General features: G+C 62.1%; 51 protein-coding genes. 26 read left to right on the top strand and 25 right to left on the bottom strand.

Annotated elements, in window-relative coordinates; translation table 11 throughout:
• Positions 1-5: 5 nt before the first annotated feature.
• From gspE to gspC, 3 genes are read right to left on the bottom strand one after another with little or no spacing between them, the layout of a single operon-like run.
• A complete protein-coding gene (gspE, locus tag R3E49_RS15415; RefSeq protein ID WP_371295861.1) occupies positions 6-1,511 on the bottom strand; it encodes a type II secretion system ATPase GspE in 1,506 nt (501 codons plus the stop codon).
• Positions 1,511-3,538 carry a type II secretion system secretin GspD gene (gene gspD, locus R3E49_RS15410; protein ID WP_371295942.1) on the bottom strand — a complete coding sequence of 676 codons (2,028 nt, stop codon included), beginning with the start codon at positions 3,536-3,538 and terminating at the stop codon, positions 1,511-1,513. The genes gspE and gspD overlap by 1 nt, the downstream gene beginning before the upstream one ends.
• Before the next feature lie 45 nt (positions 3,539-3,583).
• Positions 3,584-4,624: a type II secretion system protein GspC gene (gspC, locus tag R3E49_RS15405; RefSeq protein WP_371295860.1), complete on the bottom strand. Its 1,041-nt coding sequence runs from the start codon at positions 4,622-4,624 to the stop codon at positions 3,584-3,586.
• 208 nt (positions 4,625-4,832) lie between these two features.
• Here gspC and cysK point away from each other — a divergent pair, with 208 nt between their 5' ends.
• Positions 4,833-5,801 carry a cysteine synthase A gene (cysK, locus tag R3E49_RS15400; RefSeq protein WP_371295859.1) on the top strand — a complete coding sequence of 323 codons (969 nt, stop codon included), beginning with the start codon at positions 4,833-4,835 and terminating at the stop codon, positions 5,799-5,801.
• A 9-nt stretch (positions 5,802-5,810) separates the two neighbouring features.
• Here the strand turns inward: cysK and R3E49_RS15395 are convergent, their stop codons facing one another.
• A complete protein-coding gene (locus R3E49_RS15395) occupies positions 5,811-6,410 on the bottom strand; it encodes a GNAT family N-acetyltransferase (RefSeq protein ID WP_371295858.1) in 600 nt (199 codons plus the stop codon).
• The gene (locus tag R3E49_RS15390; protein WP_371295857.1) at positions 6,407-7,390 is read right to left on the bottom strand and encodes a quinone oxidoreductase; all 984 of its coding nucleotides are present in this window, start codon (positions 7,388-7,390) and stop codon (positions 6,407-6,409) included. Before R3E49_RS15390 ends, R3E49_RS15395 begins: the two co-directional genes overlap by 4 nt.
• A gap of 170 nt (positions 7,391-7,560) precedes the next feature.
• Between R3E49_RS15390 and R3E49_RS15385 the strand changes: the two genes are divergently transcribed.
• Positions 7,561-8,886, top strand: a complete 1,326-nt coding sequence (locus R3E49_RS15385; protein ID WP_371295856.1) for a DEAD/DEAH box helicase — start codon at positions 7,561-7,563, stop codon at positions 8,884-8,886.
• Between the two features lie 147 nt (positions 8,887-9,033).
• Positions 9,034-11,064 (top strand): oligopeptidase A, encoded by a 2,031-nt coding sequence (gene prlC, locus R3E49_RS15380; protein ID WP_371295855.1) that lies wholly within the window; start codon positions 9,034-9,036, stop codon positions 11,062-11,064.
• A gap of 9 nt (positions 11,065-11,073) precedes the next feature.
• Here prlC and R3E49_RS15375 read toward each other — a convergent pair whose 3' ends face one another.
• Complete coding sequence (locus tag R3E49_RS15375) at positions 11,074-11,556, bottom strand: 6-pyruvoyl tetrahydropterin synthase family protein (protein WP_371295854.1); 483 nt, start codon at positions 11,554-11,556, stop codon at positions 11,074-11,076.
• 188 nt (positions 11,557-11,744) lie between these two features.
• Here R3E49_RS15375 and R3E49_RS15370 point away from each other — a divergent pair, with 188 nt between their 5' ends.
• The 5 genes from R3E49_RS15370 (at position 11,745) to R3E49_RS15350 (ending at position 16,704) form a co-directional block, all read left to right on the top strand.
• Positions 11,745-12,446, top strand: a complete 702-nt coding sequence (locus R3E49_RS15370; RefSeq protein ID WP_371295853.1) for an SDR family oxidoreductase — start codon at positions 11,745-11,747, stop codon at positions 12,444-12,446.
• 1 nt (position 12,447) lies between these two features.
• Complete coding sequence (locus R3E49_RS15365) at positions 12,448-13,236, top strand: queuosine precursor transporter (protein ID WP_371295852.1); 789 nt, start codon at positions 12,448-12,450, stop codon at positions 13,234-13,236.
• A gap of 187 nt (positions 13,237-13,423) precedes the next feature.
• Positions 13,424-14,170 (top strand): response regulator transcription factor, encoded by a 747-nt coding sequence (locus R3E49_RS15360; RefSeq protein ID WP_371295850.1) that lies wholly within the window; start codon positions 13,424-13,426, stop codon positions 14,168-14,170.
• Positions 14,167-14,535 (top strand): Hpt domain-containing protein, encoded by a 369-nt coding sequence (locus tag R3E49_RS15355; RefSeq protein WP_371295849.1) that lies wholly within the window; start codon positions 14,167-14,169, stop codon positions 14,533-14,535. The genes R3E49_RS15360 and R3E49_RS15355 overlap by 4 nt, the downstream gene beginning before the upstream one ends.
• Positions 14,536-14,538: 3 nt before the next feature.
• Positions 14,539-16,704, top strand: coding sequence for an ATP-binding protein (locus R3E49_RS15350; protein ID WP_371295848.1), 2,166 nt, complete (start codon positions 14,539-14,541; stop codon positions 16,702-16,704).
• A gap of 263 nt (positions 16,705-16,967) precedes the next feature.
• Here the strand turns inward: R3E49_RS15350 and R3E49_RS15345 are convergent, their stop codons facing one another.
• Both R3E49_RS15345 and R3E49_RS15340 read right to left on the bottom strand, forming a co-directional pair.
• Positions 16,968-18,059: a Glu/Leu/Phe/Val dehydrogenase gene (locus tag R3E49_RS15345; protein WP_371295847.1), complete on the bottom strand. Its 1,092-nt coding sequence runs from the start codon at positions 18,057-18,059 to the stop codon at positions 16,968-16,970.
• 28 nt (positions 18,060-18,087) lie between these two features.
• Positions 18,088-21,591 carry an indolepyruvate ferredoxin oxidoreductase family protein gene (locus R3E49_RS15340; RefSeq protein ID WP_371295846.1) on the bottom strand — a complete coding sequence of 1,168 codons (3,504 nt, stop codon included), beginning with the start codon at positions 21,589-21,591 and terminating at the stop codon, positions 18,088-18,090.
• Between the two features lie 124 nt (positions 21,592-21,715).
• Between R3E49_RS15340 and R3E49_RS15335 the strand changes: the two genes are divergently transcribed.
• From R3E49_RS15335 to R3E49_RS15325, 3 genes are read left to right on the top strand one after another with little or no spacing between them, the layout of a single operon-like run.
• Positions 21,716-22,192: an Lrp/AsnC family transcriptional regulator gene (locus R3E49_RS15335; protein ID WP_371295845.1), complete on the top strand. Its 477-nt coding sequence runs from the start codon at positions 21,716-21,718 to the stop codon at positions 22,190-22,192.
• Between the two features lie 7 nt (positions 22,193-22,199).
• Positions 22,200-23,342 carry a methionine aminotransferase gene (locus tag R3E49_RS15330; protein ID WP_371295844.1) on the top strand — a complete coding sequence of 381 codons (1,143 nt, stop codon included), beginning with the start codon at positions 22,200-22,202 and terminating at the stop codon, positions 23,340-23,342.
• Positions 23,330-24,106: an amidohydrolase gene (locus R3E49_RS15325; protein WP_371295843.1), complete on the top strand. Its 777-nt coding sequence runs from the start codon at positions 23,330-23,332 to the stop codon at positions 24,104-24,106. The genes R3E49_RS15330 and R3E49_RS15325 overlap by 13 nt, the downstream gene beginning before the upstream one ends.
• A 37-nt stretch (positions 24,107-24,143) precedes the next feature.
• Here the strand turns inward: R3E49_RS15325 and R3E49_RS15320 are convergent, their stop codons facing one another.
• From R3E49_RS15320 to R3E49_RS15305, 4 genes are all read right to left on the bottom strand, one after another.
• The gene (locus tag R3E49_RS15320; RefSeq protein ID WP_371295842.1) at positions 24,144-25,172 is read right to left on the bottom strand and encodes an OmpA family protein; all 1,029 of its coding nucleotides are present in this window, start codon (positions 25,170-25,172) and stop codon (positions 24,144-24,146) included.
• A gap of 131 nt (positions 25,173-25,303) precedes the next feature.
• The gene (gene hda, locus R3E49_RS15315; RefSeq protein WP_371295841.1) at positions 25,304-26,005 is read right to left on the bottom strand and encodes a DnaA regulatory inactivator Hda; all 702 of its coding nucleotides are present in this window, start codon (positions 26,003-26,005) and stop codon (positions 25,304-25,306) included.
• A gap of 4 nt (positions 26,006-26,009) precedes the next feature.
• Complete coding sequence (locus tag R3E49_RS15310) at positions 26,010-27,092, bottom strand: AI-2E family transporter (protein ID WP_371295840.1); 1,083 nt, start codon at positions 27,090-27,092, stop codon at positions 26,010-26,012.
• A complete protein-coding gene (locus R3E49_RS15305; RefSeq protein ID WP_371295839.1) occupies positions 27,080-28,120 on the bottom strand; it encodes a DUF2066 domain-containing protein in 1,041 nt (346 codons plus the stop codon). The genes R3E49_RS15310 and R3E49_RS15305 overlap by 13 nt, the downstream gene beginning before the upstream one ends.
• Positions 28,121-28,285: 165 nt before the next feature.
• Between R3E49_RS15305 and purM the strand changes: the two genes are divergently transcribed.
• From purM to R3E49_RS15290, 3 genes are read left to right on the top strand one after another with little or no spacing between them, the layout of a single operon-like run.
• Positions 28,286-29,323: a phosphoribosylformylglycinamidine cyclo-ligase gene (gene purM, locus R3E49_RS15300; protein WP_371295838.1), complete on the top strand. Its 1,038-nt coding sequence runs from the start codon at positions 28,286-28,288 to the stop codon at positions 29,321-29,323.
• Positions 29,323-30,018, top strand: a complete 696-nt coding sequence (gene purN, locus R3E49_RS15295; RefSeq protein WP_371295837.1) for a phosphoribosylglycinamide formyltransferase — start codon at positions 29,323-29,325, stop codon at positions 30,016-30,018. Before purM ends, purN begins: the two co-directional genes overlap by 1 nt.
• Positions 29,936-30,709, top strand: coding sequence for a DUF3108 domain-containing protein (locus tag R3E49_RS15290; protein WP_371295836.1), 774 nt, complete (start codon positions 29,936-29,938; stop codon positions 30,707-30,709). The genes purN and R3E49_RS15290 overlap by 83 nt, the downstream gene beginning before the upstream one ends.
• A gap of 10 nt (positions 30,710-30,719) precedes the next feature.
• Here the strand turns inward: R3E49_RS15290 and dcd are convergent, their stop codons facing one another.
• Entirely contained in the window at positions 30,720-31,286 is a 567-nt protein-coding gene (gene dcd, locus R3E49_RS15285; RefSeq protein ID WP_371295835.1) for a dCTP deaminase, read from the bottom strand.
• Between the two features lie 17 nt (positions 31,287-31,303).
• Entirely contained in the window at positions 31,304-32,119 is an 816-nt protein-coding gene (apbC, locus tag R3E49_RS15280) for an iron-sulfur cluster carrier protein ApbC (RefSeq protein ID WP_371295834.1), read from the bottom strand.
• A gap of 161 nt (positions 32,120-32,280) precedes the next feature.
• Here apbC and metG point away from each other — a divergent pair, with 161 nt between their 5' ends.
• The 7 genes from metG to R3E49_RS15245 all read left to right on the top strand — a co-directional run bounded on the left by metG (position 32,281) and on the right by R3E49_RS15245 (position 39,376).
• Positions 32,281-33,951, top strand: coding sequence for a methionine--tRNA ligase (metG, locus tag R3E49_RS15275; RefSeq protein ID WP_371295833.1), 1,671 nt, complete (start codon positions 32,281-32,283; stop codon positions 33,949-33,951).
• Between the two features lie 91 nt (positions 33,952-34,042).
• Positions 34,043-34,621 (top strand): electron transport complex subunit RsxA, encoded by a 579-nt coding sequence (gene rsxA, locus R3E49_RS15270; protein WP_027949109.1) that lies wholly within the window; start codon positions 34,043-34,045, stop codon positions 34,619-34,621.
• Positions 34,622-34,625: 4 nt separating this feature from the next.
• Positions 34,626-35,240 (top strand): electron transport complex subunit RsxB, encoded by a 615-nt coding sequence (gene rsxB, locus R3E49_RS15265; protein WP_371295832.1) that lies wholly within the window; start codon positions 34,626-34,628, stop codon positions 35,238-35,240.
• Positions 35,237-36,970, top strand: coding sequence for an electron transport complex subunit RsxC (gene rsxC / locus R3E49_RS15260; protein ID WP_371295831.1), 1,734 nt, complete (start codon positions 35,237-35,239; stop codon positions 36,968-36,970). The genes rsxB and rsxC overlap by 4 nt, the downstream gene beginning before the upstream one ends.
• Positions 36,970-37,998 (top strand): electron transport complex subunit RsxD, encoded by a 1,029-nt coding sequence (gene rsxD, locus R3E49_RS15255; RefSeq protein ID WP_371295830.1) that lies wholly within the window; start codon positions 36,970-36,972, stop codon positions 37,996-37,998. Before rsxC ends, rsxD begins: the two co-directional genes overlap by 1 nt.
• On the top strand, positions 37,998-38,666 hold the full coding sequence (gene rsxG / locus R3E49_RS15250; RefSeq protein WP_371295829.1) for an electron transport complex subunit RsxG: 669 nt from the start codon (positions 37,998-38,000) through the stop codon (positions 38,664-38,666). Before rsxD ends, rsxG begins: the two co-directional genes overlap by 1 nt.
• Entirely contained in the window at positions 38,663-39,376 is a 714-nt protein-coding gene (locus tag R3E49_RS15245) for an electron transport complex subunit E (protein WP_371295828.1), read from the top strand. The genes rsxG and R3E49_RS15245 overlap by 4 nt, the downstream gene beginning before the upstream one ends.
• 20 nt (positions 39,377-39,396) lie before the next feature.
• Here the strand turns inward: R3E49_RS15245 and R3E49_RS15240 are convergent, their stop codons facing one another.
• From R3E49_RS15240 to R3E49_RS15225, 4 genes are read right to left on the bottom strand one after another with little or no spacing between them, the layout of a single operon-like run.
• Positions 39,397-39,807, bottom strand: coding sequence for a hypothetical protein (locus R3E49_RS15240; protein ID WP_371295827.1), 411 nt, complete (start codon positions 39,805-39,807; stop codon positions 39,397-39,399).
• A gap of 7 nt (positions 39,808-39,814) precedes the next feature.
• Entirely contained in the window at positions 39,815-40,270 is a 456-nt protein-coding gene (rimI, locus tag R3E49_RS15235) for a ribosomal protein S18-alanine N-acetyltransferase (RefSeq protein ID WP_290741519.1), read from the bottom strand.
• Between the two features lie 2 nt (positions 40,271-40,272).
• Positions 40,273-40,989 carry a hypothetical protein gene (locus R3E49_RS15230; protein WP_371295826.1) on the bottom strand — a complete coding sequence of 239 codons (717 nt, stop codon included), beginning with the start codon at positions 40,987-40,989 and terminating at the stop codon, positions 40,273-40,275.
• Positions 40,990-41,038: 49 nt separating this feature from the next.
• Complete coding sequence (locus R3E49_RS15225) at positions 41,039-41,914, bottom strand: glycosyltransferase (protein ID WP_371295825.1); 876 nt, start codon at positions 41,912-41,914, stop codon at positions 41,039-41,041.
• Positions 41,915-41,973: 59 nt separating this feature from the next.
• Here R3E49_RS15225 and R3E49_RS15220 point away from each other — a divergent pair, with 59 nt between their 5' ends.
• A complete protein-coding gene (locus R3E49_RS15220; RefSeq protein WP_371295824.1) occupies positions 41,974-43,197 on the top strand; it encodes an Nramp family divalent metal transporter in 1,224 nt (407 codons plus the stop codon).
• 132 nt (positions 43,198-43,329) lie between these two features.
• Here R3E49_RS15220 and R3E49_RS15215 read toward each other — a convergent pair whose 3' ends face one another.
• A complete protein-coding gene (locus R3E49_RS15215) occupies positions 43,330-45,216 on the bottom strand; it encodes a hypothetical protein (protein WP_371295823.1) in 1,887 nt (628 codons plus the stop codon).
• A gap of 279 nt (positions 45,217-45,495) precedes the next feature.
• Positions 45,496-46,641 carry a pectin acetylesterase-family hydrolase gene (locus R3E49_RS15210; RefSeq protein ID WP_371295822.1) on the bottom strand — a complete coding sequence of 382 codons (1,146 nt, stop codon included), beginning with the start codon at positions 46,639-46,641 and terminating at the stop codon, positions 45,496-45,498.
• A 251-nt stretch (positions 46,642-46,892) separates the two neighbouring features.
• Between R3E49_RS15210 and R3E49_RS15205 the strand changes: the two genes are divergently transcribed.
• Entirely contained in the window at positions 46,893-47,465 is a 573-nt protein-coding gene (locus tag R3E49_RS15205) for a peroxiredoxin (RefSeq protein ID WP_371295821.1), read from the top strand.
• 40 nt (positions 47,466-47,505) lie between these two features.
• Here R3E49_RS15205 and R3E49_RS15200 read toward each other — a convergent pair whose 3' ends face one another.
• From R3E49_RS15200 to R3E49_RS15185, 4 genes are all read right to left on the bottom strand, one after another.
• A complete protein-coding gene (locus R3E49_RS15200; protein ID WP_371295820.1) occupies positions 47,506-48,804 on the bottom strand; it encodes a hypothetical protein in 1,299 nt (432 codons plus the stop codon).
• Positions 48,805-48,962: 158 nt separating this feature from the next.
• Complete coding sequence (locus tag R3E49_RS15195) at positions 48,963-51,467, bottom strand: TonB-dependent receptor (protein ID WP_371295819.1); 2,505 nt, start codon at positions 51,465-51,467, stop codon at positions 48,963-48,965.
• Positions 51,468-51,701: 234 nt separating this feature from the next.
• Positions 51,702-52,343, bottom strand: a complete 642-nt coding sequence (locus R3E49_RS15190) for a TetR/AcrR family transcriptional regulator (RefSeq protein WP_371295818.1) — start codon at positions 52,341-52,343, stop codon at positions 51,702-51,704.
• A 92-nt stretch (positions 52,344-52,435) separates the two neighbouring features.
• A complete protein-coding gene (locus R3E49_RS15185; protein WP_339639005.1) occupies positions 52,436-53,611 on the bottom strand; it encodes an acyl-CoA dehydrogenase family protein in 1,176 nt (391 codons plus the stop codon).
• Positions 53,612-53,710: 99 nt separating this feature from the next.
• On the opposite strand from R3E49_RS15185, the gene R3E49_RS15180 reads away from it, so the two are divergent.
• The 3 genes from R3E49_RS15180 to R3E49_RS15170 are packed head-to-tail and all read left to right on the top strand — an operon-like array spanning position 53,711 to position 57,138.
• Entirely contained in the window at positions 53,711-54,400 is a 690-nt protein-coding gene (locus tag R3E49_RS15180) for a TetR/AcrR family transcriptional regulator (RefSeq protein ID WP_371295817.1), read from the top strand.
• Positions 54,401-54,452: 52 nt separating this feature from the next.
• Positions 54,453-55,493, top strand: a complete 1,041-nt coding sequence (locus R3E49_RS15175) for an acyl-CoA dehydrogenase family protein (protein WP_371295816.1) — start codon at positions 54,453-54,455, stop codon at positions 55,491-55,493.
• A 40-nt stretch (positions 55,494-55,533) separates the two neighbouring features.
• Positions 55,534-57,138 (top strand): AMP-binding protein, encoded by a 1,605-nt coding sequence (locus R3E49_RS15170; protein ID WP_371295815.1) that lies wholly within the window; start codon positions 55,534-55,536, stop codon positions 57,136-57,138.
• A gap of 339 nt (positions 57,139-57,477) precedes the next feature.
• On the opposite strand, the gene R3E49_RS15165 is transcribed toward R3E49_RS15170, so the two are convergent.
• The coding region (locus R3E49_RS15165; RefSeq protein ID WP_371295945.1) for a hypothetical protein at positions 57,478-57,671 on the bottom strand (194 nt) is incomplete at its 5' end.

The raw sequence follows: 57,671 nt of genomic DNA, 5'->3' as shown, positions 1-57,671 counted from the left end.
AGCGCTCAGGTCACCGCGGTGACGCGCAGCACTTCTTCGATGCTGGTTTCACCACTGAGCACGCGCCGGCGACCGTCTTCCTGGATCCCCGGATAGTGCCTGCGCGCCTCCGCCAGCATCTGCTGCTCGCTCGCACCCTCATGGATCATCAGACGCAGCGCGTCAGTGACCTCGATGAGCTCGTAAATGCCGGTGCGGCCGCGGTATCCACTGTAGTGGCACTGCTCGCAGCCCTTCGCCCGATAGACGTTCACGGCAGAGTGATCATCGGCGGCCAGCCCGAGCAGCGTCCGTTCGGCGTCCACCAGGGGGTGAGGTTCCTTGCACTCGTTGCACAGAAGTCGCACGAGACGCTGTGCCATGACACCAATCAGGCTGGAAGACAGCAGGAAGGGCTCTATACCCATATCCTGCAGGCGAGTTACTGCTCCGATAGCCGTATTGGTGTGCAGCGTGGAAAGTACCAGGTGACCGGTGAGCGACGCCTGCACTGCAATTTCCGCGGTTTCCAGGTCGCGGATTTCCCCGACCATCACCACATCGGGATCCTGCCGCAGGATGGCCCGCAGGCCGCGGGCAAAGGTCATATCCACCTTGGGATTGACCTGCGTCTGGCCGACCCCCGGCAGCATGTATTCCACCGGATCTTCGATGGTGAGGATATTGCGCGTTGCCTGGTTGATGTGGGTCAGGCCGGCATACAGCGTGGTGGTTTTTCCCGAACCGGTGGGGCCCGTAACCAGAATGATGCCATGGGGACTGCGCAGGGCTTTCTCGTAACACGCGAGAACCTGCGCATTCATGTTCAGCTGCTGCAGCTCCAACTGGCCCGCCTGCTTGTCCAGCAGGCGCAGCACCACCCGCTCGCCGTGGGCGGAAGGCATGGTCGACATACGGATATCGATGGCGTGGCCGGCTATGCGCACCGAAATCCGACCGTCCTGTGGCACGCGCTTTTCGGCGATATCCAGCTTCGCCATCACCTTCAGCCGCGACACCAGCAATGGCGCCAGCATCCGTTTGGGGGACAGTACCTCGGCCAGCACGCCATCAACCCGGTAGCGCACGCTGAGGCGGTCCTCAAAGGTTTCAATGTGAATATCCGAGGCCTGCTCCCGCACCGCTTGTGACAGAATCGCGTTGATCAGGCGAATAATCGGCGCGTCGTCCTCGGCGTCCATCAAATCGCCGGCGTCAGGTATCTCATCGGCGAGACGGCTCAGATCCACATCGGCACTGATGTCCTCGGCCATCTGCACGGCGGCGTTGTTGTCGCGCTGGTAGGCGCGGGACAGGCGCCGCTGGAACTCGGTGTCAGAGACGTGTTCAAACCCGAAGGGCGTTCCCAGCCAGCGGCGGATCTCCAGCAGCAGCTGCGGTTCCAGCGCATTGCGGTGAATGAGCACGGCGCCCTGCGCACGGTTGTCCACCAGCACACCATACTGCTTGGCGAAGCCGAAGGGCAGGTTTGACCTCGACGCTGCGGGCGCTGTGACGTCCGCGGCAGACATCAGTTGGCCTCCACGGCCGCCGGTGCGTTACCCGCCTCGTCGCGGATCTCCTGGAGCTGGCGGATCTGCTCCTCCCACTCTGGCAAAACCGGCATATTGCCATCATCGAGGAACATCAGGCCGCGCTCTCGACGCAGTACCTGCTGGTCACGAATATAGCGATACTTGTCCGCCGTGGCACCGGCCAACTGCTCGTCATCGCGGATGATGGTGGGGCGTATGAAAATCAGCAGGTTGGTCTTTGTGACCTGCACCGCATCGTTGCGGAACAGGCGCCCGAAGAAGGGTATATCACCCAGCAGCGGCACCTTCTGGGTGGCGTCCTGCACATCATCCTTGATCAGACCACCCAGCACCACCACGCGGCCATCCGCTGCAAGCACCTTGGTTTGCAGCACACGCTCGTTGGTAATGAGATCCGAGGCCTGCAACACCACCGAGGTATTGCTCAGGCTGGACACTTCCTGGGAAATATCCAGCACCACCGCATCACCCTCATTGATATGGGGCGTGACTTTCAGTGTGATCCCCACATTCTCCCGCTCGATGGTCTGGAACGGGTTCTGGGCGCCGTCGCCGGTGCCGGTACTGGTAAACGAACCGGTCACGAAGGGCACGTTCTGACCCACTGTGATATAGGCCTCCTGGTTGTCCAGCGTCAGTAAACTTGGCGTGGACAGAATATTGGCGTTGGAATTTTCCTTCAGGGCGTTGAGGATCACCGTCATTGACAGGTCATCGTCGATCACCCCCCAGCCGAGGGACACACCCGGTGACTGCGCCAGCGCCCCGGCGAGGGCACCCACGTTGAAGTCGCCCGTGGTCACGCCGCCGGTGGTATCGTCGCCACCGTCTTCAGGCAATATCGCGCCCGCAATGCGACGGGCACGGGCGTCGTCGGCACTGATACTGCTGCCGAAAAAGCCGCTGTCATTGGCAAACAGCCACTGCAAGCCCAGATCCTGGCCATCGCGCACCTCCATCTCGACGATGATGGCCTCCACAAGCACCTGGGCCCGACGGATATCCAGACGTGCCACCACGGCCTCCAGCGCCGCCATTTTGTCCGTCGGCGCCGTGATAATGAGGGCGTTGGTGTTCTTGTCGGCTTCGATGGTGGCACTGGTCTCGCCTGCCCGCTGCGCACGCCCCGCTTCTCCCGCATCGACACGACCGATGTTCTGCATGACGCGGGTTAACACCTCGGCCACCTCCTCGGCCTTGGCATACTCGAGGTAAATGACTTTCACATTGCCACTCTGCTCGAGTGGGGTGTCAAGGTACCGGATCAGCCGGGTCATGCGCGCGCGCTCAAGCTCGTCGGCACTGACCAGCACGCTGTTGGTGCGCGCATCTGCAACCAGCATAACCTCGACCTCGGTGCCCTGCTGTGCCTCCGAGGTGTTCAGCTGATCGAGCATCCGCACCACATCCTCTGCAACGCCGTAGCGGAGCCTGATGACCTCGGTTTCCTGGGTGGCCGTGCGATCCATACGCTCGATGATTGCCGCTATGCGATCGATGTTGGAAGCGACATCGGAAATGATGATCGCGTTACTCGGCGCATAGGCCGCCATGTGCGCCTGCTGGGGCACCAGGGGACGCAGCACGGGTATCAGCTTGGCCGCAGAGATATTCTTCAGGCGCATGACCTGGGTGACGTACTCATCATTGCCACGCTGGCCTTCGTCATCGCGCACAGTTACAGGCGCCGAGCGGGCATCCTTGCTCTGGATGACACGCACCACGCCGCCAGAGCGAACCGCGGTGTAGCCATGCACTTCAAGGATGGACAGGAACAGATCATAGAGCTCCGCCCGCGACACAGGCTTGGAAGAAACCACCTTGACCTTGCCTTTTACCGCCGGGTCCACAACGATGGTCGTCTCAGTGGCCTCGGCGACAAACTTGATCAGCTCCTGAATATCAGTCTCTTTCAGGTTGACGGTAAAATCCTGAGCGCTCGCGGTGGCCGCACCCAGGGCGGCCAGTAGATAAAACAGCGGTACTCGCAGTGCCCGCGACATGATTCTCACTGAGTCTGTGTCCTTAACTGAATAGCCGTGACTCTATCACCGATCGGCCGGCGCATCATCAAGCCTCACGCTCAGCGCCACGGACTCCGCGCCGCGCAGCAGGTCGAAAGACACCTCGCTCGCGGAGCGCATGGCCTGATAGAGTCGCATGGTGTTTGCCGGGTCTGACAGGGACAAGCCGTTTACCGCAACAACCAGGTCGCCAGGGCGAAAGCCCAATTGTTCGAATTGCTTCCGGTGCTGCCCGGGTGTCACCCGGTAGCCGCGGAGTATGCCTTCTTCGCGCACTGCGCTGATACGCACGAGCTCGGCGAGGGACTGTGGATCCTCATACAACTGGTCTCGATACTCTGCGGCCAGTGCTGCGGACTCGGGGTCCATACGACGATCTACCACTGTGGCAGCGGACGCCGCGGGACGCGCGGTGCGGGGCACCCCGTTCTGCGCGCCTGTCAGTTGGGCGTCCAACGCCGAGGGTGGATACAGGCGTAGCAGCTCGTAGGTGCCACCGTTGTCGAGCACAACCTGATCCGGCATGACTTTTGCCAGGAGCACTCTGCCGGCAACCGGCAACTCGTCGTCCACCGAGTAAATGGCCTGGCGACCGCGGTGTTCGATCACGGCACTGCCTTCGCCGGCGGCATTGAAGGCGATAATGCCGCGCAGTGTGAGCTCCAACCGGCTCTCTCGCGCCCCTCGCTCAATGCCCTCCCGCGCGCTGCGCACCTCGCTGGCACTTTCCTCAGCCACCTCGACGTCCGCCACGGCGCCGGGCTCACCAAACAGGGACCAGCCACGCAGCGCCTCAATATCCACCTGTGCCCTGCTACTTGTGTTTGCCATGACCTGCGCTGGCGGGTTGATCACCGCACCCTCCAGCCTGGTCGCGGGCGCCACCGGGAACAGCGCCCAGAACAGCTGCACTGCCGCTGCCAACATCCAGAGGCAGGCCAGCAGTACCACCGCCCTGCGCAGCCAGAGCACACTGCGCGGGCGGGTCAAGGCCGAGATCAGACGCAGCAACCCATCGACCGCCTTGCCTGCGACGCTGCTGTGACTCAGTGAACCTGCGGCCAATGCTCTCTCCCGATGTACCCCCGCCCCGCCCGCGGCGGCCCGATGGGCGAAACGCCTCGATTATAGGGTGCGCCATTAAAAGATAAAACCGTGACGGTTGCGTGACAGTGAGATGACCGCCACGTGACGACAGGATGGCGCCGATGGACAGGGACAGGCCAGTTGACTAACCTTGCCCGCTGCCGACACCTTTTCAGGAGCAAGACCGATGGGACGCATCTTCAACGACAATTCGGAAACCATTGGCGGCACACCGCTGGTTCGCATCAACCACATCAGCACAGGCAATGTGTACGCCAAACTCGAGAATCGCAACCCGGCCATGTCGGTAAAATGCCGCATCGGAACCAGCATGGTGCTGGCGGCAGAGCGGGACGGCAGCCTGAAGCCCGGCATGACCATTGTTGAGCCCACCAGCGGCAACACCGGCATCGCGCTGGCCTTCGTCGCTGCAGCACGGGGCTACGGCTGCACCCTTACCATGCCCAACACCATGAGCCTGGAGCGGCGGAAACTGATGAAGGCGCTGGGCGCGGAGATCATTCTCACTGACGGCAGCAAGGGCATGCCCGCCGCCATCGCCCAGGCAGAGGAGATCATCGCCTCGGACCCGGGGCGTTACTGGGGCGCGCGCCAGTTTGAAAACCCGGCCAACCCGGCAATCCACGAGAGCACGACCGGACCGGAGATCTGGCAGGACACCGAGGGGGCAATTGACATTCTGGTTGCCGGTGTTGGCACCGGTGGCACCCTGACAGGCACCTCGCGCTACATCAAGGGCACCGCGGGCAAGGCCATACAGACGATAGCGGTCGAACCCGCGAGTACGACGGTCATTACCGCAGCCAAGGCGGGCACTGAGCCGACCCACGCGCCGCACAAGATACAGGGCATCGGTGCCGGATTTCTGCCTGCCAACCTGGATCTGTCCATGGTCGACCGCGTGGAGCAGGTCAGCAACGAGGACGCGATATCCTGGGCGCACAAACTCATGCAGCAGGAGGGTATCCTCGCCGGCGTATCCTGCGGTGCCGCCATGGCTGTTGCTGACCGCGTATCGCGCGAGCCCGAGAATGTGGGCAAGATGGTCGTGGTGATACTGCCGGATTCCGGCGAGCGCTACCTGAGCGCCGCGTTGTTCGAAGGCCGCTTCAGCGAAAACGAAATGGTGCAGTAGCCAGGGCGCTCAGCGCCCCTCGCGCAGCTGCGCCAGGCGCCGCTTCACGGCAGGCCACTCGGTGTCCAGGACGCTGAAGTATACGGAGTCCCTCGAGAAGTCGTTCTGCACAATGCGGTGTTTGCGCAGCACACCCTCCCGGATCGCACCAATCCGCTCCAGCGCGCGCTGAGAGCGCAAATTGCGCGCATCAGCCTTGAACTCCACCCGCAGGCAGCGCAGCCGCTCGAAAGCATGGGTGAGCAACAACAGCTTGGTTTCCGTGTTGATGCCCGTGCGCTGCCATTCCTGGCCCAGCCAGGTCCAGCCGATCTCTAGGCTGCGATGCTCGGGCAACATATTCAGGTAGCGCGTACTGCCGACGATCTTGCCCTTGGCGTTCTCGACAATCGCCCAGGCCTGTTCACCGGGCGCAGCAACGGCCTCATCGATCCACTGCCGCGTATCCGCCAGATCGATAAAGCAGCTGCGCGGCATGTAGGCCCAGTCAGGGGCATGGCAGCCACGCAGGAAGAGGCCCTGTGCGTGCGACTGGGACAGTGGCTCCAGTCGAACCTGCTCGCCATGCAGCACGCGCGTATGGCCCTCGGCACCCGGGGGAGCGTTCATGGCAGCAGGAGTGTGGAGCCGGTGGTCAAGCGGGACTCCAGGTCGGTATGGGCGCGAGCGACCTCCGCCAGCGGGTAGCGCTGGCCGATGCTGACCTTCACCTCACCCGCCAGCAGACGATCAAATACCGCTGCAGAGGACATGCGCAGGTCTTCGGTCGATGCGGTATAGGTCAGCAGCGTGGGGCGGGTCACGTAGAGCGAACCCATGTTGGCCAGGGTTTGCAGATCCAGTGGCTCAGGCTTGCCGGACGCATTGCCGAAGCTGACCAGCATGCCGCGCGGCTGCAGGCTGGCGAGCGAGGCATCGAAGGTGTCTCGGCCTACACCATCATAAACCACGGGCACACCCTGCCCACCCGTCAGCTCACGCACGCGCTCTGCAACATTCTCCTCGGCGTAATTCACCACCTGGCTATAGCCATGCGCCAGCGCCAGCTCCGCCTTCGCCGCTGAACTGACCGTGCCGATGGCCGTGACGCCCATGGCGCGCGCCCACTGGCCAAACAGCAGCCCCACGCCGCCGGCCGCCGCGTGGAACAGGCAGGTCTGACCGGCCTTGAGCGGGAACACCCGCTGCAGCAGAAACTCGGTGGTCTGGCCCTTCAAGAGGGCCGCGGCCGCTGTTTCGAAGTCGATGCCATCGGGGATACTGACCAGCCGTGAGGCCGGCAGGTTCACCGCCTGGGCGTAGGCACCGAACAGGGCCGAGCAGTAGGCCACACGGTCTCCGACGGCGAATTCGGCGCCCTCCCCGACGGCGGTTACGACGCCGGCGCCCTCCATGCCCAACCCACTGGGTAGCGGGATCGGGTACAGGCCGCTGCGGTGGTAGGTGTCGATAAAGTTCAGGCCGATGGCCTGTTGCGTCACAGTCACCATACCGGGCCCCGGCGGCGGCAGTTCAACATCCACCAGCTGCATAACCTCGGGCCCGCCCGTTTCCTCGATACGAACCGCTTTTACTGTTCCAGTGTGCATGCGACTGCCTGTTCCCCGTGTAAATACGGCTTAGTGTGCCAAACAAGCGAAGCAGAGGAAACGACTAGTTACGGTTAACCACACGTGTGGGGATGCATCGTCGACGTGATACACTTTACTCCCTGACAGGCGCTGGGAAAGCACCCGCGCCGCGGCACGAGATGACCCATGTGTTAGAGAACCTCGACCTTGACCGAAGCCTGCAACTTGCGCTGGAGGAGCTGGCTTTCGGGCAGCCCACGGCGGTACAGCAGGACGTTATTCCCCTGGCGCTGGCGGGGGCCGACCTGCGTGTGAGCGCCCCCACCGGTAGTGGCAAGACGCTGGCCTACCTGCTGCCAGGACTGCAGGCCCTGCTGGGAAACACGCTACCCACGGGCGGCGGAACCCTCATGCTGGTGCTGGTACCCACGCGGGAACTGGCCCGGCAGGTGCTGAAAAGCTGTCGCCAGTTGCTGGCCAAGAGCTCACTGCGCGCGGATGCCCTGACCGGGGGTGCCGACTTCAAGTACCAGAAATCCCTGCTGCGGAAAAATCCCGAGGTCGTCATAGCGACACCGGGACGCCTGCTGGAACACTGCGAACATCGCAGCGCCGACCTCAGCGGCCTTCGCGTACTGGTCATTGACGAGGCGGACCGCATGCTGGACATGGGTTTCAGGGACGATGTCCTTAAAATCGCGGCGTTCTGCCCCCCGCAGCGGCAAACCCTGCTGCTGTCGGCCACGCTGCACGCGCGCGGGCTCGGCGACATGAGTGCAGCATTGCAGAAGGACCCTGTCGCGGTAAGCTGCGGCGACATTCGCGCCGCCCATGAAAGTATTCATCACCAGCGGATCCTCGCTGACAGCCAGGACCACAAGGACAAACTGCTGTTGGCACTGCTACAGGACAGTGGACGCAAACAACTGGTCTTTGCCAACAAGCGCAGCACGGCGTCTCGGCTGGCTGATTACCTGCGCCACCACGGCCTGCGCGCGGGCTGCCTGCACGGCGAGATGAGCACCGAGGAGCGCAAGGCCATTGTCACACGCTTCGAGCAGGGCGGCGTGACCACCGTTACCGCCAGCGATGTGGCGGCACGGGGTCTGGACATACAGGGCATCGACACGGTGATCAACTACGACCTGCCACGCAGTGGTGACGATTACCTGCACCGCACCGGTCGCACTGGCAGGGCGGACCACAAGGGCACTGCCATCTCCCTGGTCAGCGCTGCCGACTGGAACCTGATGATCAGCATCCAGCGCTACCTGAAGATCGAGATGGAGCCGCGCTCGCTCCCTGGCCTGAAGGCGCGCTATGCGGGGCCCAAAAAGATGAAGTCGTCAGGCAAGGCCAGCGGCAGCAAGAAAAAGACGCCCTCAACCAAAAAGAAGGTGCGCGCACGGGATACCAAAGCGAAGGGCAAGCCGCGCAAACCTCCGACCGCGCGCCCTGCAAACGATGGCTTTGCGCCGCTGATGAAAAGACGGCGTGACCCCGACAAGGACTAGTGCCGGTTATTCAATCGGCGCAGGCGCATCGCGGACGAACCAGTCACGAATAACGGCAACCTTCGCGATCAGCCGCCCATCGCATTCATTCCGCATCCCCACCACTATCCGTTAAACTGTTCCTGAATTTTCAGGAAGCCCCGGACTATGACGAACCCTCTGTTGGAAAAGAACCTCCTGCCGCCATTCTCTGCCATCCGCGCGGAGCATGTTGAGCCGGCAATACGCACGCTCATTGAGCGCCACAAGGCCGAACTTGACGGGCTGCTTGCCCAACCCGGCCCCCGCAGCTGGGACTCGCTGGTTGCACCTATCGAGGCCATGGACGACGAGCTGGCGCAGGCCTGGTCACCCGTGGGGCATTTGAACGGAGTCCTGAATAGCGAGGCACTGCGATCCGCCTACAACGCCTGCCTGCCGCTGCTCTCCGAATACCATACCTGGGTGGGCCAGAATGCTGCGCTGTATGCCGCCTACCGCGAGCTTGCGGAGAGCCCTGGATTTGCCGATCTCAGCCAGCCGCAGCAACAGTCTGTACGCTATGCCCTGCGCGATTTCGAACTCGCCGGTGTCGCACTCCCTGAAGCTGGCAAAAAACGCTTCGGGGAAATACAGCAGCGCCTGTCCGAACTCAGCAGCCGTTTCAGCGATAACGTGCTGGACGCCACCAACGCCTGGAGCAAGCACGTCACTGCGGAGCAACTGCAGGGTCTGCCGGCCTCGGCGCTCGATAGCGCTGCACAGGCCGCTCGACAGCGTGATCTTGACGGCTGCCTGCTGACACTGGATTTCCCTTCGGTATACCCGGTGTTGACCTACTGTGACGACCGCGAGCTGCGCCGCGAGGTCTACCTCGCCAATGTAACGCGCGCCTCCGAGATCGGCCCCCATGGCGGCGAGTTTGACAACAGCACGCTGATGACCGAAATACTCGACCTGCGTCAGGAACTCGCTCGGCTGCTGGGCTTTGCTCACTATGCCGAATGCTCGCTAGCGACCAAGATGGCCGATAGCCCTGAGCGCGTCATAGCGTTCCTCACCGAACTGGCGGAGCGCTCCAGACCACAGGCGCAGGCTGAATGGCGGGATCTGTGCGCCTTCGCGGAGAACGAGCACGGTCTTGCGCAACTCAGGCCCTGGGACGTGGCCTACTATAGCGAAAAGCTGCGCCAGCGAACCTTCAGTATCGCGCAGGAAGAGCTGCGCCCCTATTTGCCTGTCGACCGCGTGTTGAGTGGCCTGTTCGAGGTGGTTCAACGTCTCTATGGCGTCACGGTCAGCGAGCTGAGCGAGTTCGACAGCTATCACCCGGACGTGCGCCTGTTTGAAATCAGCCAGGACGGGAAAACGCTGGCGCGCTTCTATCTCGACCTGTACGCCCGCAGCCACAAGCGAGGCGGCGCGTGGATGGACGATTGCCGGGTGCGACGCCTGACGCCCGAAGGCCTGCAGCTGCCGGCAGCCTATCTGGTCTGCAACTTCACCGCCCCGGTAGGTGACCAACCTTCGCTGCTCACTGAAAATGAGCTGGTGACACTGTTCCACGAGTTTGGGCACGGATTACACCACATGCTGACAGCACAGCACGTCGCGGCAGTGTCAGGTATCAACGGCGTGGCGTGGGACGCCGTGGAACTGCCCAGCCAGTTCCTCGAAAACTGGTGCTACCAGCCCGAGGCACTGGCGTTCATCTCCGGTCACGTGGACAGCGGAGAGCCCTTGCCCCAGACCCTGCTGGACAAAATGCTCGCGGCGCGCAATTTCCAGTCCGGGATGCAGATGATGCGTCAGCTGGAGTTTGCCCTGTTTGACTTCCAGCTTCATCAGCAGTGGGGGAAACCCGGGGTCACGGTGCAGGGCTTGCTGGACGATGTGCGCGCCCGCGTGGCGGTAGTTCCAGCGGTACCCGAAAACCGCTTCCAGCACGCTTTCAGCCACATCTTTGCCGGCGGCTATGCGGCGGGCTACTACAGCTACAAATGGGCCGAGGTGCTGTCCGCGGATGCCTTTGCACGGTTTGAGGAAGAAGGCATCTTCAACCCGCACACCGGCAGCGATTTCCGGCGTCACATCCTTGAAGCCGGCGGCTCACAGGACGCGATGGCGCTGTTTGTGGCCTTCCGCGGCAGGGAGCCCGAGGTCGAACCGCTGCTCCGGCACAGCGGTATCGCGGCGTAGGGAACGGGTTCAGGGCTTGTGCCAGCTGGCGCAGCCCTTTTGCCCGGGCCCTGAGGCAACACACAGCTCAACTTCGCGCAGGTCATCCCCCTCCGAGGCCAGCAGCAACTGCTGTAGCAGGTAACGGGAGAACTCCTCCACGGTGGCGTTGCGCAGTGGCAGCACCCGGGTGTCCGTCTTGAGAAAAAGCATCTCCTCGCCGGCGAAATGCACACGGTAATAAGCGTCGGCATCTTCGATGCGCTGGTGCGGTGAGTCTCCAGCGAGCACAAGATACTCGTCAAGCGCATCGCACAGCGACTTCAGGCGTCGCTTGTACACGTTGTAGTCGGCGGCAAAACCGTTGTCGCCCATGGGTGCCACGATCTTTGCCGAGACGGAGTAATTGTGCCCATGCAAACGCTCGCGTTCTGTCGCGGAAAATATCGTGAAATGCGCCGCAGAAAACTTGTGACTCTCCTTGTCAATGTACAGCGTGGTCAAGCGCTCCATGAGATACTTCCAACCCGGTTATGTTGATTCATTGTCACGAGTCTACGCAGAATAGGCAAGGCTGGACCGCTGGTGCACAATAACGCTGCCTCGATAGCGCGCAAACTGAATCCGGCAGACCTGCGTATTACCAGACAGCAACGCCCGCCGCGGCACCACCGCAGCGGGCGCACCATCAGGGGGAATCTATGCACACTGCAATCATCACCGGCGCCAGCGTCGGTATAGGTCGCGCCACGGCACAACGCTTTGTGGCGCTCGGCTACCGCGTCTATAACCTGTCACGACGCGCCTGCCCTGAACCCGGCGTGGAGAACATTGCCTGCGACCTCGCTTCCGACAGCTCTATTGCCAGCGCCTGCGATACACTGCTGCCTGTCGTGCGCGACAGCGCCTCTGTCTGCCTGCTGCACAATGCCAGTCAGATGCGCAAGGATACGGCCGGGAACTGCAGCAGTGACAGCCTGCGCGAGGTCCTGGAAACCAACGTGATCGCCGTCAACAGCATCAACCAGCAGTTGCTGCCTGCCTTGCCGCGAGGCTCCAGCCTGCTGTATATCGGTTCCACCCTGTCCGAGAAGGCGGTTGCCGGCTCCTTCAGCTATGTGCTGAGCAAGCACGCGCAGCTGGGCATGATGCGGGCCAGCTGCCAAGACCTCATGGGCACGGGCGTCCACACAGCGTTGATCTGCCCCGGCTTCACCGACACGGAGATGCTGCGCACGCACATCGGCAACGACCCGCAGGTTGTTGCTGCCATCGGCGGGATGAACGCCTTCGGGCGACTCATTGATCCGGGAGAGATTGCGGAGCTGGTGGTCTGGTCACACAGCAACCCGGTGATCAACGGTGCGGTACTGCACGCCAACCTGGGACAGAAGGAAGCCTGACATGACTGCCGCCGTCACCGTATGGGAGCGCCGGGAGCGGGTTTTCCTGATCCTGGCGGGGACGTTCCTCTGTGCGATGACGCTGCTGAATGTGATCGGCATCACCCGCTTTATTCAGCTGGGCCCCATGGCACTGGCAGTGGGCGTTCTGCCCTACCCGCTGACCTTTCTGTGCACCGACCTGGTCTGTGAGCTCTACGGCCGGGCGCGTGCCAATTTTCTTGTGAGCGTCGGCCTTGGCCTGAACTTCTTCATTCTCCTTGTGCTGTTCCTGGGCGATACCATGCCCTCAGTTGGACCGGAAGCGATGCCACCGTGGCAGGTGCTGCAGCTGGCCCAGCCAGTCACGCTACCCAGCGGCGAGGTGGTCAGCGACAGCATCGGCCTCTATCAGCTGATCTACGCCACTACGTCCGGTGCCGTTTTTGCGTCCATGTTGGCGTACATTGCGGCGCAATACTGCGACGTTCAGCTGTTTCATTTCTGGAAACGGGTGACCCGCGGAAAATACCTGTGGGTGCGCAACAATTTCAGCACGCTGATGAGCCAGATGGTCGATTCCGTAATGGTCATCACCGTGACCTTCGGCGCCGCTTTCCTGCGCGGCGATATCGCCTTCCAGGCACTGCTGGTGCTTATCGGCAGCAACTATCTGTTCAAAGCCACAGTCGCGCTGCTGGACACCGGCCCGTTTTACCTGCTCGTACACTACCTGCGGCGCTACCTGGAACTCGGCCCGGACGAGTATGCGGTGCCAGGGGGACGCTCGGACGGCGTTACCTGCGACTGACTTTCTGACCCGAACTGGCGGCCACCCGGGAGAACCGCTCCGGCTGTACGCACCGCGACACAGATGACCGGGCTCACCCAGGCGCAGCCGCGCGAGACGTGCAAACTGTTACAAAGTCGCGCATGTCCCGACCTGTAACAACGCGTATCATTGCAGTCTATCTACTGCAGAGAGCAAGGAAACCACCGTGGCCGAGGCCAACATTCTGATCATTGACGACGACCTGCTGTTCTGCAAGGTATTGCGCTATCAACTGGGTGTGCGCAAGTACGACTGCGAATATGCCGAATCCTCTGTCCGTGCGCTGAAGCGGCTGCAACGCGAGCCTCTGCCAGACTTGATCATGCTGGACTATTTTCTCGGCCCCCAGGACCTTAACGGGCTACAGCTTTGCAGCCAGATAAAATCGATCTGCGATGTTCCCGTGATCATGCTGACTGGCAACGATGAAGTGCGTACCACCATCTCCTGCCTTGATGCAGGTGCCGATCAATACATTGTCAAACCGTACGACATCGATGAACTCATGGCGCGGACTCGCGCGGTGTTACGTCAGTACGCAAGCAGTCAACGGGCACGCAGTACCGACCAAACCAGCCGAGTTCTTGAGTGGGAGGCACTGCAGCTCGACCCCTTGCACCGCACGCTGGGCGCCTATGGCAAGGAAGTGCCGCTCTCTGAGAAAGAGCTGGCGGTGCTTTCGGTACTCATGCGCAATCCGGGCAACCCGGTGGAGCGCAGTGAGCTCTACAGCATCGTCTACGGCCGGGACTTCGATTCCATGAACCGCGCCATGGATGTACTGGTAGGGCGCAGCCGAAAGAAACTCAAATCGCTCACCGACACCTACCGCATTCGTTCAGTGCGCGGCACGGGCTATGCCTTGCAGCCTGCCCGGGCCAGCAAGAATACCTCTCGGGAGCCAGCACCATGAGCACAAAACACACTGTTTTCGACAGCAGGCACCTGCCCCGGGCCCTGGAACTGGACGACTGGGAGGTGTTGGAAGATTTCTATATCACCTTCCTGCAGCAACTGGAGGAATTCCTGCAGCTGGTCGATTCCGCTGTGTCGCCAATGGGCCTGGAGGAGCAGCGCCATCATGCGCACAAGCTCGGCTCATCCTGCCGCACCGTCGGTGCTACCGCGCTGGCGTCGCTACTTGAAAAGCTCGAGGAGCTTTGCAGAAGCGCGGCAGACGCCGATATGCGAAGCAAGCTGCTGACAGAGATTGCCGGACTGGGCGCGAACACCCGCGATCAGGTCGCTTCACACCTTTCGGCAGCAGGAGGCGACTGACCCATGGCCGTTACACGCGCTGTTTTCGAGGCTCTGAACGCCTGCGAGCTCGGCGCGATGCACTGGCGCAAGGGCGAGGGCGCCATCGCGCTGAACCGCGCGGTGTGCGCCGCACTGGGGCTGCCGGCGAGTACCGCAGTCCTGTCCGAAGCAGATTTCTGGGCCATGGTGTATGAGGAAGATCGCGCACGTGCGATCCGCAGTCTCAACCGTTACCTGGAACATGGTTCGCAGGAAACCGTAGAGATACCGCTCCGGGTCACCGCACCAGACGGCGCAATGCGTAAACTCCAGTGCGTGCTCAGCCTCGTTGCCGATGAGGGGCACCCACCGGGCGATCTCATGATTCTTCTGCGCGATGTGACACAAGAGGAGATTGCCCGGACACAAACATTGCACAAGTCTGAACTTGAACGGCTGATTATCTCTATCTCCATCAAGCTGCTTGAAGCGCCGATCGAACACATAGACGCGACCATCATTGAAGCACTGGGGGATACCTCAAAGTATGTCGGCGCCGACCGAGGCTACCGATTCACCTACGACTGGGAGCGGGGAACCTGCAGCAATACCCACGAATGGTGCGCGCAGGGCATTGATCCCCAGATCGACTTCCTGCAGGACGTTTCGACCCACGAACTGGAAATGTGGACCACCAACCACAAGAACAGACTGCCGTTCATCGTTTCCTCGGTGCGCGGACGCTCCCCGAATGATCCGCTGCGAATGATACTCGAGCCCCAGGGCATTCGGTCTCTGGCCACATTCCCCGAGATTCTGGGCAACAACTGTATCGGTTTCATCGGCTTTGATTCGGTGCGCAGTGCACGCCAGTACAGCGATGTAGAGATCATGCTGCTGGAACTGCTGAGCGACCTCATCGCCCATACGGTGCAGCGTCGACGTCGGGAGCAGGAATTGCTCGACACCCTGAGTTCCCTGAAAGAATCACGTAATTCCGCGCTCACCATGGCAGCGGTCGCCAGCTCAGCCAATGAGGCCAAGTCTCGCTTTGTGGCGACCATGAGCCATGAAATACGCACACCGCTGCATGTGATTCTGGGTATGACCGAGCTGCTGAAAGGGACGGTCCTGGACGAGAACCAGCGCTCCCAGCTCGATGCACTGGAATCCTCGGGGCGCAACCTCGCAGAGTTGATTGGTGACATTCTCGAGGTGTCACGCATCGAGAGCGGCAACCTGGCGCTGCAACCCATGCCCCTGGAACTGCATGACCTCAGCGGCCCGGTGGAAAAGGTCATGCGGCCATTGGCCGAGCGCAAACGCATCGGGCTGCGGTTCAGTCTGTCCGCAGAGGCTCCCTGCCGCTTCTTTAACGATGCCATCAGGATTCGCCAGGTGATCCAGAATCTGGTTGGCAATGCCATCAAATTCACCGAGCGGGGTGGCGTGGAGGTGGCCCTGTCCGTGACGCGACCCGGGGTGCACCTGGACAGGAATCACTGGCGCCTGCACATCACCGTCGTCGACACAGGGATTGGCATGCCGAGGAGTGTGCTGGCTCACCTGCATGAACCTTTCTACCAGGTCACGGCCGATGGACCGGCCCGAGCCGGAGGTACGGGACTGGGCCTGGCGATCGTCTACAATCTGGTCAGCGCGATGGGTGGTACGGTAACGGTCAGCAGCGAACTTGGGGTCGGCTCTCGATTTGAAGTGAACCTGCCACTGCAGCCCTTCGATGAACAGAAGACCAGACAAGAGCCCGAGGCAACACGCAGCAGAGCGCCGGCACAGACGGATAACGACGTTGGCGGCAGCATGCCTGGCAAGCGCATTCTGCTGGCGGAAGACAACCTGATGAACCAGCGTCTTGTGCAAACGCACCTGCGAGACCTTGACTGCGAACTCACACTTGCCGAAAACGGTGAAGAGGCGGTCGCGCTGGTGACTCAGCACGACTTCGACCTGATATTGATGGACTGCCAGATGCCCGTCATGAACGGCTTCGACGCCACCCGCGAAATCCGCGCTATTCTCCGGGAGCAGCAGCGACAGCAGCCTGCCATCCTTGCTGTCACTGCCAATTCTGTACAGGGAGACAGGGAAAAGTGCCTCAGTGCTGGTATGGATGACATGCTCAGCAAGCCCTTTTCACGCCAGGAGCTGATTGCGGCCGTCACGCAGTGGATTGCCAGGGTGGCTTGAGACCGGGTTTCGTCCCGGTCAGGTCAGGTCAGGTCAGGTGCCGGATACCCAACGTTACAGTAGGCGCAACGGGCCTCTGATAGCCTAGTGCTTTTGACGCTTGGGACCCAGCATGGCACACCACACACCCGACACTGCTCCAGCGCCGCTTCAGTTTCGCTCAGGCATCCACCCCGGCAGCGCAACCGAAGAACGGCGTCGCGCACACCAGGTAGCCTCCCCTGCCCTTTTACCACTCATCGTAGCGAGCTGCCTGGCCAGTACTATCGCGCTGCAGACGCTACTTGACTGGGTAATGCAGTAGCCAGGGGTGCTCGCGCGGCATCGCGCAGGTACTCAACAGCCAATGCCTCAGCGACCTCGTTGGATGGCCTCCCCGTCACATCTGCGCGATGCAACACTTCCGCCAACGTGTCGACAATGCGCTCAATGTGCGCGCGCTTCGCGTCCGCCGGTAAACCGGCACGCTGGTAGTGCACATCGATGATGCCCCCTGCATTAATCAGGAAGTCCGGACAGTAAAGAATGCCATGGCCCTGCAGGCGCGCTGAGTCTTCTCCCGTGGCCAACTGATTATTGGCCGCGCCGGCCACGATACCTGCACGCAGGGTGTCGATTGACTGCGCGTTCAGCACGGCGCCCATGGCGCAGGGCGCCAGAACGTCTACTTCGAGGCGGAGGATCTCAGCGGGGTCCACGGGTATCACACCCAACTCGTCACTTGCGCGTGTGATGTTTACTGGATTGACGTCCGCACCGTAAACCACGGCACCGTCGGTGCGCAAATGGCGGGCCAGGTGATAACCGACATGGCCAAGGCCCTGCACCGCCACGCGCAAACCCGCGGTGCTGGCAACGCCGAGGCGATGCTGTACTGCCGTGCGAATGGCGAGGAATACGCCGTAGGCCGTGCTCGGAGATGGATCGCCCCCATGCTCATTATCATCTATGCCACTGACATGGGGAGTGCGCCCGGCCATTCTGCGCAGGTCCTCAACGCCGGTTCCCGAGTCTTCAGCAGCGACGTAGCGGCCCCCCTGGGCATGCACAAAATCGCCCATGGCACTGATCAGCGCGGGTGTCTTGTCACGGCGGGGATCGCCAATGATGACCGATTTGCCGCCTCCCATTGGCAACCCGGCCAGAGCCGATTTGTAGGTCATGCCCCGGGACAGGCGCAGCACATCGTGCAGGGCATCGGCATCACTGGCATAGGGAAACATGCGGCAGCCCCCGACGCCAGGCCCGAGAGTGGAATCGTGCACGGCGATAATCGCTCGTAGTCCGGTACCGGCATCGCTGCCAAACGCCACCAGTTCGTGGCTATCCCAGGCGGGGGCTGAAAATACGCTCATGAAGAGTTCCCTTTTTTACCGGCTGTATTCAGGCGGCGTTGACGATGGTGACTGCATCCACAGTATCCCCACGAAACCGCCGCAGCAGTGCAGCGCGCTGCTCCGCCAGATTCTCGCGGTTGCGATCCTTGACGTGACCAAAGCCGCGCAAGCGGGATGGCAGCGCCGCCAGAGCGACGGCCGTGGCGTAATTGTCCGGGTTCAGACCTGCGCGCAGTTCCGCGATCAGCGCGATGTAGTCATCGATGTCCGCGCGCTCCTGACAACGCTCTGCCGTGTAACCAAAGAGATCCAGCCGCGTTCCACGCAGCCGGCGCAGCCTGGCCAGCCAGCCGAAGGCCTTGAGCATCCACGGGCCGAACTCCTGCTTGATCAGGTGGCCGGTAGATGGGTCACGCTTGCTGAACAGAGGCGGCGCCAGATTGAAGCGCAGTTCGAAATCCCCCTCAAACTGTTGTTGCACCTTGCGCAGGAACTCGCCATCACTGTACAACCTGGCAACCTCGTACTCATCCTTGTAGGCCATCAACTTGTAGAGTGCCCTGGCAACAACTGCGCTCAGGCTGCCAGGCTCCTCCGCCCGCGGGTCCGCGGCGCGCACACTGTTCACCTGCTGCAGGTAACGCTCTGCGTAAGCGGCATCCTGGTACGCCGTTAGACGCGCAGCACGATCGGCTGCAATCTCGTCCACCTGCTCGAGCCGGGGAACTGCACGAGGCGCCAGTTCCTCCACCAGGGCCAGCACCCGTTGCGGCTGATCTGCACAGCGACGCCCCCACAGGAACGCCTGCTTGTTGAAATTGACGGCGACGGCATTCAGTTCTATCGCCTCTTCCAGCGCAGCGGCCGAAACCGGCACCAGGCCCTGCTGCCAGGCATAGCCAAGCAGAAACAGGTTGGCGGCAATGGAGTCGCCCAGCAGTTGTGTGGCAATCCTTGTCGCATCGATGAAAAACGCAGACGCCTCACCCACTTCGTCACTGACCTTGGCCTTCATCGAAGCCGTGGGAAAGCGCGCGTCCGGATCCAGGATGAAAGCCGATGTGGGCACTTCAGCATCGTTGACCACGGCGTGCGTGCGACCGTGCGCGACCTTGCCGAGTGCCTCATATGTGGAGGTGACGACAAGGTCACAGCCCAGCAGCAGGTCGGCTTCCCCGGCGGGAATGCGCACTGCCTTGATATCTTCCTGCCGTGCACTGACCCGTACATGGCTGACCACAGCGCCAAATTTCTGTGCCAGCCCGGTCTGGTTCATGGTCGCGCAGCCCTTGCCTTCAATGTGTGCCGCCATCGCCACCAGTGCCGTAATCGTCAGGACACCCGTACCGCCAACACCCGTCACCACGGTATTCCAGGGTTTTTCCAGTGATGGCAGGCGGGGCTCCGGCAGTGGGTCAAACAGGGCTTCAACCCCGCCCGCGGCGCCTTCTGGCTTGCGCAGCCTGCCTCCAACCACGGAAACAAAGCTCGGACAGAAGCCATTGGCGCAGCTGTAATCCTTGTTGCATGAACTCTGGTCTATCTGGCGTTTACGCCCCAGTTCCGTCTCCTTGGGCAGTACCGAAAGGCAGTTGGACTTGATACTGCAGTCGCCACACCCTTCACAGACGGCGTCGTTGATGAACAGGCGCTTGGCGGGGTCTTCCAACTGCCCCTTTTTGCGGCGGCGGCGCTTTTCCGCCGCACAGGTCTGTACGTAGACGATCACCGAGGTGCCAGCGAACTCCCGCAGTTCCCGCTGCAGCGTGTCCAGTTCGCTGCGGTCATGCAGGCTGTAATAGTCGGTAATGCCGTGGAACTGTCCACTCCAGGCTTCCGGATGATCGCTGACCAGCGCGATACGCCGCACGCCCTCGGCGGCGACCTGGCGCACCAGATCGCCCACGGACAGGGTGCCGTCCAGTGGCTGTCCGCCGGTCATGGCAACCGCATCGTTATAGAGAATCTTGTAGGTGATATTCACGCCCGCCGCGACAGCCGCACGAATGGCGAGAATACCCGAGTGAAAATAGGTGCCGTCCCCAAGATTCTGGAAGACATGCCGGGTATCGGTGAACGGTGCCTGCCCGATCCACGTGGCGCCCTCTCCCCCCATTTGTGTGAAGGTGTGGGTCTGCCGGTCAGGCATCCAGGTCGCCATGTAGTGACAACCGATACCCCCCAGGGCGTGACTGCCCTCGGGCACCCGGGTTGACGTGTTGTGTGGGCACCCCGAGCAAAAATGCGGCACGCGCTCAATGGTCTCGCGCGGCTGCGCCAGGGAGCGTTCTTTCTCCTCTATCCAGCGGATACGTCGATCCATGCTGTCGGACTGGTAGAAGCGGCGAATCCGGCTGGCGATGGCCAGCGCCACCATGGCCGGGGTCAACTCTGCCAGATTGGGCAGGAGGTCCCTGCCGGCCTCATCAAACTCACCGATGACACGCGGCCGCGCTGCGACAGGGTAATTATAAAGCTGCCCGGTAAGCTGGTCTTCGATGATGGAGCGCTTCTCTTCCACGACCAGGATTTCTTCCAGCCCCTCAGCAAAGTCGTGGGTTACACGCGGCTCAAGTGGCCAGGGCATCCCCACCTTGTAGACCCGCAGGCCGATCTCCGCCGCGACCGCATCATCAATGCCCATGTCCTCCAGCGCCTGCATCACATCGAGGTAGGCCTTGCCCGTGGTGATAATGCCGAGGCGCGGATTCGGACAATCGATGACAATGCGGTTGATACCGTTGACCCGGGCAAACTCGCGCGCCGCATAGATCTTGAACTTGTTGAGGCGCAGCTCCTGCTCAAGTGGCTTGTCGGGCCAGCGGGCATGTACCCCGTCTGCCGGCAGCTGGAAGTCCTCGGGGAGGACAATGTTGATGCGATTGGGATCGATGTCGGCAGAGATCGCCGAGTCCATATTCTCGGTGATGGCCTTGAGCGCAACCCAGCAACCGCTATAGCGCGATAACTCCCAGCCGAAAATACCCAGATCGAGCACTTCCTGCACGTTGGCCGGACTCAACACCGGCACTGAGGCGCCGATGAACATGTGCTCAGACTGATGGGGCAGGGTAGACGATTTACAGGCGTGGTCGTCGCCGGCTACCGCCAGCACGCCCCCAAAACGCGAAGTGCCGAAGGCGTTGGCGTGTTTGATGACATCCATGCTGCGGTCAACCCCCGGCCCCTTGCCGTACCACATGCCGAACACACCGTCGTAGCGCGCACCGGCAAACAGGTTGGTTTGCTGGCTTCCCCACACCGAGGTTGCCGCCAGGTCCTCGTTCAAACCCGGCTGAAAGTGGATATTGTGCTGTTTCAGCCACGCCTCCGCTTTCCACATGGCCTGATCAACACCGCCCACGGGTGAGCCGCGGTATCCGGAAATGAAACCCGCCGTGTTGAGACCCGCGCGGCGGTCGCGTTGCTGCTGCAGCATCGGCAACCGGACCAGCGCCTCGATGCCGGTCATGTACGCGCGGGTCGTGTCCAGCGCGTATTTGTCGTCCAGCGACACTTTGGTTAGAGCCTTGGGGTTATCGTTTGTCATGACGGCTGCTCCTGCACAGATGTGAGATTCTGCGCCAGACGGCGAGGATTTGTTATTTGATTTTCCGGCCGTTTGGGGCATATTATGAATAAAATATGCATTTTATTTAGAAAATAAGGCAAATATGACCATTAAGCTCGCCAATCAGGACGTCGAGATACTGAAAATCCTGCAGCGGGATGCCACCACAAGTACCGCCAGCATCGCCGAGAGGATCAACCTGTCCCAGTCACCCTGCTGGCGGCGCATCAATCGCCTCGAGGAGGATGGCATTATCCAGCGGCGTGTCGCACTGCTGGACCGCGCGCAGTTGGGTATGGATGTGGTGGTGTTCGCCACGATCAACCTGACCGCCACCGGGCGACAGAACCTGGTCAGTTTTGAAACGGAAATCGTCAATCATCCCGAAGTCGTGGAGTGCTACACCATGACGGGCATCTGGGACTACATGCTGAAAATTGTCACCCGCGACATCCGTCACTATGAAGACTTTGTGCGCAACACGCTCACCACCAGCCCCGGCATCCGCGAACTGCATTCCCACATGGCGGTGACCGAGATCAAGAACACCACCGAATTACCGCTGGACACACAACTGTAGGTAGACCATGTTGCAGACCAAACTTCCAGCAGTGGGCACCACCATTTTTACGCGCATGTCCGCCCTTGCCCAGGCGGAGGGCGCCCTCAATCTCTCGCAGGGCTTCCCCGATTTCCCAGCCCCCGAGGCCCTGCGGCGCGCACTGGCACGGCATGCTCTGGAGGGACACAACCAATATGCGCCCATGGCAGGCCTGCCCGAGCTGCGCGAGGCGATTGCCGCACAGCTGATGCGGCACCGCAACGTCGAGTGTGACCCGGAAAGCGAGATCACAGTGCTGCCCGGCGCGACGGAGGCCATCTACTGCGCGATCACCGCCTCCATCAGCATCGGTGACGAAGTCATCCTGCTCGACCCCTGTTACGACAGCTATCGACCGGCGGTGCTCCTCGCGGGGGGCGTACCGGTTCACATACCTCTTACCCCGGGTACCTTTCGACCGGACTGGGCGCGGGTCGAAGCCGCAATCAGCCGCCGCACGCGCATGCTGGTGGTCAACTCGCCACACAATCCTACCGGGGCAATGCTGGAAAAAGAGGATCTTGAAACCCTGAACGCACTGGTCGCGAATTACGGCCTTCTGGTGGTGAGCGACGAAGTGTACGAGTATCTGGTCTATGATGGCCGGGTGCACTACAGCGCGCTGCAGTTTGACGCGTTGCGCGCGGCCACCTTCGCCGTGTTCTCCTTTGGCAAAACCTACGGCGTGACTGGTTGGAAAACCGGATATTGTGTTGCCCCGCCGGCGCTGACGGCAGAGCTGCGCAAGGTTCACCAATTCGTCTGCTTTGTCGCGGTAACGCCGGTGCAGCAGGCCCTGGCCGACTTCATGTGCGCGGAGCCGGACTATCCGCTTACCCTTGCTGCGCTCTACCAGGGCAAGCGCGACCTGTTCAACCGCGCACTGACGGGCTCACCGTTTCGCCTGGAACCCAGCGCCGGAAGTTATTTCCAGCTTCTCGACTACACTGACATCACTGACACACCGGACGCCCAACTCTGTGAGCTGTGGACGAAGGACCCTGGCGTGGCCTCCATACCCATTTCAGTGTTTTACCAGCAACCGCCTGAGCAGCACCTGCTGCGCTTCTGCTTCGCCAAGCAGGACGCCGTGCTGCAGCAGGCCGCGGAGCGACTATGCAAGATCTGACGGTTACCCTGGTGCAATGTGAACTGGCCTGGGAAGCACCTGCCGACAACCGGCGGCACCTCGAGGCGCTGCTTGACCGCAGCGCAGCGGGCAGCGATCTCGTGGTGCTGCCGGAAATGTTCACCACCGGCTTTTCGATGAATGCGCTGGCCAATGCCGAGCCAACCGGCGGCGACACCGAGCGCTGGATGCAGCGGCTGGCGCGGCAACACGACTGCGCCATCACCGGCAGCATCGCCGTGCGCACCGAGGGCGATGCCGTTTACAACCGCATGCTGTTTGTCACTCCCGACGGCGGCATTACCCACTACGATAAACGCCACCTGTTTCGCATGGCGGGCGAACACGAGCGCTATGCCGGCGGCAAGGAGCGGGTCACTGTGACCTGGCGTGGTTGGCGCATTCTGCTGCAGGTGTGCTACGACCTGCGCTTTCCCGTGTTCAGCCGGAACCGGGGGGATTACGATCTGGTGCTGTATGTCGCCAACTGGCCTGCAGCGAGACGCCTGCACTGGCGTGCACTGCTGCCGGCGCGGGCGATTGAAAACGCGGCCTGCGTGGTAGGTGTGAACAGGGTCGGCAGGGATGCCAAAGCGGTGGATTATGCGGGGGACAGCCTCGCCATAGCGGCAGACGGCAACATGCTGGCGGACCTGACAAATGAAAACGGCACTGTCAGCGTCGTACTGAACAGTGCCGATCTTCTTGCGTACCGGACGCGATTTCCCTGCCACCTGGATGCGGACGACTTCCAGCTGCGCTGAAAAGTCGCCCCACCGCTTGCGGCGTCAGGGCGCCGGCTTACTCCTTGTATTCAACTTCCAGCGTAGCCATTACGCGGCGGTTCTCGGCGCGGCCTTCGCTGGTGTCGTTGCTTGCAACAGGGCGAGACTCACCGTAACCAACGGCTTCCAGACGGTCAGCGCTGATGCCGTGCTGGTTGACCAGCAGGTCAACCACTGCCTGCGCGCGACGCTGTGACAGTTGTTGGTTGTAGTTTTCCGGACCCACGCTGTCGGTGTGACCTTCAACGTCAACCTGCAGGTCGCTGAAGCGCTTCAGGAACGCGGCCAGCTCGCTGATGTCACCAAAGTACACTTCTTTCACCTTGGTGGAGTCGAAGTCGAAGTTGACCTTCAGCTTGATGGACGCCACCTGGGCGACCGGCAGCGGGCAGCCCGTCGCATCTACGCGGGTACCAGCAGGCGTGCCGGGGCACTGGTCGCGATCGTCGGTGACGCCGTCACCATCGGAGTCAACCGGAGCCGCTGCAACACGGGTAGGCTCAGGATCCGCTTCGACCTTGCCAAAGTAGAAGTTGAGACCAGCCGTGAGCAGGAAATCGTTCTCGCTTTCGTCCAGGCTATGCAGCATGCGCGCATCCAGACGGGCACCGAAACGCGGCGTCAACATCCAGCGCAAACCACCACCCGCATTGGCCGTGGTTTCAACGGTGTCAAAGACGTCGGCGTCGATGTCGATTTCACCCATACCGAACGCCAGGTAAGGGCGAACGCGGTTGCCGCCACCGATGTAGCTGCCGGTGTAGTACATCATGCCGACCTGCCAGGCTGCGACGTCGGTTTTGGTACCGTCGTTGTAGCGCGTGCTGTCTTCGGCGTACATGACTTCAGCCGCCCAGTTGTCAGTGAAGGCGTACTCCAGGCCTACGACCGGGGTCTCGGTGTCCTTCAAGGCGCGATCGCCGTCAAAAACGAATTGTCCGATACCCACATTGAAGGTCAGCGGAACCTCCGCGGAGGCCGGTGCAGCAAACATGGAAGCGGCGGTTGCCACTGCGGCAACGCCGGCGAGAAATTGTTGTTTCATTACATGTACTCCTGTTGAACGGACAAGGCCCCCTAAACATTGGCCATTACGTAATGATACAGAGTCGGGCGCCAATCTCCAGCGCAGAGGGGTTAAAAAATTCACAGTCTTATTGCGGAATATTTCAGCGCCTAGACGCCCAGCACCTGCTTCACGAAGGGCACCGTCAGTGCGCGCTGGTCGGCCAGGGAGCGGGCATCCAGCGTGTCCAGCACCTGCATCAGGGCAGCCATTCCCCGAGGCGCCCGACTCACCAGGAAGCGACCGACCTCTGGCGGCATGTCGAGGCCCCGGCACCGCGCGCGGAACTGCAGGATGGCCTGCAGCTGCTCGTCATCCGGTGCGGGCAGCTGAAACACAGGCCCCCACCCCAAACGCGAGCGCAGGTCATCCAGCGTCACGGCCAGCTGACGGGGGCTGCTACGGCCCGCGAACAACAGACGACAACCGCGCTCGCGCGCGCGGTTAAAAAAATGAAACAGCGCTTCCTCCCAGACCGTGTTGCCCGCAACCCGGTCCAGATCGTCAATGCACACCAGGCCCTGCCGCTCCAGCCCGCTGAGCAACTCTGCAGCGGGAGCTGCCTGCAATTCAGCCAGCGGCAAATAGGCGCTGTGGGCGGGAATCAGATGGCACGCTGCCTGCAGCAGATGTGATTTGCCACCGCCGTGGGGGCCAAACAGGTAAATGGCCGGCTCCCCCGCGGCCAGGCTCTGGTCGCGCAGCGCCGCCAGCAGCGGCTCGTGGACAGCGGTGGCGAGAAAGCTGGCAAAGGTAGCATCGTCACGCAGCCGCATGTTCAGAGCCAGCTGACTGGCCGGCGCCACCGTCACGACCTCAGTCCCCGCTGTACAGCTGGCTGGCGCGGTAATAGGCCAGGGCGTGGCGCACAAAGACCATGATCACCGCCGACACGGGCAGTGCCACCAGCACGCCGACAAACCCTGCAATCTGCCCGCCGGCCATCAGCGCAAAGATCACCGCCACCGGATGCAGGCCGATGCGATCGCCCACCAGCACCGGGGTCAGCAGGACACTCTCGAGCACCTGGCCGACACCGAACACCAGGGCGACCCAAAGCAGAACGGTCCAATCCTGGAACTGCACATAAGCCAGTATGCAGGACGTGAGGATGCCCACGACAAAGCCCAGATAAGGCACGATGCTGGCGAGCCCGGCAACGACGCCCAGCACCAGGGCAAACTGCACCCCAACCAGCCACAGGCCGGTGCTGTAGATCACGCCCAGCGAACACATGACCAGGAACTGTCCACGGAGGAAGGCGCTGAGCACTTCATCGGCCTCGCTCACCAGCGCTATCGCGTTCTTGTGCCAGGCGACCGGCACGATACCGAGCGCCTTCTGCATCAGAATGTCCCAATCGCGCATCAGGTAAAAAGCCACCACGGGCACCAGTGCCAGATTGAACAGGCCAGCGAGAAAACCGGCCCCGGAGCCGGTGATGCTCTTGAGCGTTGATGCCGTCACCTTGCCCAGGGACTGCCAGTGCTCGGCGAGCTGCCCTGACCAGTCGATCTGTGGCAACTGGGCTGCCGGCACACTCAGACGCTCCTGCAGCCAGGGCAGAAGACTTTTTGTAACCCACTGATATAAGACAGGTATTTTCTGCACAAGCGCGTCAAGCTGCTGCAACACAAGGGGCACGGCAACCAGCACACCCAACACCACGAGCGCAGAAAACAGAACGAACACCACCAAGACGCCGGTCGTGCGTCCCAGCCGGCGACGCTCCAGTGCATCCACCAGGGGATCGCCCAGATAACCGATGAGCGCACCCAGCACAAAGGGCAGCAGAATGGGCTTTAGCAGGTAAAACGCCAACGCCACCGCGACCAGCGCCGCCAGCGCCAGTGGCCACCGCTGCACCGGCAATGCATTCCCGGGTTCTAGTTGCGCCACTGGTACTCCAAGCCTCCCACGGTGTTGCCAGCCGCGGGCCGCATACGCGGATTCAACTCGATGATGGACGCCAGCTGGGCACTGTCTGCCGCCGCAACAATCGCCAGCGTCAGGGTACCCTCCTCCAGCGCCGTAAGCCGCGCCTGGCGGATAGGTTCCAACCCTTCCAGCCAGCTTATAATTGCCGCGTAGTCGGCATAGCTGGACACGCCACGCACGCGCAGCGACACCGCGTCGCCCGCCTCCACGCCACTGATCGCGTAGCGTGCGGCCATGTCCTCGACCACCAGCTCGACCCCGGCCTGCATGAACTGGCCTGGCTCTGTGCGGGGCACACTGCGCGCCTGCCGACCCTGCGTTGAGAGGTACGCCCAGTCGCCGACCACATCACCAGAGGCCAGAACCGCCAGTCGCCCAGCCAGCACCTCACCCGCGCGGTAGCGCGTCGACGCAGCAACCAGCAAAGGCGAGGGCAGGTGCCAGGCCTCGGCGGGATCCAGGGCCGCGGCGTCGGCCAGGTCCAGCAGCGGAAACCGCAGCGGCACCCCGCGCCGCCGGAACCCCTCAGCCAGCTGAGCGGTCAGCTCGGGATGCGTACCGGGGCTGAGAAAGCGGCGCTCACCGGCCTCCTCAACCACCAGCCATACCAGCACTGCAGGGCGCGTTGCGGTCCAGATGGGTGCCCCAGCGCTCACCAGCAGGTCACGCACCTGCAGCGGATCAAACTCGACCCGTGCCGACAACTCCGCCGTACCCGTATCGACCCGGCTGTAGGAGTACTGCTGCACACGTGCGCGGGCGCCCTGCAAGACCGGCGCAATCTCCTGCCGCTGCAGCACATCCACTGACCCGGACACCTTCACCAGCACCTGGGCCAGCCCCTCTGCGGCGGCGCGCGCCAACTCCGCCTCGCCGCGGTCGGCAACGGGAATGTCAGCCACATACAGGTCACGGACCAGCTCCGCCGGCCAGGCGTTGCAGGCGAAGAGCAGCAGCAATGCTGCCAGCCAGTTCAGGGGCGCACGCAAGTTGGCCTCCGGCGTGTTGGGTAAACGCCTAGTGTAACAGCAGCCGGGTGCCCGCGAGATGCTCAGCGTGAAAATTGCCGCAGGCGTGAATCGCCCCTCGATTAAGGCTAGAATACGCCACCCTGCAACGACAGCTGCCCGCAACTGAACCGGACCCCGCACACCATGAGCACAGACAACCAGGGCAAGACCCTCAGCTACAAGGACGCCGGCGTCAATATCGACGCCGGCAACGCACTGGTGGAGCGCATCAAGCATGTTTCCCAGCGCACGGCACGCCCCGAGGTGCTCGGTGGACTGGGCGGCTTTGGCGCACTGTGTGAGATTCCCGCCGGCTATCGCCAGCCGGTCCTGGTATCGGGCACCGATGGCGTGGGAACCAAACTGCGGCTGGCCATGGAGATGGGTGTGCATGACACCATCGGCATTGACCTCGTGGCAATGTGCGTCAACGACCTGGTGGTCGCCGGTGCCGAACCTCTGTTCTTCCTCGACTACTACGCCACCGGCGCGCTGAACGTTGACACCGCCGCAGCGGTTGTCGCCGGCATTGGCCAGGGCTGTGAACTGGCAGGATGCGCGCTGGTCGGCGGGGAAACCGCGGAAATGCCGGGCATGTACGAGGGTGAAGACTATGACCTGGCGGGTTTCTGCGTTGGCGTGGTGGAAAAGTCCGCGATTATTGACGGCAGCAAAGTCGCGGCGGGTGACACGCTGATCGGCATCGGCAGCAGCGGGCCACACTCCAACGGCTACTCTCTGGTCCGCAAGATACTCGAGGTCAGTGGCGCCCGCCTGGACGAGCCTTTTGGCGACAGCACCCTGGGCGAGACGCTGCTCACGCCAACCGTGATTTACGTCAAAGCACTGCTTGGGCTGTTCCGCCAGGTGGAGGTCAAGGCACTGATCCACATCACCGGTGGTGGCTTGCCCGAGAATCTGCCGCGCGTCCTCCCCGCTGACTGCCGGGCGGTGGTGGACACCGCATCCTGGAACTGGCCGCCGATTTTCCACTGGCTGCAGGAGCGTGGCAACGTCGCCACGCCGGAAATGTACCGGACATTCAACTGCGGTGTGGGTATGGTCCTCTGCGTCGCCGAGTCCGATGCCGCCGCTACCCTGCAACTGCTGTCCGATGAGGGCTTGAACGCCTGGCGCCTAGGGCGCGTCGAGAGCGGCGAGCGCGGTGTGGATCTGGCCTGATGTCGGCCTCGCCCTGCGGCCGCATCGCCGTGCTGATTTCCGGGCGGGGCTCGAATATGCGAGCGCTGCTCGACGCCTGCACCCATGGTGCATTGCCGGCAAAGATCAGCCTGGTGATCAGCAACCGCGCTGACGCTGAAGGTCTGCAGACAGCGCGGGAAGCCGGCATTGAAACCGCCTGCATCGCCCATGCCGACTACCCCACCCGCGAGGCCTTCGATGCCGCGCTGGTCGACCGGCTGCAACAGGTGCAGCCGGACCTGGTGGCCCTGGCCGGGTTCATGCGCATCCTCACGCCGGTATTTATCACACCTTTTGCCGGTAGATTATTGAACATTCATCCGTCATTGTTGCCAAAGTACCCGGGGCTGCACACGCACCAGCGGGCGATTGATGCCGGCGACAGCGAAGCCGGCAGTACGGTTCATTTTGTGACACCCGAACTGGATGGCGGCCCGCCTGTGCTGCAGGCGCGTGTGCCGATACGGGCGGATGACACCGCAGACAGCCTGGCGCAGCGTGTCCTCGAAATGGAACACGCAATCTATCCGCTGGCCGCCCTCTGGTTCCTGCAGGGCAGGCTCACACTGGACAAACAAGGAGCACTTTTCGATGGCCAGACGATACCCGCGAACGGGCTTCAATATCGGCCGCCCTCTGTCACTGACGACGCTGCTGCTGGCGGCCTTGTTTAGCGCACTCTTGTCGGCGGCGGCCAAAGCCGCCGGCGAGCCCGTGCTGCAGCCTTATCTCGTCAAGTATTCCACGTCCGCGCGGGGTATGACGGTCACCCTGGAGCGCGAATTGAAAGACGAGGGCGAGGGGCGCTACACCCTCACCAACGGCGGCAAGCTGCTCGTTGTGGGCTTCCATGAGGTCGCCGTATTCAGCGTTGAAGGCAGTGAAATTCATCCCAAATCCTACATCTACCAGGGCACAGGGCTGATCAACCGGCGCCGTGAGGTGCATTTTACGCCCGGCTCCGACACGGTCCGCAGTCTGTACAAGGACGAGTGGTACGAGCTCCCGTACACCGAGGGCACGCTGGACCGCATGAGCCAGCAGGAACAGCTGCGACTGCAATTGATGGCGAAGGAAAACCCGCGCGAGAACCTGCAGGTGCGCATCGCCGACGGCAAGCGCATCCGCGACTATGAACTGGTCTATGTGGGTGAGGAAGTTGTCGACACACCCCTGGGCCCGGTGAACACACTGCATTTCGAGCGCCTGCACGAAGAGCCCGACCGTGAATCAGCCATGTGGCTGGCACCGGACTGGGACTACCTGATGGTGAAAACCATCCACGTCGAGGACGACAAACCGGTTGAAGTGCTGCTTGCTGAAGGCAGCATGGCAGGCACTCCACTGCAGGCGCTGGTGCCCTGAACCGCGCGACTCAGGCGCGCGGCAGGGTTACGCCGCGCTGCCCCTGGTATTTGCCACCGCGGTCGCGATAGCTGGTCTCACACACTTCATCCGATTCGAAGAAGAGCATCTGGGCGACGCCTTCATTGGCATAGATCTTCGCCGGCAAGGTCGTGGTGTTGGAGAACTCCAGCGTCACATGCCCCTCCCACTCCGGCTCCAACGGCGTGACGTTGACGATAATGCCGCAGCGGGCATACGTGGATTTGCCCAGGCAGATCGTCAACACGTTGCGCGGAATACGAAAGTATTCAACGGTCACCGCCAGTGCAAAGGAGTTGGGCGGAATCACGCACACATCACCACGCACATCCACGAAACTGTTCTCGTCGAACGCCTTGGGGTCCACCGTGGCTGAGTTGATATTGGTAAACACCTTGAAGTGGTCGGAGCAGCGCACGTCATACCCATAGCTGGATGTGCCGTAGGAAATCAGCCTGCGCTCTCCATCGTTGCGCACCTGGCTCGGCTCAAAGGGCTCGATCATGCCGTGTTGCTCCGCCATGCGGCGGATCCATTTGTCTGCCTTGATACTCACGCTGTCATACGCTCCGGTCAGTCGTCGGTTATTCGAATAGTGGGCACCTGCACGCCTCCCGCGGACGCCGTACCCGACAGTGCCGACTGAATGGCGCGCGCGGCTGCCAGGTAAAGCTGTGCCTCGGTGGAGTCGGGTGCCGCCACGACGGTAGGGGTGCCGCTGTCAGTCTGCTCCCGTATCGACAGCGCCAGGGGCAGGCTCGCCAGCAGCGGCACGCCGTAGTCCCGGGACACACGCTCGCCGCCCTCGCTGCCGAAGATATGTTCGACGTGGCCGCACTGGCCGCAGACATGTACTGCCATGTTCTCGACAATGCCCAGGATGGGCACATCCACCTTGCGAAACATCTCGATACCCTTGCGCGCGTCCAGCAGGGCAATGTCCTGCGGTGTGGTCACGATGACGGCACCCGCGACCGTGGCCTTTTGCGACAGGGTGAGCTGTATGTCACCCGTGCCCGGTGGCATGTCAATCACCAGGTAGTCCAGCTCCCCCCAGAGTGTCTGCTCCAGCATCTGCACCAGGGCACCTCCGGCCATGGGACCACGCCAGACCATCGGCGTGCGCTCGCTGGCGAGGAAACCCATCGACATGGTTTTCAAGCCGTGCGCCATGACCGGCAGCAGCCACTTGCCATCCTTCTGCTCCGGCTTGGTGCCCTCGGCGATGCCCAGCATGCGCTGCTGACTCGGCCCGTAGATATCGGCATCGAGCAGGCCCACACGGCTGCCCAGTGACTGCAGCGCCAGCGCCAGATTGACTGCCGTGGTCGATTTACCCACGCCTCCCTTGCCTGAGGCAACGGCGATAATGTGCTTGATTGTGTTCATGACTGCCGGGATCCGTAAAATGCTCGTACCGGAGGGGAGGAAGGCCCCGCGTATGGCTCGGCAGTATAGGCAGTTGCACGGGCCCCGACAATGACTGAGGAGCGCAAACCCGCTATGATACGCCCCCCCCATTTTCTGAACTGCAGGGAACTGACAAGCACATGCCAGACAGTCGCGCGCGCAAGATACTGGTCACCAGCGCCCTACCCTATGCCAACGGCCCACTGCATCTGGGCCACATGCTGGAGATGGTGCAGACTGACATCTGGGTTCGCTTCCAGAAGTCACGCGGCCATGACTGCCTCTACGTGTGCGCCGACGATGCGCACGGTACCGCCATCATGCTCACAGCCGAGAAGCTGGGCATCACGCCCGAGCAGCAGATTGCAAAGATCAAGGCAGAACACGAGCGGGACGCAGCGGGCTTCTGCATAGGGTTCGACAACTACTACAGCACCCACTCCGAGGAAAACCGCTACTGGAGCGAGGAAATCTACCGTCGCCTGCAGGCCAACGGGCACATCACGCGCCGCGATATCGTGCAGGCCTTCGACCCTGAAAAGCAGCTTTTTCTCGCGGATCGCTTTATCAAGGGCACCTGTCCGCGCTGCAAGACTCCCGGCCAGTACGGCGACAATTGCGAAGCCTGCGGAGCAACCTACACGCCGGCAGACCTCATTGATCCGGTTTCCGCAATTTCCGGTGCACGCCCGGTGGACAAGGAGTCGACCCACTTCTTTTTCAACCTGCCCGCGCTGTCTGACATGCTTGCCGAGTGGATCGACTCCGGCACCCTGCAGCCGCAGATTGCCAACAAACTCCGTGAATGGACGGCTGCGGGTCTGCAGGAGTGGGATATCAGCCGCGACGCCCCCTACTTCGGCTTCGAGATTCCGGGCGAGCCAGGCAAGTACTTCTACGTCTGGCTCGATGCCCCCATTGGCTACATCGCCAGCTTCCAGAACTACTGCGAGCGCACCGGGCGGGACTTTGCAGCCTATTGGCATGCCGACGCCGACGCCGAGCTGTTTCATTTCATTGGCAAGGACATCATCAACTTCCACGGCCTGTTCTGGCCCGCGATGCTGCATTCCGCGGGCCTGCGCACGCCCACCGCGATCTACGCGCATGGCTTCCTGACGGTCAACGGGACCAAGATGTCCAAGAGCCGCGGCACATTCATTAACGCCGGCACCTACCTGGGCCACCTGGACGCCGAATACCTGCGCTACTACTTTGCCGCCAAGCTTAGCGCTGCTGTGGACGATATCGATCTCAACCTGACGGACTTCGTGCAGCGCGTCAACGCCGATGTGATTGGCAAGGTCGTCAATATCGCGAGCCGCTGCGCCGGCTTCCTGCGCAAGGGCTTTGAAAACAGGACCAGCACTGACTGCGCCGAGCCGGAGCTGCTACAGCTGTTTCTCGACGAGGGAGAGTCGATCGCGGACGCCTATGAACAACGCGAGTACAGCAAGGCGATTCGGGCTATCGTCGCGCTGGCCGATCGGGCCAACCAGTACATCGATGAGCGCAAGCCATGGGTTCTGGCCAAGGAAAGCGGCCGTGAGGCTGAGGTGCACGCCGTGTGCAGTGTCGGCATCAATCTGTTTCGGGTACTCATGACCTACCTGAAGCCGGTACTGCCCGCGATGGCAGGCAAATCCGAACGGTTCCTCAACTGTTCGCTGGACTGGACAGCGCTGGCAGACGGGCCCTTGCTGGGGCATCAGCTGGAGCCTTTCCAGCCTCTGCTGACGCGAATCGATCCCGCCCAGGTCGAAGCGCTGCTCGCAGCGAGCGCGAACGAGGCGCAGGCTGGCCAGGTTTGAACCGCGCCGGCTTTATACCCCGGTGGCGATTGTTTCCACCGGGATAACTACTTACCATTAGGCGATTTGCTGACCCCTTGATGACACTATTGTGCTGGCCGACTATTCCATCCTTCTGATCGGAGCCATTCTGGTCAACAACTTTGTGCTCGTACAGTTCCTTGGGCTGTGCCCGTTCATGGGCGTGTCCAACAAACTGGAAACAGCCATGGGCATGTCGATGGCGACCACGTTTGTGCTCACCCTGGCATCGGCCTGCAGCCACCTGACCTACTACCTGCTGCTGGAGCCTCTGGGCCTGGAATACCTGCGCACCATCTCCTTCATCCTGGTGATCGCCGTGGTGGTGCAGTTTACGGAAATGGTGGTGCGCAAAAGCAGTCCCCTCCTGCACCGTGTCCTGGGCGTTTACCTGCCGTTGATTACCACCAACTGTGCCGTGCTGGGTGTGGCGCTGCTCAACATCAACAAGGACCACAGTTTCCTGCAGGCCCTGTTCTACGGGTTCGGCGCCGCCCTCGGCTTTTCCCTCGTGCTCATTCTGTTTGCCGCGATGCGCGAGCGGCTTGCAGTGGCCGATGTGCCGGAGCCCTTCCGGGGCGCCGCCATTGGGATGGTTACCGCCGGTTTGATGTCGCTGGCCTTTATGGGCTTTGCGGGGTTGGTGTAGCGCGATGCCGAACTGGATTGCTGACTACCCCCTGCTGGCGGCGCTGCTGGCGCTGGTCGGCCTTGGCGCGCCGTTTGGGGCGCTACTGGGCTTTGCCGCGGTGCGTTTCCGCACCGAAGGCAACCCCATCGCGGACCAGATCAACGCCATACTGCCGCAGACCCAATGTGGCCAATGCGGGTTTCCGGGCTGTCGGCCCTATGCCGAGGCGATTGCCGGTGGTGAGGCGATCAACAAGTGTCCGCCCGGCGGCGAAGCCACGATACAGGCGCTGGCCGACCTGCTGGATGTCGAGGCGCCGCCGCTGGATGAAGAACACGGTGAAGAAAAGGTCAAAGCCGTAGCGTTCATCCGCGAGGATGAGTGTATCGGTTGTACCAAGTGCATTCAGGCCTGCCCTGTGGACGCCATTCTGGGCGCCGCCAAGCAGATGCACACCGTGATTGCCAGCGAGTGTACCGGCTGCGACCTGTGCGTGGAGCCCTGTCCGGTCGACTGCATCGATATGATTCCGCAGGAGGAAAACCTGCAAACCTGGCACTGGCAACTGCCTGCACAGCGTAGCCGCAACCTGAATATCATCGCCACCGACACGCCCTCAGCCGAGCGTGCGGCATGAGGCGGGTTTACGGTTTTCACGGCGGCATACACCCCGCCGAAAACAAACACCAGTCGCTGGGCAGCAGGATCCGGGGGGCGGGCATACCGCAGCAGCTGATTTTGCCCCTTTCCCAACATATTGGCGCGCCCGCACGACCGATCGTGGCGGTCGGTGACCGGGTGCTGAAAGGGCAGATGATTGCTGAGCCCGGCGGCCACGTCAGTGTGCCCCTGCACGCGCCGACCTCTGGACATATCAGCGCCATCGAAGAGCGCCCCATTCCGCACCCCTCCGGTTTCCCCGCACCCTGCATCATCATCGACTGTGACGGCGAGGATGAATGGGCGCCATTAGAGGGCGTGGCGAACTACAGGGATTGCGAAGCCACCGAATTACTTGAACTGATCCGCAACGCCGGCATCGCGGGGATGGGCGGAGCCGGTTTTCCCACCGCGGTCAAGCTCGCCGGCAAGCCCGGGCAAAGCGTCAAGACACTGATCATCAACGGCACCGAGTGCGAGCCCTACATCACGGCGGACGACATTCTCATGCGCGAGCGCGCTGACGACATCGTCGCTGGTATCGCCATCCTGCAGCATATCCTGCAGCCGCAGGAGATCCTGTTGGGCCTCGAAGACAATAAACCCGAGGCCATTGCGGCACTGCAGGCGGCGGCCGCAGGCAGCGCCATAGAGGTGGTGACCTTCCCCACCAAGTACCCCTCCGGCGGCGAAAAACAGCTCATCGAAATACTCACCGGGCAGCAGGTACCCAGTGGCGGCCTGCCGGGAGATCTGGGCATTGTCTGCCAGAACGTGGGCACGGCCGTCGCGGTACGGGACGCCATCTGCGACGGGCGTCCCCTGATTTCCCGCATAACCACCGTCACCGGCAATGCCGTGGACAGCCCACAGAATTTTGAGGTACTGCTGGGCACACCCATGCAATACCTGCTGGATCTTGCAGGCCTGCACCCCGAGCGCTGCGAGCGCCTCGTGATGGGCGGACCGATGATGGGGTTCACCGTCACCACACCCCAGGCCCCAGTTGTCAAAACCACCAACTGTATACTTGCCCCGACTGCCGAGGAACTGCCACCCCCACCGCCCGCGCAGCCCTGCATCCGCTGCGGCCTCTGTGCGGAGGCCTGTCCGGCAAGCCTGCTGCCACAGCAGTTGTTCTGGTTCGCCCAAGGCAAGGAATTCGAAAAGCTGGAGCAACACAATCTGTTCGACTGCATCGAATGTGGCGCCTGCTCCTGGGTGTGCCCCAGCCATATACCGCTGGTACAGTACTACCGCGCATCGAAAGCAGACATCCTGCAACAGCGGCGCGAACACGCCAAATCGGAGCAGGCGCGGTTGCGGTTTGAGGCGCGCCAGGCGCGGCTTGCCCAGGAAGAGGAAGAGCGCGAGGCGAAGCGTGCCGCACGCAAGGCGGCTGCTGAAAAGCGCGCGGCCCTGGCCGAACAGGGCGGCGAAGAGGACCCGATCCAGGCCGCCATTGAGCGCGCCAAGGCGAAGAAGGCGGCGCAGCAGGCGGGGGATGCCACGGCCGCCACCCCGGCGAAGGCATCCCCGGAAGCGGCGCTGCGGCAGAAACTGGCAAAGTCGGAACAGCGCCTGGCGCAAAGCATCACTGCCGGTGAAGATGCCAAGATCGTCAGCGCCCTGGAGGCGACCGTGCAGCGACTGAAGGACAAACTGGCCGAGGCAGAAGCAGCGGCAACGGAAACGGGCACCGACTGATGGCACTGATGCGCGTCAGCTCACCCCATGCCCACGGCAGCTACAGCACCGGCATGGTCATGCGCCAGGTGCTTCTGGCCACGGTGCCCGGCGTGTTTGTGCTGACGCTGTTCTTTGGCTTTGGCACCCTGATCAACGTGCTTTGGGCCTGTCTCGTCGGCCTGGCCTGTGAATCTATCGCCCTGTTGCTGCGCGGCCGGTCCCTGGCTTTCTACCTGAAGGACTGCAGCGCGCTGGTCACCTGTGTACTGCTGGGCATCGCCCTGCCGCCCTACGCCCCCTGGTGGTTGATTGCAGTGGGGGTGGCGGCGTCGATACTGATGGCCAAGCAGCTCTATGGGGGGCTGGGCTACAATCCGTTCAACCCCGCTATGGTTGGCTACGTGGTGCTGCTGATCTCCTTCCCGGTGCAAATGACCGCCTGGGCACCACCACGCGGTCTGGGGGACGTGCCCGGCCTCTGGGAGGCTCTACAGGCCTGCTTCCTGCCCGCCCGCTACGACGCGGTCACCATGGCGACGCCGCTGGATGTACTGCGCCAGAACCAGGGGCTGTTGCTTGAAGATCTCTGGGCACAGACACCGCAGTTCGGACGCTGGGCAGGCATTGGCTGGGAGTGGGTCAACCTGGCTTTTCTGGCCGGCGGACTCTGGCTGCTGTACCGACGCATATTTACCTGGCATGCGCCGGTGGCCATGCTTGCCAGTCTGGCGCTGATGGCGACGCTGTTCTACGACGGCGGCAGTTCCAGCAGTGGCGGCTCGCCGCTGTTTCACCTGCTCAGCGGCGCAACCATGTTCGGCGCCTTTTTCATTATCACCGACCCGGTGTCCTCCGCCGTTTCAGTGCGCGGGCGACTGGTATTCGGCGCGCTGATCGGCGTACTGGTGTACCTGATTCGGGTCTGGGGTAACTACCCCGATGCCGTGGCATTCGCCGTGCTCATTGCCAACTTCGCGGCGCCCTTCATCGACCACTACACGCAGCCCCGTGTCTACGGCCACGGCAAATCAGGGGGCGCAGGCTGATGCAGCTACTCGGGCAATCCATCACCCGCAACAGCGCGCTGCTTGCCCTGTTCGCCCTGTTCACCGCCCTGCTGATTGGTGGCACCTGGCTGGCTACCCGCGACACCATCGCCCTCGAGCAGCGACATGCGGAAGAGAAGGCGCTGCTGGAGATCGTGCCACGTGAGCGCCACGACAACAGTATGCTGGACGACACACGTATGCTGCAGCCTGAGTTCACGGATCTCGGTTTACGCGAACCGCGTCCGCTGTACATTGCGCGCCAGGGGAACAAGGCCGTGGCCGTGATCGTACCGGTCGTGGCGCGAGACGGTTACAGCGGCGATATCGAGTTGATTGTCGGGGTAAACGCCGATGGCAGCATCGCCGGGGTCCGCACTGTCAAGCACCGCGAAACTCCGGGCCTCGGTGACAAGGTCGACCTGCGCAAGTCGCAGTGGATCCTTGACTTCACCGGCGCCTCGCTGGAAAACCCGAAGCCCGCGGGCTGGGCCGTGCGCAAGGACGGTGGCAGCTTTGACCAGTTTACCGGTGCGACCATTACACCGCGCGCCGTGGTCGCAGCAGTACAGCGGGCACTGCTCTACGTGCAACGCGAACGCACCGGGCTGTTCGGCCCCGCAGAATCAGGCCGCGACAGCGCACCCGAGGAGGGCCCCACCGCATGAGCACCCCCGCCTACAGCGAGCTGACACTCAACGGCTTGTGGAAAAACAATCCGGCTATCGTACAACTGCTGGGTCTCTGCCCACTGCTCGCCGTCACCGGTAACGTGGTCAATGCACTGGGGTTGGCAGCCGCCACCACCCTGGTGCTGGCCTGCTCCAACACGGCCGTCTCGGTGATCCGCAATGTGGTCTCGGATGCAGTGCGCCTGCCGGTGTTTGTCATGATCATCGCCTCCGCTGTGACCTGTACCGAACTGTTGATGCAGGCCTTTGCGTTTGAGCTGTACCAGATTCTCGGGATTTTCCTCCCATTGATCACCACCAATTGCGTCATTCTTGGACGCGCCGACGCCTTTGCCAGCAAACACGCGGTCGCGCCGGCGCTGTACGATGGGCTGATCATGGGGCTGGGGTTCGGAGTGGTGCTGGTGCTACTCGGCGCCCTGCGCGAACTGCTCGGCACTGGCGCATTGTTTGCCGATATGCAATTGCTGTTCGGCCCCGCAGCGGCGAGTTGGAAACTGGTGCTGATCGATGATTATCAACCCTTCCTACTGGCCATACTGCCGCCGGGCGCATTCATTTTCACCGGGCTGATGATCGCTGGCAAAAACCTGATCGACGGACATATCAAACGCCGCCAGGACGCCCTGAAGGCGAGACCGGTCAAGGGTGCCAAGCGGGTGCGTGTCACGGGCACCATCAGCTGAGCTGAGGTTGAGAAACAGCTTCAGGCGCTGGCGGGCGCGCTGCGGGCGAGTGTATCGAGCAGCGCGTCCACCGCCGCGTCATCCATACCCCGGTTATCCAGATCACAACTGTAACTGACAAATAGCAGAAGGCCCCCGGACGCCAGGTACCACTCGCGCACCGCAGCCTCCGCCTCGGAAAAGCTCGCCGTGAAGCCGCGGAAGTCGCCGCAGTTTACGGCCTTCCAGGCAGGCACCGAAGGCGATTCGGTTACCGCTATCTGCTTGAGCTCGGCCGGGGTGAGTTGGCCATCGGTTTTGTGCAAGGTGGTCATCTCGAGGCAGCCCACGTCGTCCTCATCTGCGACCAGCACCGTGCCGTCCTCTTCCACATCAGCCCACCACTCGGGCGCCAATGCCATCGTCCACCACTCGGTTTCCACTACGTCCATCGGTCTCTCACAGGTCCAGTGACATCAGTACCGCATCTTCACGCCCGGTCGGCAGGGGGTAATAGTTGCGCCGCATGCCGTCGACGTGAAACCCCATCTGCTCATACAGCTTGCGCGCCGCGCTGTTTGACTTGCGCACCTCCAGCAGACAACGCCTTGCTCCACTGGCCACCATGGCATCGACCGCGGCCTGCAGCAGGCGTAAACCAAAGCCCTGGCGACGGGCTGTATCTGCAACCACAATATTGTAGATGCTGCCGTCGTCAAATTCGCGCGCGTACACCACAAAACCCTGCAGCACCGCATCCACCTCCAGCAACAGGGCTCGCTCGGCGCTGTCTTCCGCGGTGGCGCAACAGCGCAGGTACTGGGACTCACGCCAGGGCCACAGGGAAGCGCTGGCGTCCAACAGGGCCATTCGCGGGGCATCTTCGGGTAACGCCGGCCGAACCAGAGCCGACACGTCTAGTGTTCCAGGGCCAGCAGCGCCAGCCACGCATCGCGCTTCAAAGCAGGGGCAGCAATCATCTCGGCGCAGGCCGGCAAACGCACCGTGCGCACGCCGTCCAACTCGGGCTGCAGCAGGTACTGTCCTGCGCGCTCACCCAGTAACACGAGGCCGTGGCAGTCTCTGTCACGCAGTTGGCGCAGGACAAAGCCGGTCAGGGCGGCTGCGGCGGCCTCCTCACCGAGGTCCAGCTGGCGGTTGGTGTGCATCGGCCAGTCAAACCGGGTGGGCGGTAGCGCCCCCTCACGTCTGCCGCCGGCCCGCACAGCGCGCGCAAACCCCATGGCACGCATCAGTTGCAGTTCATCGGCCGGCAGGTCGCCGCCGTCCGCGGAGTGCAACCAGAGACAACCACCAGCAACAATCGAGACAATACTGAATGTGACAGCCGGTGCCACAGCGGGCTTGGCCGTATCGCTGCGCACCGCTGTCGAGGGCGGCGGGCTCAGAGACGTCGCCAAAGGCCTGGCAGCAGGGATCACCGGGGGCGGGGGCGCAATACGCGCAGGCCGCTCTGCCGGCTGTTGCGGTGCAGCGGCCACCGGGCTGCCTCGCATCACCGGTACGCGAGGCGGGCTCGGGGCCGCACCCGGCAACGTCCGGTGAGCAACCAACAGCTGCAACCCCAGGGGCTCCAGGCAGGCCAGCTTGTGCAAATCTCGTTGGGTTGCCATGGGCATTCGTCTATCAGTGAAGCGCGAGTCTAGCAGTTTTCGTCACGAGCTACAGCCAGCGCCACCCGTAGCGATGGAAGAAGCGCAGGCCAGAACGCAGGAAACAGGCGAGATGCCTGAGGCCCTTGCGCGCACTGTCGCCACCATAGTGGCGCACGCGCATGGCGGGCAGGTAATGCAGCTCACCCAGGGGGGCCAGCCGCAAAGACAGATCAAAATCCTCGAAATAGAGAAAGAACGCCGGATCAAAACCCCCGATCTGGCGCAGCGCGCCGCTGCGCACGAGCATGAAACAGCCGCTGGCCAGCGGCACCGGCGCCGGCCTGCCCGCGGCGTGCACATCGTGCATGGCGTAGTGGGCGAGGCGCGCAGCAAAACGGGCCTGCAGCCAGCGCGGCGCGAATGCCCGCAGTGCCAGGACCAGCACGGATGGCATGCGCTTGCTCAGATAGGCCGGGCGGCCATCCGCCAACGCGCCATCTGGACAAACCAGCACGACACCCGGATGTTCGCGCAGGTATTCGATGCCCACCAGCAGCGACGCCGGGGCCGAGACAATGTCCGGGTTCAGGATCAGGTGATAGTCCGACTCGCAGGTCTCCAGGGCGCTGTTGTGCCCAGCCCCGTAACCGGAGTTCTTCGTGGGTGCCAGCACCCGGTACTCTACAGCCGCATCCGTCGATGACACTCGATCGATGACCACCAGCAACTCACGGTGATAGTCGGGGCACAGCGAATTATCGACCAAAACCACCGCAACGCTAGACACCACCCCGGCGCTGCGCGCTGCGTGTACAGAGGCCAACAGCGTCTCCAGCGTCTCCTGCAGGCGCTGCAGGTTGCTGTGATAGACGACCACAGAAACACACAGCGACGAGGCGGAGGACAGCGAATGCATGCCCGGCATGGTATCAGCAGCGGCCACCGACAACCTAGTACAACACTGCTACCATGCACCCCAATACGCTGTGAGAGTAAGGCCCCATGACGTCGACAACCCGCCGCTTCCGCTTTGGCCCCGGGCTCCTGGTGACCGCGGCATTTATCGGCCCGGGCACCATCACCACAGCGAGTTCCGCAGGTGCCCATTTCGGCTTTGCCCTGCTCTGGGCACTGCTGTTCTCGATCATCGCCACCTATGTCCTGCAGGAAATGAGCGCGCGCCTGGGGTTGGCTACGCGGGCGGGGCTCGCAGAGGCGATGCGAGCGCACTTCAGCAGCCCCGTTCTCGGGAAACTGGCGGTGGTGCTGGTGGTGCTCGCCATCGGCGTCGGCAATGCCGCTTATGAGGCAGGCAATATCGCGGGCGCGTCGCTGGCCCTGAGTACCGTATCCGGCACAGGCACCACTTTCTGGTCGATCATTATCGGCCTCGGGGCGGCATTGCTGCTGGCCAGCGGGCGCTACGCCGTACTGGAAGGGGTGTTGATAGTGCTCGTGCTGGTCATGAGCGTGGTGTTTGTCCTGGCGGCCATCGTCATCGGCCCGTCCCCGGGTGATCTGCTTCGGGGGCTGCTGCGGCCCACACTGCCCGAGGGCTCGGTCATGGTCGCCATCGCGCTGATTGGCACAACTGTCGTCCCCTACAACCTCTTTCTCCATGCCAATGCCGTGCGCGAGAAGTGGCCGGCCAACCTGCCTCTGAAGCAGGCCATCCATGAGTCACGTCTGGACAGCGGGCTCTCGATCGGCCTCGGAGGGCTGATCACGCTCGCCATCATGAGCACCGCTGCAACGGCATTCTTTGGTACGGGTGTCGCATTCGACGGCAACTCTCTGGCACTGCAACTGGAACCGCTGCTGGGGCCCGCAGCGCACAGCATCTTCGCTGCGGGCCTGTTTGCGGGGGGGCTGACCAGTGCGATTACCGCACCGCTGGCCGCATCCTACGCGGTCTGTGGCGCCCTGGGCTGGTCCTCCCGGATGACCGCACCCGGGTTTCGCCTGGTCTGGATCGGTGTTCTGGTCACGGGCACGCTGTTCGCGGCACTGGGCACACGGCCGCTGAGCGCTATCCTTCTGGCGCAAATGGCCAACGGCCTGCTACTGCCTGTGGTGGCCGTCTTTCTGCTGATGGTCATGAACAGCCGGGCACTGCTGGGCGCACAGGCAAACCGATGGCCTGCCAACCTGCTCGGAGGCGTGGTCGTTGCGGTGGCGGTTGGCCTCGGAGGCCTGAAAATCCTGGATGTCGCCGGCTGGCTATAGCAGCGGCTTGCAAGGCGGGGAGGTTCTACCTGTCAATGACAGAGCAGGACAACCGTTGCCAGCCCTCAGCAACGGTCGCCTGTAGAGACTGCCCTGCCATGCCGGCAGGGAATCAGCCCCGGCGCTGCTCCCTTATGGATCAGTGCCGGTGCCCACCACGGTGAAGTTACATTCGAGGTCGAATTGAGCGTCGCCGTTACCGGTCTCGAAGGTCGCCGTGTAGCTGTAGTCCTGATCAGTCTCCTGCGCCGGAGGCAGCACGGTGGAGTAGCGCACCGTCACCGCGCCACTGGCATCGGTAATGCCTGCACTTGAACCGGAATCAGACGCTGGCGAGAAGATGAAGTTGGGACTGCCAGCCGGCCAGTCAAACGACGTGACAGAGATCAGCGCATCGGGGATCGGCTCGCCGGAGCTCGTCAGGTAAAGCAGCCCCAGCCGGCTGGAGCCGCAGTTCAGGTTGCCGATCAGGTTGCCGTCTCCCGACGCCAGGATCGTCACCTCGACTTCGCTCGCCTCCCCGATGGACTGTACCGCAAACAGCAGCGTGATTTCCTGGCTACCCGGAAGCTGCCCTTCCACGTTGACCACTGCCGTGGCGCAACCGCCACTGCCCGTGACCAGTGTGCCTGAGGAGCCACGGCCGTTCACGTCAACACTGGCGCCAAAGGTATCGCCCGTGCTGAACTGGATCGACTGCGACGACAGCGGCACCTGGTTGCCATCACGTACGCACAGCGACACGACACCGTCATTCACGTTACTCGCCAGAATGCTGGTCGACGCAGTCAGACTGATACCATCTTCCTCCAGGGAGCCCAGGTACACAGGACCACCCGGGTTGAACACGCGGCTGACAGAGAAATCCTCCGTCTGCGCAACGATCAGTGCGGTGCGCCCGAGATTACTGAAAGGATACGTCAGCAACGTGCTTGCGGTTCCGTTGGCATCGGTGAAGGCAAGCGCCTGGATGTTGCCCACGCGGGCGCGCCCGATCACGTAGGGCACGGTTGCCCCCTGGTCTTCGCCGACACGGAAGGCCTCTTCGTCAGAGCGGATAGACAGTGAGTCGGGGCGGTCTGCGGGGAATTCGGCAATGGTGCGAATACCGGCATGGTAAAACGAACGGCCGTCCGGATCGGGCGCCAGTGCCAGACGGTCACCCACCCGAGCACCCAGTGCGGAGAAGTTGCCGCCCGCCGCATTGAAGCTGAAATTACCCTCAAGCGGATTGCCGTTGGAACCGGTAATCACGAAACTGCCGGCGCCGGACTCCGGGTAGCCAGTGAGGGGCGCGTCAATCAAACGGAACAGGATGGGTGTATTGACTGCCACCGGGTTACCGTTGGCATCGGTTGCCGTCACCGAGACCACGCGGCTGTAGGTGCCGTTCTGGAAATCGATGGTTTCATCGGCGGCGAGACCTATCTGTACCCGATTGGTACGAATCGCCTCGATAAAGGGCCCGGTGAACTCCAGCCCGGCAACAGGACCGGCTGCACTGACAACAGCAATCGTCACCACGGATTCTGCGCCACCCGTGGTCGAGCCCTGCGCCGAGCGCTCCGCGCGGATCCGCAATGTGGCTTCGCCGCTGACTGCGCCGGCTACGAAATACACCCTGGCATCGCCGTTGGAACCCGTCTGGACGCTGACGCTGGACAGTGTGTCCTCTGCGCCACTGGCGAGATCCTCTTCGCTCAGCAGGCCGCCGATTCGGGTTCCGGTGAAGGAGACCGTGACCTCCGCGCCCGTGACAGGCAGCCCCGTGCCGCTGTCCGTGACTTCAACTGCGATCTCGGCCACGTGGGGACTGTCGGACTGTGCCGGATTCTGCGCCGCGTTCACGGGCACCGATTCTTTTTCGAGCAGTACGCTCAGGGCAAGGTTGTTCGGCGTATCGGGATCCGGCAGAAAACCGCCGCCACCACCACCGCCGCCGCCACAGGCCGTCAATGCAAACGCGGTAACCAGTAGCGCAGCCAGTCGGCTATATTGAGTAATGCCCCTGATGATCATTGTCGTCCCCTGTTGCCCACTCTGAAGCAGATCTTGGTTTTTTTCGTCCCTGAACGATTATGCGGCGTTTGCCCGCAGAATCAACCAGAGCAGACCCTAACCGCACCAAGCTTAGCACGGGATATCAAAGAATCTCTATGAATTACAAGCCCATACACGCTTTTTGTGACTTTTTGGTTCATATCAGCCTGTATGCTGGGCAAATTTCCGCTCCTGCCTCTTCGGTCGGGGGTTGCACACCCATGGCAACAGCACTTCCCCCGACCGGTGCACGCGAAATCAGTCGCGGTAGGTTTCCCAATCTTCACCCAGGAGCATTGAACTGATCCAGTCAGCCACTGAAATGCCGCCGGCTGTTTTCTCCAGGTCACCCAACAGGAAGGTGTGCTCGGCACCCGTTGCCACGAAGGACTTCACCCGCTCCGGGTAGGCGGCCTCGAGATCATCGAGTTCACCCAGCAGGGCTTCCTCGAAGACTTCCCCGCCCACCTGCACAAAGGTCACCGCAATGACCGTATCACGCGTGTAGCTCATCATGCCGAGGCGGAAGTTCTCGTCTTCACTGAGCTGGTACTTGTGATAGTCCGTGATATGGCCGTCATCCCCGATGCAGGTCTCGCAGCTTTCCGGGAAGAACGCGGTGGCATTCCACTCCGTCAGCAGTTGTTCGATGAACGCCGGCTCATCAATCCGACCCAGCCCAAGACCGGAGTCATTGATCAGCTCGATCGGCACATCCGGATACAGTTGCCGCACCAGCGGCAATGCATAGGTGGTGCCAAAGCCACCCGCACTGGAACCCGTCAACAGTATGCGACGCGGCGTCGGGAAAGTATTGACAGCCACATCGAGGGATGCAGAAAGATTGTGCAGTCCGCGGTGGAAGCGGTCAGCGACGCCGTCGTCGTCCGTGTCGACATCCTGGTCACCAGCGTGCAGGGAACCATCGCAATAGGGAAGATACACCGTGTTCCAACCGGCCACGGGGTTGCCTTCACGTGCCGGATCCAGCACGCCGAGGGGCGGTATGCCAGGCGCGGCCTGCTCCGTTGCCAGGCACAGGTCGGACCAGCAGGCTCCGCCGCCCTGAAGGAAAATCACCAGGTCTTCGGAACCGGTGTCGCGCGTCGCCATGGTGTACTCACCACCCGTGAGACACAGCGGCCCATCGCCAGCACCAAAGCTGTGATTCACCACGTCGCCGTCCTGTTCGGACAACATCGGCGTGTATTCGCCCAGATAGCGGGCGATGCCCTGGTCCAGCAGCTCCTGGAACGGTACCGCCGCGGGTTCCACTGGGGGCTCTACCGGGGCCACGACGCTGTCAGTGGAGTCGCTGCACGCCGTCATAAGCGGCAGAGCGGCGCACAATGCGATTGAAAGTCGGCGCAGCGCCGGCCGACTGTTAACATCCTCAATTTTCATTATTACTCTCCGGGGGTGGCGCACCGACGTGGTGTCGGAAGCTTGCTGCACAAGATGCCCAGTCCCAGGACATCTTTCAAGCCCGTGACGCAATCCAGTACAGCTTCACATCCTACATACTAATTTTTAGATCGTATTAATCATAATAATCATATTTTCAGAATGCCTGGTTCCGGCTATAGTGGCCCCTCGTAGCAGTTCGCCCCTTGCAGCTGCGCGACAACACATTGAATGATGATTGAGGAGTTACCATGATCTCTGCAGGACAGGTTCCACACACTGTGTTCAAGATGCGTGTTCGCGATGAATCCGTCGGCGGCGACAACCCCTACCGCTGGCAGGACACGACCACAGACGACATTTTTGCCGGTAAAAAGGTGATCGTATTCTCACTGCCCGGCGCCTTCACCCCCACCTGCTCCTCCAACCACCTGCCACGCTACGAGGCATTGTTTGAGGAATTCAAGAAAGAGGGCGTTGACGAGATTTACTGCCTTTCGGTCAACGACGCATTCGTGATGTTCCAGTGGGGCAAGCACGTGGGCGCCAAAAACGTGAAAATGCTGCCCGATGGCAACGGCGAGTTCACGCGCAAAATGGGTATGCTGGTAGACAAGTCCAACCTTGGCTTTGGCATGCGCTCCTGGCGCTACTCGATGCTGGTGAACGACGGCAAAATCGAAAAACTGTTTGCCGAGCCGGACTTCGGTGATGTGTGCCCGACGGACCCCTTCGAAGTATCTGATGCAGACACCATGCTGGCGTACCTGAAAGGCACCCAGTCAGAGGGTGTTGCTGCACCGAGCAAAGCCTTCGTCGGCTGACAGCCTTTTGCACCCCGTCCACCGGGCGGGGTGCAACCTGCTATCGACTGAAGCGCCGCTGGACATGGGCGCGCCTTGCCCGAACCTGCTCAGCTCGCTCAGCAGCGCTGAGCACAAAGAAGCCGGGGATAGCAGCAGGCAGTTCCTCCAGCTTTAATAACGTAGCTTGTGGCCAGTCATCCTCTGCCAACGCGGTTGTCATACCGTCATAGCGCAACAACACCGTACCCCGCTGCAATCCGCCCGTCCCCAGCCAATTGGGATAACCCGGGTCCTGCGCAGCGATCACATGGTAATAGGCCCCGTCGCTGGCGAGCGTTGACTGGCTGCGGGTAAAACTCGCGGTACCGTTCGCATATTCCAGGGAAGCAAACCAGAGGTCGGTAATCTGCAGTGCCTGGTAGCGTGCAGACGTCGGTGTTGTGCGCAGCAGCAGCGCATGCCCGGGGGGAATGTCGAAATGGCCGCTCACCATCCAGCGCCCTTTTACCCCACCCAGCGTCGAGGTATCCAGCGGCGGCGACAGCACGTTGGCCTCACGCACCTGGCGGTACCGCTGCTCCACAAATGCCGGCCATACGGCCACGGACTGCTCAAGGATCCGCGCTGTCTCGCGCAGCCGGGCTGCCACCTCCGCTCCCGTATCCGGCAATCGCACGTCGCCTTCCATACCCGTCCGGTCGATGTGCACGTGTCCGGGGGCATCCTGCGTCCAGTCAGCATAGATCTGGCGCACCACCACCGTGGTCGTGTCCTCCGGGTTCGATAGCGCCCCAGGCCGAGGCGCTGCGCCTGGCGGTTCCAGGTAGACCTCGAACCGACCCTCGGCGTCGATGGGAATTGCTTCGAACCCCAGATAGCCCGCCGACCTGCCGGCACCCGCCCAGGGCTCCCCTGCGTAGAGTTGTACTTCGATACGGCTTGCCGAGCCGAGTTCGCCGTGAATACGATACGCGGCGCCACCCTCCACTGGCGCGAACAGATAGCGCTGATCCGGATTGTCTCCCCCTTCACGCACATGCATGTCCATCACGCGGAAAAACGGGTAGCGGGCGTCCTGCAACATGCCCGCTTCAATCGACTTCAGCAGCATGCGCAGCATATGCTGGTAGCCTGCGGCGCGTTCGGCATCGCTGCCAAACGCGGGACTGCTGCGCACATCGCTCTCGGCCTGCTGCAAGGCGCGTTGAAAGTCTTCAAAGGCGGCGGACAAGGTGTCCTCTTCAGCGGCACAGACCGTTTGCGCGTGCAACGCGGCGATGCCCAGACAGGCCGCGGCGGCTCCTCTGCGAAACGCGGAGCAGCCCCTGACCCACAGGTGGTTACACCCTGACTGCATACTGCCTCCCTGTAAGCGCGAGTTACACCGGCCACGTGCCCGGGGCCTGACCAGCACCATGCCGGACCATCAATGTGCGCCATTGCGGGAAAGAACGCAAAAAAAAGGGGCGTCCCCGAAAGGACACCCCTGCAAACCAGATCGCTTGGACCTTACTGTCAGTACTCGTAGGTAATGTCCAGGCCGTAGGTCCGCGGAGGACCGTACTCTTCCGTCGTCAGGCCCAGACCACCGAAGTTGATACCAAAGATCGGATAGTCATCGTCAGTCAGGTTGCGACCCCACAAGGCGACGGACATCACACCGTCACCAACCTGGATGCTTTCCAGGCTGAGGCGGGCGTCTACCAGCGTGCGCTCATCCATGATCTGGTGGTCATAGATCACCGGCTGGCCGCTCACGTTGGCCGTCCACAAAGCAGACTCGTACCACTCGTCCTGCCAGTTGACCTGCACGTAGCCGCGGATATCACCGAAGGAGGTGCGGGCGAAAACGTAGTCAGCCGAGGCGTTGATCTGGTTGGACGGTGCGCTGCGCTTGGCACGGTCCTTGGTCTCCAGGCAGACACCGCTGGTGCCGCACAGCTCGGGGAACTTCTCGAAGTCACCGGTTACGTAGGTGTAGCCCACGCTCAGGACGAGATCTTCCGCCGGCGCTACCTGAACCTCCAGTTCACCACCCCAACGATCCGCTTCACCGGCGTTGGAGATCTGGCTGGTGGCGGTGCCGTTTTCGGTCTTGATCTGGCTGACCTGCACGTCCTCATAGACGTAGGTGTACAGCGAGCCGTTGATGCGCAGACGGTTGTCCCACCAGTCGCTCTTCACCCCGAGTTCCCACTGCTCCATGGTTTCCTCGTCGTAGGCGTTGTCAAACACCTCGCCGTTGAAACCACCGCTGCGGTAGCCGGTTGCGTAACGCAGGAAGGCGTTGAGGTCGTCGGTGAACTGGTACGCAGCCGTCAGGTTACCGCTGAGGTTGTAGAAGTTCTCCTCACGGCTGACTGAGCGGGCCGGCGTCTGACCGAAGGGGGTCGTTACCGCCGAGTAGTCGTAGAAGATGTCCTTGGTTTCCTCGGTGTAGCGCAGGCCCGCCGTCAGCGACAGACGATCGTCCATCGCTGCGGGACGCCAGGTCGCCTGGGTAAAACCGGCAATGGCATCGGTAGAGTTCTCATAGAATTGCGTGCCAGCGCCCGCCAGCGGGGCGCTGAAAATCGCCCGACGGTCATATATGCCCTCGTCTTCGAAGTAATACAGGCCCAGCACGTAGTCCACACGATCGGTCGCACCGATGATGTTGAACTCTTGCGAGGTTTGCTCGTAATCGGACAGCGTGTCCTGCTTCGAATGGTTCACGCCGAGCTGGTCGATGGAAGCCCAGAGGCCATCAACGAAGGGGTAGCTGAAGCCCGACGAGGGGCCGTACAGCTGCGCCAGAGTCAGGTGCACCAGGTCGGAATAGGCCCCGATGCCGTTTTCGTCCAGCGTGCTGTCGATGTTCTCCAGGTCACCAAACACGTAGGTTTGCAGTTCACGGTACGCGGTGATGGAGCGGAGGGTGACGTCGCCCAGCGCGCCCATATCACCCAGTTCCCAGTTCAGTGTCAGCGTATGCCCTTCGACTTCATTGTCAGAGGTCGGCACGAAGTCAGAAGCACCGGCATCGACGCGGCCCTGCCCATCCGCTGCAATGGCCTGGTAGACCCCGATGGTTTCCTGCAGTGAGGGAATCCAGCGCGACGCAATGCGCGGGTCGCTGCCCGGGATGGTGGCCCAGAACTGGGCGCCCTGCAGGACACCCTGCATGGCGGAAATACGATCCACATTACCGGCAGGATCCAGTGCGGTGAAACCCGTGACTTTCTGCAGGCCGCCCTGCTCATCGAGGTCACTGCTGTCGTAGCTGTAGTCAACGCTCAGTGCGTCCGTCGGCTCCCACAGCAGTGCGATACGGTAGGCTTCGCGATCAATGCTGTCGTAGCCGGGGCCACCATTGAGGTTGTCATAGAGTGGATCGCGCTCGCGGTTCTGGTAACCAAAGGCGGCCGACAGCTTACCGAGACCCTGCCCGACTTCGCCGACTGAGGGAAGATCGACATTCAGTTTCAGTTCCTGTTCGTCGTATTTGCCCAGCGTGCCCTTGGCGCGCACACCCAGCTCACCTGTCGGCTTGCGGGAGATGAAGTTCACGGCACCCGCGGTTGCGTTACGGCCATACAGCGTGCCCTGCGGGCCGCGCAGCACTTCGATGCGCTCCAGTTCGGCGACGTCCATCGCCGAGCCCTGCATCTTGCCCACGTAGACGCCATCCAGATAGACGGCAACAGCGGGATCGAGCGACAGGTTGGCCGGGCTGCCACCGCCAAAGCCGCGGATGGCGAGGCTGGTAGTGCCACGTGAGCCGGGGGCATTGAAACCGGCAACACCCGGCACCTGGCCAATCAGATCCTGCGTGTTCTCAATACGCCGTTGAGCCAGCGCATCCGTGGTGAGTGCGGTGATGGAGATAGGCGTCTCCTGGGTACTTTCGGCACGTTTTTGCGCCGTGACAATGACTTCTTCCAGGGCGGTCACCTGGGCCTGCGATGCCATGCTCATGCCGACGGCAATCGATGACAGGGCCAGAGCCAGCGGACGCGGGGCAAATCTGAACTTCTTCATGGGGGATCCTCTCATGCGGATGGAACACTTATCACTGCACTGCTCAAGGCGCGTGCAGGCATTTTTATCTCGGCAGAGTGTTGCCTGTAGACGAACTAAAACCTTTCCACGGTCACGTTTTAGACGGCGGGCCAACTTTACACGGCACAACCCGCCCGGAACAGTGATGGATTACCAAAAAGTGATGAAGTAGTGCAGATAGCAATACCAGCGAGGCTGTGGTCCGCAAGGCAGTCAGTTGCTGGCCGCGATGCCCTCTGCACGCACGGAAAATCCGGAACCGAGAAATGCGGCAGCCACCGAGAGCTCGGCATCCACACTGTACTGTGGATCCGAGAGCCAGCTCAGCAGCCCGTAGACATAGATGCCAAGGATGTAGTGGGTGATGCGCTCCACACTGATATCGGACCGGACCTCGCCGCGAGCAAGGCCATCCCGCAGCATGGCGCAAAAGCTCTCATGTAACAGCGGCCAGCGATGCTGGCCAATACTGAAGTTGGGATCGTCGTAGGCGCGCAGGGCGAGCAGCAACAGTGCCCGTGTCAGCGTGGGGGTTCTGCGGGTCATTTCGGCGCCGTAGGCAAAGAACCGGGCCAACTGTTGCTCGGCAGTACCGCCTTCGGCACGAAACCGCTCAATGGCGGAGGAGAAGCGCTCATCAACACCGGGCACCAGAGCCTGAAGGATCGCCAGTTTGCTTGGGAAATAATTGAACAACGTGGGCTTGGATATGTCTGCCGCCTCGGCCAGGGCTTCAACCGTCACCGCCTCATAGCCGTGGCGCGTAAACAGACGCCGCGCCGCAAGCAGGATTCGTTCCCGCGTTTCGCGCTTTTTGCGCTCGCGCCGTCCCTCGCCTTTGCTGACTGCACCCATGATCTTAACTACCGTCTATTATTTTACCCTCTTGTGCAATGTATCGTTAAAGCCACCCCAATGCCACGCTTGCAGCAAGAAAAAAGTCCGGCTCACCGGCTGTAAGCGCGCATGTTCAGCCCAAATGCAGCCACCAGATCGCGCATGAGTTCCACCACCCCCCCGCCGAAAGTGTTGATCTGGCACTTCCGGTACTCTTCCTCCAACTCACCGGCCAACGCCGCGCCGGCGCTGCCGCGGCGCAGCATACTCGCCGGCCCCATGGCATCCATGAGCAAGCGGTAGACTTCGATCAGGCCCTCAGTGCTGAACGCTTTCATCGCTGAGGCGTAGGCCACCTCCGGCTCGCCGTGCTCCATGCTCCAGGCCATGCGCCAGGTCATCAGCCGCATCGCCTCCAGCCTCGCATAGCATTCGGCGAGCAGGCGCTGCACCGTGGCGTCTTCTATAGGCCTGACGCCAGCAGCATCGGGTTCGCGGGCCCAGGCGAGCACGTCCTGATAGAGTCCATAGGCATAAATGCCGATGGCGGCCAGACCGACCCGTTCGTGATTGAGTTGCGAGGTGATCAGCTTCCAACCACCGTTGAGCGTGCCACAGATCATGTCATTGGGGCAGCGCACGTCGTTGTAGTAGCTGATGTTTGTGCGGACGCCACCCACGGTATGTATCGGGGCAAAGCTGAAGCCCGGCTGGTGGGCATCCACCATAAAAATACTGATGCCAGCGTGGGGGCGAGCGGCGTTTACGTCGCTGCGCGCGGCGAGCCAGATATAGTCCGCGGCTTCCGCGCTGGAGGTATAGACCTTGGTGCCGTTGATGACCCATTCATCACCCTCGGCGACGGCGGTGGTTTTCAGGGCCGCGAGGTCCGAGCCCGCGTCGGGCTCTGTGTAGCCGATGGCGAAGTGGAGTTCACCCGCGGCTATCCTGGGCAGGAAGAAGTCTTTGTGCGCCTCGGAGCCGTGCGCCATGATGGCCGGAGCCACCGTCGAAATGGTTACAAAGGGTAGCGGCGCGCAGGCCAGTTGAGCTTCTTCGAAGAAGATCATCTGGTCCATGGGGCCACGTCCCTGGCCACCGTACTCCTTGGGCCAGCCAAGCGCCAGCCAGCCGTCCTTGCCGATCTGGCGGATCACCGACTTGTAGGCATCTCCCCCCTCATTGCCGCGCGTCGCCTCGATAAGCTCGGGGGTCATCAGCGACTGGAAATACTGTCGCAGCTCGCTACGCAACGCCTGCTGCCCTGCCGTATAGTCGATGTGCACGGACCTGTCTCCTGACTTCAGTGATGGTTGCAGGATTATTATTGAATTTGGATTCAATATCAATAATAATCCGCACACAGTCCAGAATACGCGAAGACCATGCCCTCAAGCAGCAGCCCGTCATCGACACCGCGACGCCCCAAGGGTGAACTCGCCCGCGAGCGCCTCAAAAGCGCGGCCATCGCCCTGCTCGACCGGGGCGGCTACCATCAGCTGCGCGTGAAGGACATCACGGCCGAGGCCGGCGTCGCAGCCGGACTGTTCCACCATTACTACAGCGGGCTGGATGCCCTGATCGAGGAAATCCTTGAGGACCATATTGCCGCCTTCGAGGCTACCGAGCAGATCGAGCGGGATGTCAGCAAAGGTGACTGGTTCAGCCGGCTGCGTTCACACTATCGGGTGGCCGTGCACGCGCACGCTGCGCACCCGGGCATCATGCGCTGCATCGATCAGTTCTGTAGCGATGATCCAGCCTTCCGCGCACGCTGGCAGGCGTCCTACAACCGGCGACTCAAGCTACTCACCGCCGTATTTCCCTACGTATTCCCGGAAAGCGACCTCAGCGAACACGAGGTCAGCCTTGTGGTGCACGCATTGAGTGGCATCGGGCAGGATGTCTTGCGCGCCCGCTACGGTGAGCGCAACCCGGAGCTCCTGGCCCTAGGCCTGACAGAGGATGAACTTGCCGAGTGGCTGGCCGCCCTCTTCTACCGCGGGCTATTTGCCTGCAACCCGCCGAGGCGGGCCATGAACTACGCCGACAAGATTCTTGCCATCCGGCGATGAAACCTCTACCGGACACACAGCGGCCCGCACGCCGCACAACTGGAGACTCAACATGGACTTCTCATTGAGCGAAGATCAGGCCGCAATCGCGGAGCTTGCAACACGGATTTTTCGCGATCAGGTTGATGACGCGGCTCGCGTGCGCCATCAGGACAGCTTCGATCGCGATCTGTGGCAAACGCTGGCACGCTCTGGCCTCACCGGACTTGGGCTCTCGGAAGCCAACGGTGGCTCGGGGATGGGCTTCGTAGCCCAGTGCCTGGTGGCGCAGGCACAGGGAGGTGTACTGGCACAGATTCCGCTGCCGGAAACCCTGCTGGCCGGCTACGCGCTGGAGCAAGGCGGTGTCACTCGTGGCCTCGACAAAGTCGCGGCGGGTGAGACGCACTTGACCCTGTGCCTTGCACCGGGGCTGGAACTTGAAGGCGACACGCTGAGCGGCACACTCAGCCTTGTACCGTGGGCCGAAGGGGCCCTGTACATTGTTGCCTGCGCCAACGACAGGCTGGTTGCGTTCTCAGCAGATGAAGCAGAGCTGTCCATGACCGCACAGCGGGTCAGCAACGGTCGGCCCACGGCGCTGGTGCGAGTCAACCGCGCCCAGGCCATTGATCTGGGCGGCTGCGAGCAGATCGCTGCGCTGCGCCAGCGCCAGGAAGTGATGACTGCCGCCCTGCAACTGGGCGTCGCCAGTGAAGCCCTTGCACGAACCGCTGCCTACACCAGCGAACGCAAACAGTTCGGCAAGCCGCTCGCCGGCTTTCAGGCCGTGGCGCACCGCGCGGCAGACGGTTATATGGATATCGAAGCCCTGAGGGGAGTCGTCGACAGCGCTATGTGGCGCATTGAAGAAGGACTGGACGCCACGCTGCAGGCAGGCGCCGCGCGCTGGTGGGCGGCAGAGACCTCACACCGGGTAGCGCATACCGCACAGCACCTGCACGGCGGCATTGGCGCTGACATCGAGTACCCGATTCACCGCTTCTTTCTCTGGTCCAAACAGCTCGAGTTCGACCTCGGCGGTGCGGCTCACCAGCTCGCCGCCATGGGCCGGCATCTGGCCAGCGACCCACATTCTGGCATAACGTTGTGATCCACACCTCGGCACACCCACCCCGACTCCGGAGCCCAGCATGAACGTAGTGCAATTTGACCGCATTGAAGATCGCCACCTCGGCCGCGCCCTGAGTCTGCAAGCCAGCCAGCAGCCCGACGCCACATTTATCATGTTCGGCGAAGCGCACTACAGCTTCGCCGAGGTCAATCAGCGCGTCAATGAACTCGCTGCAGGGCTCAGGGAGCTGGGACTGGACAAGGGCGACCGGGTCGCGTTTTTCATGGGCAGCGCGCCTGAAGTCATTTTTCTCGCGCTCGCCACCAACAAACTGGGAGGCGTCTGGATTCCGATCAACGGCGACTATAAAGGCAGCTGGCTTTCCGAGACCATCAATCGCAGCCGGCCACACATTCTGGTGACGGACAGCGAGCACGCCGACAGGGTCGGGCAGGTGGTGGCCGATCTCGAGGTCGCCCACCTGGTGGCATTCGGGGACGCCCCCGGACTGCCCTCGGCTATTCCGTTTGGCAGCCTTTACCGGAAGGGCGCAGCGGAGCCAGACCTTGCCGGCCAAAGCTACGGCGACACCAGTGCGGTGCTCTGGACATCCGGCACAACCGGCCGCTCCAAGGGCGTCATGCAAAGCCACAACGTGTGGTTCAACGCCGTGGAAACCGGTGATGCACAGTTCGGTACGCGTCCAGGTGACGTCATTTATTCTGTTCTGCCGATGTACAACTCAGCCGCCTGGGTGACCTCCATCCTGCGCGCGCTGATCGTAGGCATTCCGTTGGCCGTGGATCCGGTGTTTTCAGTCAGTCATTTCTGGGAGCGTGTAGATTACTACGGCGCGACGCAGAGCTTTACCGTAGGTGCCATGCATATGTTCCTCTGGAACGCAGCGGAAAAGCCGGACGACGGCCAGCACAGCCTGCGCAAGTTGATGGCCGTGCCGATACCCCCGGATATCGCCGGCCCCTTCAGCAAGCGATTCAACCTGGAGCTGATGCCCCAGGGCCTGGGGCAGAGCGAATGCATGCAGCTGGTGATCACCGCGCCCGGCCAGCCGTTACCGCCACCGGGGAGCTGCGGCCTGCCCTCCCCAAAACTGGATGCGCGCCTGGTCGACGACGCCGGCAAGGATGTCCCCGAGGGTGAAGCCGGCGAGCTTTGGGTACGGCCACGGGAGCCCTTCGCCATCTTCAACGGCTACTTCGACGACCCCGAAGCGACGCGTAATGCCTTCGAGGGTGAGTGGTACAAAACGGGAGACATGCTGCGCAAAAAGGCGGACGGTTACTACTATTTCGCCGATCGCAAGAAAGATGCGGTGCGCCTCAAGGGCCGCAACATCTCCACCTTCGAAGTGGAGATGGTCGCGCGACGCCACCCGGCAATAGCTGACTGCGCCGCCTTTGGCGTGCCGAGCGAGATTCTTGATTCCGAAACCGAACTGAAGCTCAACTACATACTCAAACCGGGCAAGACACTGCCGCCTGAGGAACTCGCGCAGTTTATCAACGACAATGCGCCCTACTTTTTCGTGCCAAGGTACCTTGAGCAAGTGGAGGCCCTGCCTTACACGCCTACCAACAAGGTACAGAAGTTCAAGCTGCGCGAAGCCGGCATCACCCAAGGCACCTGGGATGCCCAGAAGGCAGGCTTCAAGGCAGAGCGCTAGTAACGCCCGGTACGTGTTATCGTTGCGCTTACACAGGCCAGTCGAGCGGACACAGCGGCAATGACATTTACAGGAACCGCCGCCAGGACACTGCTGGTGGCGGCTGCGCTTAGCAGCGCATTCGTGGCAGGAGCCTGGTTGCAACAGCGAGGCACTCTCTCGGCCATACCGGGCATATGGCGCCCGGGCGATGCGCCCGCAGCGCCGCCAACCATGGCGGCAGCGCCGGCCAAGCCCGCAGCGACACCGTCTCCGCGCACCCCGCCCACTACTAAGTCGAACCTGAATATCCCACTTTTGGCGCTGATTACTGTTGAGCGCTGCCAGGCAGCAACCTGATCAATAACTCAATGCGGCGTGATGCTCGAATCCATCGTCGCTGTCTGCCACAGTTAACAGCCGGATGATCCTTCGCAACATGGTTTCCGCCCATTTTTTCGGGGCAAAATAAAGCCAGCGCAGGAGCCGGCGCAGATTTTGGCCGCAGGCAGACAGAATCGCATTCAGCGCATCGCCCTGTATGCCTTTCAGAT

This window comes from Haliea sp., assembly GCF_041395985.1.
Lineage (GTDB): Bacteria > Pseudomonadota > Gammaproteobacteria > Pseudomonadales > Halieaceae > Haliea.
Note: the sequence above shows the minus strand (reverse complement) of the source record. Positions and strands in the feature narration are given on the sequence as shown.

Excerpts from the sequence above, each read along its gene's own strand:
- gspE (WP_371295861.1), bottom strand. The coding sequence starts at position 1,511 with ATGTCTGCCGCGGACGTCACAGCGCCCGCAGCGTCGAGGTCAAACCTG.
- gspD (WP_371295942.1), bottom strand. The coding sequence starts at position 3,538 with ATGTCGCGGGCACTGCGAGTACCGCTGTTTTATCTACTGGCCGCCCTG.
- cysK (WP_371295859.1), top strand. The coding sequence starts at position 4,833 with ATGGGACGCATCTTCAACGACAATTCGGAAACCATTGGCGGCACACCG.
- R3E49_RS15395 (WP_371295858.1), bottom strand. The coding sequence starts at position 6,410 with ATGAACGCTCCCCCGGGTGCCGAGGGCCATACGCGCGTGCTGCATGGC.
- R3E49_RS15390 (WP_371295857.1), bottom strand. The coding sequence starts at position 7,390 with ATGCACACTGGAACAGTAAAAGCGGTTCGTATCGAGGAAACGGGCGGG.
- prlC (WP_371295855.1), top strand. The coding sequence starts at position 9,034 with ATGACGAACCCTCTGTTGGAAAAGAACCTCCTGCCGCCATTCTCTGCC.
- R3E49_RS15375 (WP_371295854.1), bottom strand. The coding sequence starts at position 11,556 with ATGGAGCGCTTGACCACGCTGTACATTGACAAGGAGAGTCACAAGTTT.
- R3E49_RS15370 (WP_371295853.1), top strand. The coding sequence starts at position 11,745 with ATGCACACTGCAATCATCACCGGCGCCAGCGTCGGTATAGGTCGCGCC.
- R3E49_RS15365 (WP_371295852.1), top strand. The coding sequence starts at position 12,448 with ATGACTGCCGCCGTCACCGTATGGGAGCGCCGGGAGCGGGTTTTCCTG.
- R3E49_RS15355 (WP_371295849.1), top strand. The coding sequence starts at position 14,167 with ATGAGCACAAAACACACTGTTTTCGACAGCAGGCACCTGCCCCGGGCC.
- R3E49_RS15350 (WP_371295848.1), top strand. The coding sequence starts at position 14,539 with ATGGCCGTTACACGCGCTGTTTTCGAGGCTCTGAACGCCTGCGAGCTC.
- R3E49_RS15345 (WP_371295847.1), bottom strand. The coding sequence starts at position 18,059 with ATGAGCGTATTTTCAGCCCCCGCCTGGGATAGCCACGAACTGGTGGCG.
- R3E49_RS15340 (WP_371295846.1), bottom strand. The coding sequence starts at position 21,591 with ATGACAAACGATAACCCCAAGGCTCTAACCAAAGTGTCGCTGGACGAC.
- R3E49_RS15335 (WP_371295845.1), top strand. The coding sequence starts at position 21,716 with ATGACCATTAAGCTCGCCAATCAGGACGTCGAGATACTGAAAATCCTG.
- R3E49_RS15330 (WP_371295844.1), top strand. The coding sequence starts at position 22,200 with ATGTTGCAGACCAAACTTCCAGCAGTGGGCACCACCATTTTTACGCGC.
- R3E49_RS15325 (WP_371295843.1), top strand. The coding sequence starts at position 23,330 with ATGCAAGATCTGACGGTTACCCTGGTGCAATGTGAACTGGCCTGGGAA.
- R3E49_RS15320 (WP_371295842.1), bottom strand. The coding sequence starts at position 25,172 with ATGAAACAACAATTTCTCGCCGGCGTTGCCGCAGTGGCAACCGCCGCT.
- purM (WP_371295838.1), top strand. The coding sequence starts at position 28,286 with ATGAGCACAGACAACCAGGGCAAGACCCTCAGCTACAAGGACGCCGGC.
- purN (WP_371295837.1), top strand. The coding sequence starts at position 29,323 with ATGTCGGCCTCGCCCTGCGGCCGCATCGCCGTGCTGATTTCCGGGCGG.
- R3E49_RS15290 (WP_371295836.1), top strand. The coding sequence starts at position 29,936 with ATGGCCAGACGATACCCGCGAACGGGCTTCAATATCGGCCGCCCTCTG.
- apbC (WP_371295834.1), bottom strand. The coding sequence starts at position 32,119 with ATGAACACAATCAAGCACATTATCGCCGTTGCCTCAGGCAAGGGAGGC.
- metG (WP_371295833.1), top strand. The coding sequence starts at position 32,281 with ATGCCAGACAGTCGCGCGCGCAAGATACTGGTCACCAGCGCCCTACCC.
- rsxB (WP_371295832.1), top strand. The coding sequence starts at position 34,626 with ATGCCGAACTGGATTGCTGACTACCCCCTGCTGGCGGCGCTGCTGGCG.
- rsxC (WP_371295831.1), top strand. The coding sequence starts at position 35,237 with ATGAGGCGGGTTTACGGTTTTCACGGCGGCATACACCCCGCCGAAAAC.
- rsxD (WP_371295830.1), top strand. The coding sequence starts at position 36,970 with ATGGCACTGATGCGCGTCAGCTCACCCCATGCCCACGGCAGCTACAGC.
- rsxG (WP_371295829.1), top strand. The coding sequence starts at position 37,998 with ATGCAGCTACTCGGGCAATCCATCACCCGCAACAGCGCGCTGCTTGCC.
- R3E49_RS15245 (WP_371295828.1), top strand. The coding sequence starts at position 38,663 with ATGAGCACCCCCGCCTACAGCGAGCTGACACTCAACGGCTTGTGGAAA.
- R3E49_RS15240 (WP_371295827.1), bottom strand. The coding sequence starts at position 39,807 with ATGGACGTAGTGGAAACCGAGTGGTGGACGATGGCATTGGCGCCCGAG.
- R3E49_RS15230 (WP_371295826.1), bottom strand. The coding sequence starts at position 40,989 with ATGGCAACCCAACGAGATTTGCACAAGCTGGCCTGCCTGGAGCCCCTG.
- R3E49_RS15220 (WP_371295824.1), top strand. The coding sequence starts at position 41,974 with ATGACGTCGACAACCCGCCGCTTCCGCTTTGGCCCCGGGCTCCTGGTG.
- R3E49_RS15215 (WP_371295823.1), bottom strand. The coding sequence starts at position 45,216 with ATGATCATCAGGGGCATTACTCAATATAGCCGACTGGCTGCGCTACTG.
- R3E49_RS15210 (WP_371295822.1), bottom strand. The coding sequence starts at position 46,641 with ATGAAAATTGAGGATGTTAACAGTCGGCCGGCGCTGCGCCGACTTTCA.
- R3E49_RS15205 (WP_371295821.1), top strand. The coding sequence starts at position 46,893 with ATGATCTCTGCAGGACAGGTTCCACACACTGTGTTCAAGATGCGTGTT.
- R3E49_RS15200 (WP_371295820.1), bottom strand. The coding sequence starts at position 48,804 with ATGCAGTCAGGGTGTAACCACCTGTGGGTCAGGGGCTGCTCCGCGTTT.
- R3E49_RS15195 (WP_371295819.1), bottom strand. The coding sequence starts at position 51,467 with ATGAAGAAGTTCAGATTTGCCCCGCGTCCGCTGGCTCTGGCCCTGTCA.
- R3E49_RS15190 (WP_371295818.1), bottom strand. The coding sequence starts at position 52,343 with ATGGGTGCAGTCAGCAAAGGCGAGGGACGGCGCGAGCGCAAAAAGCGC.
- R3E49_RS15180 (WP_371295817.1), top strand. The coding sequence starts at position 53,711 with ATGCCCTCAAGCAGCAGCCCGTCATCGACACCGCGACGCCCCAAGGGT.
- R3E49_RS15175 (WP_371295816.1), top strand. The coding sequence starts at position 54,453 with ATGGACTTCTCATTGAGCGAAGATCAGGCCGCAATCGCGGAGCTTGCA.
- R3E49_RS15170 (WP_371295815.1), top strand. The coding sequence starts at position 55,534 with ATGAACGTAGTGCAATTTGACCGCATTGAAGATCGCCACCTCGGCCGC.